Raw genomic sequence first — 57,671 nt, forward strand, 5'->3', positions numbered from 1 at the left:
GCCGCAAGGGACGAGCTGGAAATTGCCGCGATCGAGTGTCCACTCGGTGATGAGGCCGCCGATAACGGCCGTCAATGCCGAAGCGGCCGTGTCTGGCGTCCACGGCGCCGGAAGCTTCGTTTTCGTATCCATCAAAGTGAAAATGCGTTCGAAATTGTCGTGCATGTCCTGACGGAAGGAACTCGCGCGGTTCGTGGTTCCATCGCAGAACGCCATGTCGAGATGCATCATCACCTTCAGCATGCTGCGTTTGCGCGGATCGCATTGAACGTCTTCGAAGATCGAGGCGATTGCATCGGCAACGAGATCAAGCGGATTGGGCGGAAGCTCTTTCGACATCCGCTCCGCCAATTCCTGAAATGGCTGCTGGGCTTCGTCGCGAATCGCAAACATCAGACCCTGCTTGTTCTTGAAGTGCCAGTGGACGGCTCCGCGCGTGACGCCGGCCGCAGTGGCTATTTCTTCGAGACTGACATTCTCGTAGCCTTTGTCGAGAAACAGAGCTTTTGCTGAATGCAAAATCTCGCTCCTTGTTTCCGCAGCCTCCTCCTTAGTTCGTCTCATTCGCGTCTCCACCCAAATCGATTTGCAAGCCGTGCCCCTTTTTGTTCTTTTTCGTCTTCTTTATCACTTAATGGCCGGGACCCCATAATCCGGCAACACGCAGTAGTACAGCGAACTTTAGATGTTCGCTCAAAATTAATAAAGCAAACCGTAACGCGCCCTATTCGTCAAGCACCTATAAGCTACGCGCAAGTTTCCCGATGCAATTTCCGCACGTTGGGAAGTGCAAAATCGAAAATGTGCAGATGCCGATAACGCCATGACGGCGACATATCGCCTGGGACGATCTTCATTCAGTCACGACAAACGTGGCGGACGCGTCATGCCGATGCGTGAAAAGATCTGGTCCGCCGCGTTCGGCAATTCCATCAGCCCATATCGGTTATCGACGTCGTGGCGCGCGCTCGCGCGGCTCAACATGATGTCATGTGTTCAAGTCGCGTCCGCGTAAGCAATCGGAGTTCGTCTCAACGCTCGTATCTGGAGGCCCCTATGACGAGCATTACCTCAGTTCTACCCAATCGATACTATCAGTATCCCACTTCGCAATCGACATCGTCGTCCACGACAGACGATTCGCTTTCGTCTCTGCTGTCGGGGAGCCAGTCAGGCGGCGCTTCCGCCTCAAGCTCATCGTCCTCGTCCGACGACCAGTCGCAGATCACCGCTGCCGAGCAGCTGATCGCACAGTTGATGAACATCATTCTCAACCTGCAGTCCGGCAATGGAAGCGGTGACGACAGTTCCGCATCGACGTCCGATGGCAGCTCCGTCGATTCGACCTCGAGCACGCAACAGTCTTCGTCCGCAGCTGCTGCGCAGGGCAACAGGCAAGGCGATATGATAGACGCCATGGACACCAACGGCGATGGCAACATCAGCGAGGCGGAATTTGTTGCCGCGCGGCCGTCTGGCGTCAGTGAGGATCAGGCAAAGCAGCTGTTCCAGAGCCTCGACGAGAATAACACCGGATCGCTCACCAAGTCGCAGTTGGCAAGCTCCATGCATGCCGGTCACCACCACCACGGAGGCGGTGCCTTGAGCGATGATGCGCTCTCCAACATCTTTTCCTCGATGGATACCGATGGCGACGGCAATGTCACGCAAGCCGAGTTCGTCGCCGCACGCCCTTCCGATGTGAGCGCGGATCAGGCGACGAGTCTGTTTCAAAGCCTCGACACATCCGGTTCAGGTTCTTTGACGCAAAGTCAGTTCGAATCGGCCGTGAGGGGTCAGCAGTCGCCGATGCCGGACTTCGGCAGCCTCTACGCCTTCAACGAACAGGATCAGACGACGAGCGATTTGCTCACACTCTGACCGGACGCGACGTTTCGCATCCGATGGTGCGACGATGCCGGCAGCTTGGACGGAGAAGTTGGGGCCTCCACATCCAAGCGAGCCGGCATTTTTATGCCTTGAGCCGATGTGGCGTCTTTGGCCGGTGAAGCCATGAAAGTCGCGGCGAAAAATTCGAAAAACTTGAATGCCGGAGCGACGGATTTGCTGGACGCGTTCGTTCAATCTCCGAAAGCCTATGCTCGATATCGAAGGAAGCAGCCGCTGCGAGCGGATTGGTGCCATGTTTCGGATACGGGAATTGGTCGACGCCCTCTTGTCATTGGCGCAGAAGGGGCATGCTATGCGGATATCGCACGAAACGTGGATGGTGGCGATTGTTGATGAAGAGGGATCGCACGCCCGAGAGTGGCGACCCGGATGAGGATCTTTTGGGTCGTATTGCGACGGGCGACGCGCCGGCGATGCGAACCATGGTGGCGCGGCAATTACCGCGCATCCTGTCTGTGGCGACCCGTATGCTTGGCGATGCCGCCGAGGCTGAAGACGTGGCGCAAGAGACCTTCTTGCGTGTCTGGCGCAATGCCGGCGGCTGGCGCCAGCGCAATGCCCGCTTCAGCACATGGGTGCACCGCGTGGCGATCAACCTTTGCTACGACCGTCTGCGTCGACGCAAGGATGTGCTTGCCGAGCATCCGCCCGAGATCGGATATGATGGTCCGGGACCGGATGCGGGCCTGATGAGAGAGGAAGATCCATCGCGGCGGGTGGAGCGGGCCTTGCAGGCAATCGCGCCCCGCCAGCGTGAAGCAATCGTCCTCGTATACTATCAAGCGCTGTCGAACGCGGAAGCGGCCGCCATTATGGATGTCAGCGTGGATGCATTGGAAAGTCTGTTGGCGCGGGGAAGGCGCTCTCTGCAAGTGCTGTTGTTGAAGGAACAGAGCGATGGCTGAACAGGTCGCAAGTCCGATGAGTGCGGAGCGCTTTGCCGAGCTGGCCGATGCCTACGGCGGTGATATTGGTCGTTGGCCGCAGGCCGAGCGTCTGGCTGCGCGCGATTATGCAAGACGTGCCGAAGTCGGCAGGGTGCTGGAGCGCGCGGGCGATCTGGATGCCTTGCTCGATACCTATGTCTTGAACGCCCGGCATGAAGGCCTTGAGGGCCGCATCATCTCAAAGCTCGCTCAGCGATCGAGGATCCGCAACTGGTTTCGTTTCGGTTCTGCAGGAGTGGGTCTGGTTGGCATCGGGATCGCCGGCGCGCTCGCCGGCAGCATCGCCATAGCCGTTCTGGCGCCCAATCTGAGACCGGACACGAGCGTCATGTCCGATGGTACGAGCACTATGTTTGGCGATATCGGACCCGACGGCGCCGTAACGCAGGAAAGCCAATGACAGAGCGAAGCTTCAGAATACTGGTCATAGGCCTTTTGGTGTTGAACACTTTCCTGATCGGCGCACTGGCCGGAGGAGGGTTGACGTGGATCCGAAGCTCGCAAGCTCGCAACGTCATGATGCCCCTGGGCGGCGAGCAGCTGCCCGCGACACAGAGGAAGGCATTGCGTGCGGCGCTCAACGAGGCGCGCAAGGACGAACGCCAGACAATCCTCGAGGCTCAACAGGCCAAGGTGGATGCGGCTTCCATTCTGGGGCAGCCGACGCTTGATACAGAGGCGTTATCGGCTGCTCTGGCAAGGGCACGCAATGCCGACGCGGCCGTGAGGGCGAAAGTCGAGCAGCGGGCGGTCGATTTTGCGGCAACACTCTCCTATGACGAGCGGCGCGCACTCGCCGAGACCCTGATCCGTCGCAGCGTACCGAGGAACGCTGCCACAAAATGATCATAGTTTGCGACCGACGGATCGGGAAAATGCAGACGTTCAAGGGGCATGTTTGATGCAGGAGTTTGCAAAAACATGGCTCAGCAATCGAATGATATCTATGCCGCCCTGACGCTCTCGCGGTTTGGCCTAGGCGCGGACCATAACGGAACTGCGTCGATCGCCTCAGATCCGCGCGGCGCACTGATGGAAGAGATCACGGAGCGCTTCGTTCCGATACCCGTCGGTGCACAGCTCCAATCGACGGCCGATCTTCTTGTTTCGCTTTATGCCTTCCAGCAGCAGCGCAAGGAGGCGCGCGAACAGGCAGCCACCGCGGCAGCCGCTGCGCCGCAAGGCGCAGCGATGCAGGGCCCGCAGCAGCCGCAGAAGGCGCCGGCACAGCCACCTGGCGCAACGGCATCCTCGCCTGCAAATCAATCAATGAGCACGCAAACCCCCATTCGACCCATGTCGGCAGGTGCCAAGGAGATGGGGAAGCCGGAAAGGGCGCAAACGCCCTACCTTCCGCAGCAGATCCTGTTGGCAGAAGTCGATGCTCGTTTCAACGGCACTATCCGGCAACCGCTGATCGGTTTCGGTGAGCGGTTGGCGATGTTTTGGGCGAACCATTTTGCTGTCGCTGTGACAAAGAGTGAGGAAGTTCATATCGCGGCCGGTGCCTTCGAGCGAGAGGCGATCCGTCCGCACGTCTTCGGCCGCTTTGCAGATATGTTGCTTGCTGTTGAGACCCATCCGGCCATGCTTGGCTATCTCGACAACCAGCAGTCGATCGGCCCGAACTCCAAGGCCAACGGCAACAAGATGCGGGGCCTGAACGAAAACCTGGCGCGAGAGACGCTTGAGCTCCATACACTTGGCGTCAACGGAGGCTACACGCAGGCCGACGTCACGACCCTTGCCAAGATCATCACCGGTTGGACGGTCGTGCGCGCAGCAGGCAAACTTGGGACGCCCGGAACCTTTGTTTTCAACGCAGGCGCCCATGAGCCCGGTGATCAGACGTTGCTAGGCCTGACCTATGCCGATAACGGCGTCGGGCAGGGGCGTGAGGCGTTGCGGGATCTTGCGCGACACCCGGCGACAGCGCAGCATATCGCCACTAAACTTGTCCGGCATTTCGTTGCCGATACGCCGCCGCCCGCCCTTGTACAGACGGTTGCCGCCACCTTCAGCAAGACGGACGGGGATCTTTCGGCCGTCTATCGGGCGCTCATCAGCTCCGAGGATGCTTGGAACCCGACGCTTTCGAAGGTTCGATCGCCTGTCGAGTTCATGACCGCACTCTTGCGGGCCAGCGGGGAAACGCCGAAGCCGAATGTTATTCTCGGCGCGTTGACCGCCATGGGGCAGCCGTTTTGGGCGCCGGCCGGACCGAACGGATTTGCCGACACCGTCGACGTGTGGGCCTCCAGCGAGAGCCTCAGCATGCGCATGGATGTGGCAAACATGATCGCGAATTCCATGCCACCGCAGGTAGATCCGCGCAGTTTCGCGTCGGATAGCCTCGGCCCCCTTCTTTCCAATGAAACGCTTCAGGCCGTTTCGCGTGCGGAGACCCGCAAGCAAGGGCTGATGATTGCTTATCTTTCTCCCGAATTTCAAAGGCGCTGACCATGACCTGCGAACTCATGACCCCCACCCGTCGTGCCGTGCTCGGCGCCTCAGGCGCTTTGTTTGCCTGGGCCTTCATGCCACGCTTCGTGCATGCCGCCGGCGCGCGCGACCCACGTTTTGTTACCATCATCCTGCGTGGTGCACTGGACGGATTGACCGCAGTGCCGCCTGTCGGCGACCCTGATTACCAGGCGTTGCGTCAGGCGATCGCCATGAGCACAAGCGGACCGGATGCGGCTCTCCCGCTTGACAGCTTCTTTGCACTTCATCCGTCGATGCCGAACTTCAATCGCCTTTATCGTGAAGGGCAGGCCGCGGTCGTACATGCCAGCGCGACCTCCTACCGTGATCGATCGCATTTCGATGGACAGGACGTGTTGGAGTCAGGGTATGAGATGCCTGGCCGCGTCGATTCCGGTTGGCTGAACCGGATGCTGGAGGGACTGCCGAAGGGCGACAAGGTCGCGCCCGGTCCTGCTGAAATCCGTGGTCTGTCCGTCGGCGCAAACGCACCGCTGGTCATTCGAGGCAAGGCGCTGGTGCTTGGCTGGTCGCCTTCCAACCTGCAGCCCGTCAGCGACGACCTGCCGCCGCGGCTAATGGATCTCTACAATCATACAGATCCGCTTTTTGCTAAAATTCTTGCCGAGGGCATTTCGACCGGCAAGATTGCCGCCGGCCTTGATGTGAAGGCGAGGGGAGGTCCTGGCGATCCCAACGGCATGGAACAGATGGCAAAGGGAGCGGCGCGTCTGCTGGCACAGGATGAGGGGCCTCGTGTTGCCGCTCTGGCCTTTGAGGGATGGGATACCCATGCCGGCGAGGTAGACCGGCTCAACAAGCTCCTTGTCGGGCTCGATAATTCTTTTGCTGCGTTTCAGCAGGAGCTTGGTCCTGCCTGGAAGGACACCGCTATCCTGGTTGCCACCGAATTTGGCCGCACAGCGCAGGTCAATGGCACGCAAGGCACGGACCATGGGACTGGTACAACGGCCTTTCTCGCCGGCGGGGCGATCAAGGGCGGTCGTGTGATTGCTGACTGGCCCGGTCTCAAACAGGCGCAGCTACGGGATGGTCGCGACCTCGCGGCCACGACGGATCTTCGCGCGGTGGTCAAGGGCATCGCGGTCGATCTGCTCGGCGCGTCGCCGGCCGTATTATCACGTAACGTTTTTCCAGGATCCGATCACGTCCTGCCAATGAAGGGCCTGATCGTCTGAAGATGGCTTTGGGTGCGCATCACGCGCTGTTACGGCCAGTCGGCATATCCTGACGACAAGGCAGTTTCTGCGGTGTCGTTTCTGCGGGCGACATCGCGATAGGCAGCTGGTGAGAAACCGGTTTTCTTCTTGAAGAAGTGACTGAAATAGGTCGGATCGCGAAAACCAAGTGCATCCGAAATTTCCTGGACGGTGCGGGCCGAGCGCTCCAGCCGAAGCTTTGCTTCCTGCACGACGCGCTCATGCAGCAGCTGGACGGGTGACCGTCCAAGCGTGCCACTGCAAATCGCATGGAGGCGATCGGTGGTGACGCCGAGTTCGCGGGCGTAATCCCCCATTGGCCGATGCTGGCGAAACCAGGCCTCTACCAACTGCCTGTATCGCTGTAAGACCGAGGCATTCACACCGCGCCCGCGCTGTTCGATCGTCCCCGCGCCGGCGGCGCGCCAGAGCACAAGCAAAATCAATCGCATATAGGCTGATGCCGCAGTCCAGGAGCTGCGCGCCGGATCGCCAAGCTCTTGAACGAAGCCGACAATGAGTGGCCGAGCCTCATTGATGGCATCGGCATTCGGTTCGCTCGCGAACCATGCGCGTTCCGTGAAAATTCGCAAAGCATGGGACTCGGCGCGATCGCCGATCGCATCGACCATGATCTGTGGTGAGGTGCCTAACAGCGAACCTGTAGAACCCGCTGATAAAATCAGCTGGCATCGAGACTGCGGCGGCAGAGAGGCAATGGTGGGTCCCTGCAACGTCATCCGCTCGTCAGTTTCAAAAAGCAGTTCCGCTGTGCCAGCTTGTAGCAGCAAGAGGTGATGGAACTGGAGGTAAATTCCCTTGTGGAGGCGCAGTGTGCGATGCGTCAATGACGGTTCGTACCGCTCTGCGCGAGCGTGAAGATGGATGCCGCCATCGGAAATCAATAAAACCTCCCTATCTCGGGCAGCGAAAATTTGCCATGGCTGCCAGATTTTCGCAATATTAACCCAAAAAATCACATTCAAAGCTGTGCACGATGACGTAAGTTTGTGTCCGAGCCTTTAGGAGGAGGTTCTGCGGACCATGGATAACCATGATCATCTTGAGCCGCGTGAAAGCATTTCCCATCAAATGCCCGAGGTTATCACTCGCCGGAGACCGGACGATCGCCATGTTTATCACCAAACTGCTGATCAACAACGAAGCGCAGGATTCATCGGATGCATCGACGTTTGAATGCATTGATCCAGCGACCGGCGATATCACGAGCATCGCTGCTGCAGCTTCGCTTGCGGATGTGGAGCTTGCCGCGGGGGCTGCTGCGGCTGCCTTTCCCGCCTGGTCCGACGTCGGGCCGAGCGAGCGCCGGGCGCTCCTGAACAGGGCTGCCGATATCCTCATTGCCCGCACCGCCGACTTCGTCGATGCAATGATCGGCGAAACCGGCGCAACGGCAGCCTGGGCCAGGATCAATTGCACGATCGCGGCTGACACGCTGCGCGAAGCAGGGGCGATGACGACGCAGATCACGGGCGAGATCGTTCCCTCTGGCAAGGTAGGAAATCTTGCGATGGCGGTTCGTCAGCCTGCCGGCGTTTGCCTCGGGATTGCGCCCTGGAATGCCCCGATCATTCTCGGAGCGCGCGCGATTGCCATGCCTTTAGCCTGTGGCAACACAACTATCCTGAAGGCATCCGAGCTTTGTCCCAGGACGCATTGTCTGATTGGCGACGTGATGCTGGAAGCTGGCTTTGCGCCGGGAGTGGTGAATGTGATCACGAACGCTCCGAAGGATGCGGCCGCAATCGTCGGGGCTTTGATCGCGAGCCCGGCTGTGCGGCGGATCAACTTTACCGGATCGACGCGTGTCGGGCGCTTGATCGCGGAAGCATCCGCGCGCCACCTCAAGCGCTGTCTCCTCGAACTTGGCGGCAAGGCGCCTTTCATTGTGCTGGCCGACGCCGATATCGATGAAGCCGTCCGGGCTGCTGCGTTCGGTGCCTTCATGAACCAGGGCCAGATCTGCATGTCGACGGAACGAATTATCCTGATGGACGATATCGCCGACGAATTCATTGCCAAGTTTAAGGCGAAAGCCGCAGCGCTCGTCGCCGGCAATCCGCGCGAGTGTAAGATGCCACTTGGGGCGATGATTAAGGCCGAGGCCGCAAGGCGAATTATCGCTCTCGTCGAAGATGCTTCTCACAAGGGAGCGACCCTCGTGTGCGGCGGCCAGGCGCGCGGCACGTTGATCGATGCAACGATCATCGACAACGTCACGCCAGCGATGCGCGTCTATCGTGAAGAGAGCTTCGGGCCGGTCGCGGCGATTATCCGCGTCAACAGTATCGATGAAGCCGTGACGGTCGCGAACGACAACGAATATGGATTGTCGTCCGCCGTCTTCAGCCGCGACATTCCTCAGGCGCTCTCGGTTGCTCGTCGCATCGAGACGGGCATCTGCCACATCAACGAGGCAACCGTCGCCGACGAACCGCAGATGCCGTTCGGTGGCGTGAAATCGAGCGGCTACGGTCGTTTCGGCGGCAAGGCAGCGATCGACGAATTTACCGAGTTGCGATGGATAACTGTCGCATCGGGCAATCGAGACTATCCGATCTGAGCAATAGAGGTCGGCAGGGCTAAAGAACCACTTTTATAAGGAGGACAAAATGCAAGTTTCTCTTCTCATCAACGGCGTCGATCGACCGGCTGCCAGCGGGCGGACCTATGATCGCCTGGATCCGTTCACGGGCGAGCTCGCCACGACAGCGGCGGCGGCTGGGCTTGATGACGTCTCTGCTGCCATTGAAGCTGCCTCTGCCGCTTTTCCCGCTTGGTCGAGCACAGGCCCAAGTGCGCGGCGTGCTATCCTGGCAAAAGCCGCCGATATGATGGATACCAAAGTCGGCGAGTTCACGAGGCTGATGATGGAAGAAACGGGTGCAACGGCGCCCTGGGCAGGCTTCAACGTCATGCTGGCCGCCAATATCCTGCGCGAGGCAGCCGCGATGACGACGCAGATTGGCGGCGAGATCATCCCATCGGACAAGCCCGGTACGCTTGCTATGGGCGTGCGTCAGGCGGCGGGCGTCTGCCTGGCGATCGCACCCTGGAATGCGCCTGTCATCCTCGCGACGCGGGCAATCGCCATGCCGATCGCTTGCGGCAATACCGTGATCCTCAAAGCATCCGAACAATGCCCCGGCACTCAGCGCCTGATCGCAACTGCTCTGACCGAAGCCGGACTGCCGGCCGGCGTCATCAATGTCATCACGAATGCTCCCGAGGACGCAGCCGACATTGTCGAGGCGTTGATTGCTCATCCCGCCGTTCGCCGCGTCAATTTCACCGGCTCGACGAAAGTCGGCAAGATCATTGCCGAACTCAGCGGCAGGCATCTGAAGCCTGCGCTTCTCGAACTTGGTGGCAAAGCACCTCTCGTCATATTGGAGGATGCGGATATCGACGGCGCCGTCAATGCCGCAATCTTTGGCGCCTTCATGCACCAGGGCCAAATCTGCATGTCGACGGAGCGCATCATCGTGCACCAGGCGATTGCTGATGAGTTCGTTGCAAAGCTGTCGGCGCGGGCCGCGTCATTGCCGGCTGGCGATCCCCGTGGCCACGTCGTCCTAGGCTCATTGATCAGCCTCGATGCCGCAAAGAAGATGGAGGAGTTGATTGCCGACGCTCGGACCAAAGGCGCCAAGCTTGTCGCCGGCGGCAAGCGAAGCGGCACCGTCGTGGAAGCGACCCTGCTTGATTTTGTAACACCCGATATGCGCGTCTATTCCGAAGAATCCTTCGGGCCTGTCAAACCGATCATTCGTGTCGCGAATGAGGATGAGGCCGTGCGTGTCGCCAACGATACCGAATATGGTCTGTCATCCGCCGTCTTCAGCCGCGACGTGCAGCGCGCGCTTGCCGTTGCCGGCCGCATTCAGTCCGGCATTTGCCACATCAACGGACCGACATTGAATGACGAGGCTCAAATGCCCTTTGGCGGCGTCAAGGGCAGTGGCTACGGGCGCTTCGGGGGCAAAGCAGCCATTGCCGAGTTCACCGACCTGCGTTGGGTAACCATCGAGGATCCTGCGCAGCACTATCCATTTTAATCGATAGAGGCGGGCGGGCGAGATGATTCGACCGCCCGCTCGGTTTCCAATGCCAGCTTCCAAAGACTTGAACTTAACGTGTGGGTTCGAAGCGCAGCACGCCCGCCACCTTTGACCCGCCTCCTGAATCGGACGGATGAGATACGCCATCCATCACCTGGACCTCCGCAAAGTCGAAGGGGCTGACGCCTTCTATGCACGCAACGTTGATGCCGAATTGGTTCGGGTTGGATCGGCGTTGGTGATGCGTATAGATACCGCACGTCTTGCAGAAATAGTGCTTGGCGGTACGTGTGTTGAATTCGTAAAGCGTTAGATTGTCCTCGCCCTGGATAAATTCGATATCCGCGAGTTGTGCCGAAACGGCGATTGCGCCACGCATTCGACAATAGGAACAGGTGCATCGGCGGATCGTATTGAATTCGTCCGCTAGCCGAACGTGGAATCTGACGGAACCACAGTGACAGGCCGCCTCGTGTTGTCGTCTTTCATCGCTCATTGCCAAATCACCTCGCTATTTGCAGTGAAATTAATCAGGCCGGATATCAACCGCAAGGCCGATCTCGGCGCGCTTTGATTGCTCGTTCTGAAATTAGGACCAGCGTTCGCAGAAGGCCTCGATATTGCTCGACTGGAAGTCGGGGAGCCTTTCCATGATGGTCGCGAAGGGCCAATCCCACCATGCAATGGAGCGAAGCTTTTCGGCGATGTCTCTCGTGAACCGCTCGCGGATGAACTTTGCGGGAACACCGCCGACGATGGTGTAGGGTTCGACATTCTTGGTGACGACCGCGCCGGCGGCCAGCACGGCACCATCGCCGACGCGCACGCCCGGCAAGACGATCACGCCGTGACCGATCCACACATCATTGCCAATGACGGCGCGATCTGCTTTTCGCCGATCGAAGAATAGCGTATCGCGGACGGCATCGGGCGAATAATATTCGGGACAATAGGTGAAGCGGTGCATGGACGGGCGGTCCATCGGATGATTGGGTGCGCCGATCCTGACCTCGGCCGCAATCGCGCAGAACTTGCCGATCACTGCATCGCCGACGATGCAGCGAGGTCCGAGATAGGAATAATCCCCCAGTTCCACGGCGTGGAGAGCGGTATCCGCCAGGATCTCACAGCATTTGCCGATATGGGCGTCCCGGATGGCCGCCGTCGGATGGATAATAGTTTCAGCGATTGTTGGGCGATTGGGCTCGGTGGTCGAATGCATATAAGGTCTCCGAATTTCAGCCTGCGTAATTGGAGACGATGAAGGACATGTGACACGCGATCAGCAACCGACCGAGCTGCGCCGCCAGCCCGGCTCGACAGGATCTCGTCGATCCCTTGGTTGGATATTCTATTCCTCAGCAGACCTAATCACGTGGCGGCGACAGCCGGGGGAACGATACCGCTGCGCTTTTCGCTGGCCGCCGAGAGCATGGCAACCGCACAGGCCAGGGCAAGAGCAGCGGCGCCAAGCACAGGCAGGCTACGATATCCGTATCCCTCTTCAAGCAACGTTGCTCCAATGACCGCCGCGATCGCAATGCCGACGTTGAACCCGGATGGAATCAGCGATGAGGCCAGATTCGGCGCGTCTGCCGTCCACATCAAGATGCGGGCCTGCACGGGCGTTCCGATGGCGAAATTGAGAGCTCCCCAGACGAAAATCGTCGCCGTCATCAGGAGCGGATAGGGGCTGACCATGTAAAAGACGACGAGAACGACGGCCTGTACGGCAAGCATGACGATAAGGGACGGCATCAATTTCCAGTCCGAGAGCCGTCCGCCGATCAGAACGCCGAGCGTGGCTCCAACCCCGTTGAGCAGAAGCACCCACGGAATAAGCATCGCATCAAGGCCGGTCACTTCTCGCAAAAGCGGCGTTATATACGTGAAAGGCACCATTTGACCGATCATCAAGGCAAGCATGATGATGAGGGACGTCCAAACCTGCTGGCGACCGAGAACGCGAACTTCACGGCTGAAATAACCCGATTGCTGCGGCTCGACCTTCGTCGACGGGATCAAGACCGAGATCGAGACCAGGGCGAAAACCCCGATCAAGGTCATGGCCCAGAATGTCATGCGCCATCCCCAAAGACCACCGATGGCAGCGCCGATGGGGACGCCGATAATGTTGGAAACCGTCAAGCCTGCGAGAATGATGGAGACAGCACGGCCCCGGAACTCCTGCGGAACAAGGGCGATCGCAACCACCATTGCGATGCCGAAATAAGCCCCGTGCGCAACGGCGGTGAAAACGCGGAAGACGAGCATGGTCGCAAAGTCGGGCGCAAGGGCGCAGGCGACTTGCCCGAAACAGAAGGCGACCGTAAGGGCAACAAGAATGGCTCGACGCGAGATCCGACGTGATGCAATTGTCAGAAGCGGTCCGCCGATCGCGATACCCAAGGCGTAACCGGACACCAGGTAGCCGGCAAATGGGATCGACACTCCCAGGCCGTTTGCCACATCAGGCAGAATGCCCGCAATGACAAATTCGGTCGTGCCGAACGCAAACGCCGCCAGAAACAAAGCGAAGAGGGGTAAGGGCACGCTCGACTCCATATAAAGACATAAGGATTTCTTTAAATTATCAACGAAGGCCCATCAAGCCTAAGTTGTCGCTGTTGTCATTCTCTCCGTAAAGCAGAATGACTGCAGCCTCTCGTGCCCGCGCCCATGGGGTGTGGGGCTCGATCCCTGTACTCGATCCCTGGGCTCGATCCTTGACAAGGGGGGAATGTTTGTGAAGGTTGGCGGACATGAGCGAGGTGGCTGATTGGTTATCTTATACAAGTCCGATCAGTCGGAAAAACGCTGCGGAGGCGGTGTTTGAGGATATTCGTTCGGCAATAACTTCTGGACGGTTGGCAGTCGGGACACGGCTGCCTGCCGAATCGCAGCTTGCTGCGCGCTACGGCGTCAGTAGACCGATCGTGCGCGAAGCGCTTCGTTCGCTGCAAACTCTTGGCCTGACCCAGACGCGCACAGGCAGCGGTACCTATGTCATCACGTCGACGACTGGCCCTGAGTTACAATATGGCGGTTATTCCGCGCGGGATCTGATCGAGGCGAGACCGTTCATCGAGGTTCCCGCCGCCGGATGGGCGGCGGCTCGGCGGACAGAGCAACAACTGGTGCGCCTATTCCAACTTTGTGATGACATGGACCGGGAAGACGATCCTTTGAAATGGGTCAAACTCGACTCGGAATTTCATTCGACAGTCGCGGAATCCTCCGGGAATGCCGTCTTTGCGAAGATCGTCACCGATGCGCGGGATGCGCTGATGCGTCAGTCGGAGCTCGTCAATATGATGGCACAGCGCCGTCTAGCTTCGAATGTCGAACACCGCCGCATCGTCGAGGCGATTGCGGCGGGATCGGAAGAGGCAGGCATGGCGGCGATGGAGGCCCACTTGGGTCAAGTCAAGCGCGTGGTGACGACGATTATCGGCGAGGATCCACCGCGTCAGTGAGAGCGGCCGGGAGGTTGGCAAGCCGCTCGGGTCGCAAGGCCTCAATGAGCTCTTCGGCCGTCAGATATTCGTGCTGAAGCACGATTTCCGGCACTGTGCGGCCCGTTGCAAGCGCTTCACGGGCAACCTTGGTCGCCGCCTGATAACCGATCAACGGGTTAAGCGCCGTTGCCAGGCCGATCGATTCCTGTAGACGCTGCGCCATCAGCGCTGGATTGGCCGTAATGCCGTCGACGCAGCGTTCGGCGAGGATGTGGCAGGCCGCGGTCAGATGTATGATGCTTTCCGAGAGCGACCGGACGATGATCGGTTCAAAGGCATTAAGCTGCAGCTGTCCGGCTTCCGCAGCCATGGTAACGGTAATGTCGTTGCCGATGACCGAAAATGCGACTTGGTTGACCATTTCCGGGATGACCGGATTGACCTTGCCGGGCATGATGCTGGAACCGGCTTGCATGGCCGGAAGCGTGATCTCGCCGATGCCGGTTCGAGGCCCCGATGACAGGAGGCGCAGGTCGTTACAGGTTTTCGAGAGTTTGACCGCCACACGCTTCAACACGCCGGAAAGATGGACAAAGGCTCCAGGATCTTGAGTAGCTTCGATAAGGTCGCTGGCGGTCACAAGGGGGCGGCCCGTCAACCGCGCGAGATGAGCGCAGGCAAGGGCGGCATAGCCGTCAGGCGCATTGAGGCCTGTGCCGATGGCTGTCGCTCCAAGATTGACTTCATGCAAGAGCGTGGCGGATTCGATGAGACGGGATCTGTCCTCTCCGAGCATCACGGCGAAAGTCCGGAATTCCTGTCCAAGCGTCATCGGAACCGCGTCCTGCAACTGTGTTCTTCCGACTTTCAAAATTCCGTCGAACTCTTTGGCCTTGCGATCGAACGCCTCTTTCAACATATCCATTGCGGCAGCCAGACCGTCGATCGCCTCTATCAGTGCGACATTGACGGCTGTCGGATAGGCATCGTTGGTCGACTGACTGAGATTAACGTGATCGTTTGGGTGAAGATGGCGATAGTCGCCCTTGGAATGACCGAGCAGTTCGAGCGCGCGATTGGCAATGACCTCGTTGGCATTCATGTTGGTCGAGGTTCCAGCGCCGCCCTGGATGACATCGACAACGAACTGGTCGTGCAATTCTCCGGCTCGGATTTCACGGCACGCGCGGACAATGGCGTCAAGCCTTGCGCCGTCAAGCAATCCAAGTTCGTGATTGGCTAGAGACGCGGCTTCCTTCACGAAGGCAAGGCCGCGGATCAGATGGGTGTATCGACCGATTGACGTGCCGGTTACCTGAAAATTCTCCACTGCTCTTGCGGTATGCACACCCCAGTAGACATCCGCCGGAATATCCTTTTCGCCCAGCAGATCATACTCGCTTCTTGTCGTCGCCACCTTGTCCTCCCACGGTAAAATCCAAAGAAAATCTGTAAAGCTGTATGACAGATTATTGGTTGTTACCCGTTCTGCCGAATTGCGTCAACTTCAAGGCTACAGGGTTGACCCTGGGCAAATTTCACTGTTAAGAGAAAAATCTGTCATACAGCATTACAGCATGACCGGCGCTCTCGAACATTGGATCGCTGGATCGAAGAGAGCGGAACGGCATCCGGTCGAGTGCGAATGAGCGCCCGGATCCGTCCCAGGACACAGGCTCAAGGGAGGAGCAATGTCAGGCGATAGAATTCAGAATGTGCCGGCGGATCGCCGGCCGCCGGCCAATGAGGATCTTGGCTATCACAAGGCCCTGAAGCCGCGGCAGATCCAGATGATCGCCATCGGGGGCGCGATCGGCACCGGCCTTTTCCTCGGCGCAGGCGGGCGGCTGGCCGCCGCCGGCCCAGCCTTGATTTTCGTTTATGCGCTTTGCGGTTTCTTTGCCTTCCTGGTCTTGCGTGCACTCGGCGAACTGATCATGCATCGGCCGAGCTCGGGCTCATTCGTGTCCTATGCCCGCGAGTTCTATGGCGAGAAGATGGCCTTTGCGGTCGGCTGGATGTACTGGCTGAATTGGGCGATGACCTCGGTTGCCGATGTGACCGCCGTTGCGCTCTATATGAATTTCTTCAAGCACTATGTGCCCTGGCTTGCAGGCGTCGATCAGTGGGTCTTCGCACTCATCGCGCTGATGGTCGTGCTCGTCATGAACCTTCTGTCGGTCAAGGTCTTCGGCGAGCTGGAATTCTGGTTCAGCCTCATAAAGGTTCTGGCACTCGTCAGTTTCCTGGTGGTAGGCATCTATTTCGTCGTCTCGGGCACCCCGATTGCGGGTCATCCTGCCGGCTTCAGCATCATCAGCGATAGCGGCGGGTTTTTCCCGAACGGCATCCTGCCAGCCTTCGTGATCATTCAAGGCGTGGTGTTTGCTTATGCGTCGATCGAGTTGATCGGGACCACAGCCGGAGAAACGGAAGATCCGCGCAAGGTCATGCCGCGCGCGATCCGCACGGTCGTTGCCCGTCTTTTGATTTTCTACGTCGGCTCTGTCCTGCTTCTGTCGCTGCTTTTACCCTACACGGCCTACAAGGCCGGCGAGAGCCCCTTTGTCACTTTCTTCGGCACCATCGGGATCGAAGGTGCCGACATCATCATGAACCTCGTTGTTTTGACGGCGGTTCTGTCCTCTCTGAACGCGGGCCTCTATTCCACGGGTCGGATCCTACATTCGATGGCGGTCTCCGGTTCGGCACCGGCAGCGCTTGCAAAGATGAACAAGGCCGGCGTGCCGTATGGTGGCATCGCAGTCACGGCTGTCGTGACAGTCATCGGCGTAGCGCTGAATGCCGTCGTGCCGTCTGCCGCCTTCGAGATCGCGCTCAATCTCTCGGCGCTCGGTATCATCTCCGCCTGGGGCGTGATCGTGCTGTGCCAGCTGAAACTCTGGAAACTGTCGAAGCGCGGTGAGATGGCGCGTCCTGACTTCCAAATGTTCGGCGCGCCCTATACCGGTATTCTCACGCTTGTTTTCCTTTTCGCAGTACTTGTGCTGATGGCGCTCGATTATCCTGTCGGTACATGGACGATCGCGTCGCTCGCCCTGATCGCGCCAGCGCTTGTCATCGGCTGGTATCTTTTGCGCGACCGCATTCAGCGGTTAGCGGCCGAGCGGGGTCAGGCGTGACACATTCGCGCATAAAACCGCTGGTGGCAGTCATTGCCACCGGCGGCACGATCGCAAGCGAACGCGCCGATAACGGCGCGAGTGCGCCGTCCCTGTCTGGCGAAAGCTTGCTGGCCCTTTTACCCGATCTGCCTGTCGATCTGAGGCCTGTCGAGTTGATGGCGAAGGATTCTGCGAGCCTGACACTTGCCGATATGCAGGGGATTAGCGAACAGGTGGCCGGACTGCTGGCGGATGCGACCGTTAGCGGCATCGTGATCCTGCATGGCACGGACGCGATGGAGGAGACGGCCTTGTTCGTGCATCTTCAGCACGGATTGACCAAGCCCGTCGTCTTCACCGGTGCGCAATTCACGGCTGATCATCCGATGGCCGACGGGCTTTCCAACCTTGGCGCAGCGGTTGCTGCCGCGATCGATCCAGCAAATACCGGGCGCGGCGTTCTCATCTGTTTCGGCGGCCGTCTCTTGCCGGCCTGGGGATTGTACAAGAATGTCTCGGATCTGGCCGATGCCTTCAGGCAATCTCGGCCACTTGAAAATCCGCCGAGCCCACGGCTTGCGGCAGCTCTCGATGGCATTCGGGTGGACATCGTTGCGGTTTATCCCGGTTGCGACTCCGTCCATCTGGACGCAAGTCTCCGGGCAGACGCTCATGGTATCGTGCTCGCGGCCCTTGGATCGGGTAACGCCAATCCGCGTCTCGTCGAAGCCGTTCGACGCTGTGCCGATGTCGGTGTCCCCGTCGTGGTATCAAGTCGCGTGCCGGATGGATTGCTGATTTCGAGCTATGGCGGCGGCGGCGGCGGACATGATCTCGCCAATGCCGGTGCAATTCACTCATCGACCCTGCGGCCGGGGCAGGCGCGGATCCTGCTGGCGGCGCTTGTTGCGTCCGGGGCTACTGTCGAAGAGATCGCGAAGGCGTTCGCGGATGCCCCCTAGGCGAGAGTGCACGATGACGACGGGCCGGCCGGTGATTGACGGCACGGCCCGAAGGCGGTTGGCCTAATGGCTCCTACTAGGCTGGCCTTGTAGCGTTGGCGACGACGACGGGTATCATGAGGTCACCCCAGTTGCCGTTGCCGCCATGATGACGGGCCGATCGGACGAGCTCCACGGAGACGCCAGCCTCGACAGCATTCATGACGGCCTGGTTGAGGCGATGCAGCTCGTTGGCAAGCATGCGGATGACCGCCTGCTGATCGGTGTTCATGGTGAGAGATTGCTCTTCGGCTCTCTCGCGAACGCGTGCTATCGATGGCATTTCATTCTCCTCCTATGATTGTGATATTACTCGGCTGCCGGCTTGAACTGGGCATGCTCGGTCGATCCGTGCATGGCGGTCGTCGATGACTGACCGCCTGTGATCGCCAGAGACACTGCATCGAAATAGCCGGTGCCCACTTCGCGCTGATGCTTGGTGGCGGTGTAACCATTGGTCTCGGCGGCGAATTCCGCTTCCTGCAGCTCGGAATAGGCGGCCATCTGACGAGCCTTGTAACCGCGAGCGAGTTCGAACATGCCGAAATTCAGCTGGTGGAAGCCGGCAAGCGTGATGAACTGAAACTTGTAACCCATCGCGCCCAGCTCGCGCTGGAACTTGGCGATCGTCGCATCGTCCAGGTTCTTCTTCCAGTTGAAGGATGGCGAGCAATTATAGGCGAGCAACTTGCCGGGGTGGACGCGGTGCACGCCCTCGGCAAAGCGGCGGGCCTGCTCCAGATCCGGCTTCGACGTCTCGCACCAGATGAGGTCGCAATTCGGCGCGTAGGCGACGGCGCGGGCGATGCAGGGCTCGATGCCGTTGCGCACCTGGTAGAAGCCTTCGACCGTGCGGCCGGCGTCATAATCGACGAAAGGCCGGTCGCGCTCGTCGATGTCAGACGTCAGAAGCTTGGCTGCCTCGGCATCGGTGCGTGCAACGACGAGGGTCGGCACGCCCATGACGTCGGCAGCAAGTCGCGCCGCGTTCAGATTGCGGATATGAGCCGCCGTCGGAATAAGCACCTTGCCGCCGAGATGGCCACATTTCTTTTCAGATGCCAGCTGATCTTCGAAGTGCACGCCGGCAGCGCCCGCTTCGATATAGGCTTTCATGATCTCGAACGCATTCAGCGGGCCGCCGAAGCCTGCTTCGGCGTCAGCGACGATCGGCGCAAACCACGTGTCGACGGACATGCCTTTGCCCTCGGCGGTCTCGATCTGATCGGCGCGCTGCAGGGTGCGATTGATGCGCTTTGCCAACTCCGGACCGGCATTGGCAGGGTAGAGTGACTGGTCCGGATACATGGCGGATGCTGTGTTGGCGTCAGCTGCAACCTGCCAACCGGAGAGATAGATCGCCTTCAGGCCGGCACGGACCATCTGCATGGCCTGGTTGCCGGAAAGCGCGCCAAGCGCATTGACGAAATCGTCTTCGCGAATGAGTTGCCAGAGGCGGTTTGCTCCCATTTCGGCCAGCGAGTGGCGGATCGTGATCGAGCCGCGCAACCGCTCGACATCCGCGGCCCTATAAGGGCGCTCGATGCCATCAAAGCGCCCGGCAGGCGCGCTGGGAACGAGTTTGTAAAAGTCTGTCATGCTATTCTCCCGATTGTGCTTTTCGATCCTCCGATCGATCGTGATCGCATGACTGTTTTTACAAGATCGATCTTGTTTCGGCCAGAAGAAGCCGCGTATCGTGTTGAATAAACGGGTTAGGATGTGTTACAGTTGACTGCTGCGTTGTGTAAATTTGTAAAACTTGTAAATATTGGGCAATCCGGCTTCTGTAAAAGGTGTAGCTTATGGTGGAGCGAAAGATCTTTGCTGGCCCAAGGGTGCGGCGCGTTCGCATGGGGCTCGGTCTGACGCAGACGACGATGGCGCAGGGCCTCGATATCTCGCCGTCCTACCTTAATCTGATCGAGCGCAACCAGCGGCCGCTGACCGTGCAGCTGCTCTTGAAGCTCGCATCGGTCTACAGGGTCGATCTCGATGAACTTCAAGGGGGAGAGGCCGGCAGCGCAGGGCAGTTGCGCGAAATCTTTGCCGATCCGCTGCTTGCCGGCGAGATACCCGGCGACCAGGAACTGATCGAGTTTGCAGAAGCAGCGCCGAATGCGGCAAATGGGATGATCCGGCTTTATCGCGCCTATCGCGAGCAGGCTGCCAGACTATCGGATCTCGCCGAACTCCTGTCCCGCGAAGGGAGGGTTGCAGATGTTATCACACCTCGCCTGCCGCTTGACGAGGTGCATGATCGTTTCCAATCACGACCGAATTTTTTTGCCCGCATCGAGGATGCCGCCGACGCGCTTCAGGATCATCTGTCGCCCGGTGACGATATGGCCGGTGCATTGCGGGCGTGGTTGAAGCGGGAGCATGGTATCGCCGTTCGCCTTTTGCCGGTGCACTCCATGCCAGGCCTGCGGCGCCGCTACGACCGGCACTCGATGCGGCTTTTTCTCTCCGAACGGCTCTCGCCTTTTGATCAGCTCCGCGAGATCGCGACGGAAATATCGCTGTTGGCGCTGCGGGGAGAAATCTCCGCCGAACTGGATGCTCTTCAGCTTTCCACACCCGAAGCCAATCGTATCGCACGCTTCGAACTGGCACGTTATGCCGCCCATGCGTTGTTGATGCCGTATGGGGCTTACTTCTCTGCGGCGCAGCGTTTGCATTACGATATCAGCAGCCTTTGCGCGCGTTTCAGCGTGTCATACGAGCAGGCGGCGGCGCGGTTGACGACACTTCAGCGTCCCGGGGCGGCGGGCATTCCGTTCTTTCTCATGGAAATCGATAGTGCCGGCAATCGCCTGCGCAAGGCGGGGGCGCAAGGCTTTCCGCAGGCACGCTTTGGCGGCGGCTGTCCAAAGCTCAATATCCACGGCGCCTTTGCGCAACCGGGCCAGATATTGGTGGACGCCGCCGAGATGCCGGATGGCGGGCGCTTTTTGACTGTCGCGCGAACCATCGAGGGACCTCAGGCCGATTTCGGCGAAAGAGTGCGCCGGACAGCGCTTCTGCTCGGCTGCGATATCGCGCACCGCGACGAAGTGATCTACGGAAAGGCATTGAGTGCAGCCTCCATTCTGATTGGCCCAGCCTGTCGCCTCTGCGAGAGGCAAGGTTGTCTCGCACGGGCTGAACCGCCCGTTACACGCCCGCTTGGCCTCGACGAAATGGCAGCGGGGCTGAGTGTATTCGATTTTCAGTAGTCGTCCTGATTGTCGCAGCACCGTTGGGTGCTGAAAGTGATCGCAGTCTTATCAAAATCTATGGTTTCTATAGGCAATTTGTTGCGCCGAACTTCCGATAAATAGAATTGGATTCCTCGCCTGCCGGGCGGCGCCTCTCTAGGTTCCGCGCAGATCAAGGAGTCCGGATCTTATGAATATTGCCAAGCGAACATCTGCTGCCATTTTTGCCGCTGCGCTCTCCTGCGGTGCGCTTTTCACCACGATCGCGCATGCAGATGCGACGCTCGATCGCATCAAGGGCCGCGGTGCGCTGACGGTTGGTATCATCCTGTCTGGTGCTCCGTTCGGCTATATCGACCCGGCGAGCCAGGAGCAGAAGGGCTATAATCTCGACATCGCCAAGGCGCTTGCCGATCAGCTCGGCGTCAAGCTTGAGACGGTGACCGTAACGCCGCCAAATCGTGTGCAATTCCTGCAGCAAGGCAAAGTCGACGTCCTGATCGCAAACATGCAGTACACGGAAGAGCGCGCGAAGATCCTCGACTATGTGCCCACACCCTACGATCGTAGTGGCGGCGCCGCCGTTGGTCGCAAGGACAGCGGGCTCAACGACTGGAGCGATCTCAAGGGCAAGCCGGTCTGCGTGTCTCAGGGATCCAACTACACCCAACCGCTGATCGAACAGTATGGTGCAGAGGTCAAGGCTTTGCCGAGCCAGCCGGAATCGCTTTTGGCCCTGCAGGGCGGTAATTGCGTTGCCGCCGTCCATGTCGGCGCAACGGTCAACCTGCTGCTGCAGGATCGTCCGGAAGAGTGGAAGGACTACAAGATCCTGTTCCCGACCGAGCTGGTACCGTCGGATTCCGTTATCTGGCTGCGCAAGGGTGAGACCGATACGCGCGATGCGCTCGACAAGGCCATCCAGGCGCTGCATTCCAATGGCAAGCTCCTCGATTACGCCAAGGCAAACCGGCTGCTCAACACGACCTATCTTGAGGAAGAGCACAAGAAGCTCGCAGGCAAGTGATCCTATCGGTCGCTTGAGGAACGGTTCGCATGGGAAGTTCGCTTCTTCAGACCTTCATAGACTGGACTGGTAAACTCGGACTTCATTACGAATTCCTGGCTAGTGGTTATGAGGCGCAAATCTGGCGCGATGGCTTTATCACCACGCTTTATTTGATTGTGCTCCTCATTCCGGTCAGCCTTGTTTTCGGCTTGCTGTTTGCCACTATGCTCACCTCTGGGCGAAGGCTCCTATCCGCTCCGGTCAGGACGTTGATCGAGATCACGCGGAACACGCCGACGCTCGTGCAGTTGATGTTCAGTTTCCTGGTGTTGAACACGCTGGTCTCCAATGGGCTCGGCGGCGCGCAGCATAATCCGCTGACGCCGTTTTTCTGGGTCGTGGCAGTCGTTGGTCTGCATGTTGCTGCGCTCCATGCCGATGCTCTTCGTGCCGGCATCGAGGCGGTACCTGAGCAGACAGTGGAGGCGGCGCGTGCCATCGGCTTCACGCGGCTACAGATCCTGCGTTTTGTGGCTATCCCGCTCGCCTTCCGCGCGTCGTTGCCGGCCATCGTCAATAATATGATCAACCTGGTGAAACTCACGACTGTTGGCAATGCGATCGCCGTCAGCGAGATCACCTATGCCTCCATCATGGTCTGGACGCAGCGCGACAATGTCGTCGAGCTGATGATCGTCATTCTGCTCTTCTTCAGCGCCATCAATCTCGCTCTTGCCAGGATCGGGCGGTGGGTGGAGAAGCGTCTCAGCGTGCCCGGCTTTGGAGCAGGCGCATGAGTGTTGCAAAGCTCTCTGCGACGCCTACGAGCAATTGGCTTCCGTGGCTGGCCGGTGTGTTGATCGCGATGGCCGCCGTCTGGTTGTTGGCCGATCTGTCGCTGCTGCGGGTTCTGATCGAATGGTTACCCTACCTCGGCACTGGCTTTTTGATGAACATCCTTATCAGCCTGCTTGCCATGGCCGGTGGCACGATCATCGGCGTCGTGCTCGGCATCCTCGAGCTGACGCCTTTGAAGATTGTTCGTTATCCAGTCGTTCTCTATGTGCAGATCTTCCGCAATGCTCCGCATCTCGTCCTCATCTTCGCAACGACCTACATCTTTCCCTTCGAGATTGTGATCTTCGGTCATTATCTGCCATTTCCCGATTGGGTGAAGGCGGTCATCGGGCTTGCGATTCCAGCGAGTGCCTACGTTGCCGAAATTACGCGCGGTGCGATCCAGTCCATCCCAACAACGCAATGGGAGGCGGCCAAAGGACTTGGTTTTTCCAGGTTGGGGGCTCTTCGCTGGATCATCTTGCCGCAATGCGCGCGCCGTTCGCTGCCACCCTGGATGAACCTTTTTGCCTCAATCACCATGGCAAGCGCGCTTGCCTCGCTGGTTGGCGTGCATGAACTGCTTCATGCGGCGACAGATGCCAGCACGGCAGTTCGTCGATTGGATTTCACGGTCCTTGCCTACATCGTCGTCATGGCGGCATTTTTCGCCCTTTGCTACCCCATTTCCAGCCTGACGCGGCGTCTTGAACGCCGCATGAAAGCTTAAAGGAGCCGGCATGAGCCATGCTCAGACCAACCCGATCGTCGAACTGGCGGACGTACATCTGGCCTACGGGTCGACGGAGGTCCTGAAGGGGATCGATCTTTCGGTTGCTCGCGGCCAGACCGTCTCGATCATCGGTCCCTCGGGGTCGGGAAAGTCGACCATCCTTCGTTGCATCAACGCGCTGGTCGCGCCGCAGAAGGGCCTGATCAGCGTTAATGGTGTACGCGTCGACCAGATGCGCAGCGAGGCCGAACGCATCAAGCTGCGCCAGAAGATCGGCATCGTCTTCCAGCAGTATAATTTGTTCCCGCATCTGTCGGTGCTCGACAACATCACGCTCGCGCCGATGCGTATTCTTCGCGTCAATCGGACCGAGGCGGAACGCCATGCGAGAGATCTCCTCGCTCGCGTGCGCCTTTCGGAAAAGGCCGTCATGTATCCCGGACAGCTCTCCGGCGGCCAGCAGCAGCGCGTCGCGATTGCCCGCGCGCTTGCCATGCGGCCGGATCTCGTTCTCTTCGACGAAGTGACGTCGGCACTGGATCCGGAAACGGTTGGCGAAGTGCTCGCCGTGATCCGTGATCTTGTCAAGGAAGGCATGACTAGCATCCTTGTAACCCATGAAATGCGCTTCGCTGAAGAAATCAGCGACGTGGTGGTCTTTACCGAGAACGGCCAGATCGTCGACCAAGGGCCGCCCGGGCACATCTTCCAGACCTCGACGAATGCGCGCATCCGGCGTTTCGTCAACGGTCTAGCCGGTGCGCGCGCGTCCGTCGAAAGCGGCGAAGGCATCTGAGGAGACTTGACAATGGAGAAGGTCTTTCCGCTGACGACAGCCTTTGCTGAAGCCATCGTCTCTTCCAAACCGCTGCTCGATCAGGCGGCAGTTTCCGCTGCCCGTACCGCGATCGTCGATTGGCTGGCCTGCGCCTATGGCGGCTCTGGTGACCGCACGACGACAATCCTTTTGGAGCAATTGCCAAAGGCTGAAGGGCGAGCCGTCATCGTTGGTCGGCGTGTGCGTGCCGACGCGCTGACAGCCGCTCTGATCAATGGGCATGCCGGCCATGTGCTTGATTATGACGACGTGCACGCAAGTGTGCGCGGCCACCCGACGACCGTTATCATTCCTGCCTTGCTCGCCCTGGCCTCGGAAGTAAGACTGACGGCCGATCGTCTGATTGCCGCTTATATCGTCGGCCTTGAAGCTATGGCACGTCTTGGGCTTTCGATTGGCATGCGCCATTACGAAAACGGCTTCCACGCGACCGCAACACTCGGGACGATTGGAGCTGCGGCGGCAGTCGCGCATGCACTCGGCTACTCCATCACCGAGACTACGACCGCGCTCGGACTTGCCGCCACACATTCGAGCGGTCTTCGGCTGCAATTCGGTCATGACGCGAAACCTTATCACGCGGGCATGGCGGCGCGTTCCGGACTGCTGTCGGCCAAGCTCGCCAAGGCAGGCTTTGGCGGCGCGCAAGACCTTCTCGACAATCCAATCGGCTTCCATTCGGCCTTCTCATTTGGCGAGGAGCGGCCGCAGGCGGTTGTCGAAGGCTGGGGTTCGCCATGGCAGATCGTCGCGCCCGGCCTGACACTCAAGGCGTTTCCCTGCTGCACGGCAAGCCATCCGGTTGCGATGATCGGGCTCCAGCTTCACGGTGAGGGGCTGCACCCGCATCTGATCGACGAGGTCGTCTTTACTTTTCCGCCCGGCGGAGACGCCGCGCTCGTGGTGACCAATCCGACGACCGGCATCGATGCGCGCTTCAGCGCCGAATATGTCTTTGCGACGGCCTTGATTGACGGTGTGTTGAAGATCGGCCATTTCGGCGAAACCCCGGTCAGAGACGATCTGGTGGCCGTTGCGCGTCGCGTGCGCCGTCGTCACGACGACACGGCACCGCGCCTTTCGAGCGATCCAAAGACACGCTTTGTTATTGCCGATGTAACGCTGACGGATGGACGCCGCTTCACCCGAGAATTTAAAGGCCTCCCCGGCTTGACCGACCCCTCTGACAAATTCCGTGACGCGACCGGCAATGACAAGGTTGCCTCGACCGTCCCCGAACTGGTCCAAAGGATGCACAGCGAGGAGGATCTTGATCTCCTGCTGGAGCGCTTGGGGCATCCGCCTGACCTGATCCACTTTCAAGAAACGCAAGGCATGCACGCATGAGCAACACCCGCAAGATCCATCTCGGCCTTTTTCTGCAAGGTGCCGGTCATCATGTCTCCGGTTGGCGCCATCCGGATGCCGAAGCCGGTAGCGAGAATTTCGACCTTTTGCGCCGCGTGGCGAAAATTGCCGAGGCCGCGAAATTCGACATGCTCTTTCTGGCGGACGGGTTGACGAGCGGTGTCGATGCCCATCCGTCGATGATTGCACGTTTTGAGCCACTGACGCTGCTGGCATCGCTTGCGATGGTCACGGAGAAGATTGGCCTTGCGGCGACGGCATCGACCACTTATGGCGAACCCTATCATCTTGCCCGTGCCTTCGCTTCGATCGATCATTTGAGTCATGGCCGTGCGGCCTGGAACATCGTCACCACATCCTATGCCCGTACGGCCGCAAACTTTTCGAAAAGCCATCCGGAGCATGACGAGCGCTATGCTGTTGCGGAGGAGTTCGTCGACGTTGTGCGTGGCTTATGGGACAGCTGGGCCGACGATGCATTTCCGAAAGACAAGGAAAGTGGCATCTACGCAGACCCCGCCAGGGTTCGTGTGCTCGATCATGCTGGCAAATACTACTCGGTGAAGGGTCCCCTGAATATTCCGCGCTCTCCGCAAGGCCACCCCGTGCTGATCCAGGCCGGCTCGTCCGGGCCAGGCCAGGATCTTGCCGCCCGCACCGCCGATATCGTCTTTACCGCGCAGCAGAGCCTTGATGAGGCGCAGGCCTTCTACAAGAGCCTGAAGGGCAGGGTCGCAGCCTTCGGGCGAAAACCCGACGATGTCGCGGTCATGCCGGGTTTTCTGCCCGTGATAGGGAAGACGGCTGCCGAAGCACGCGAGAAGCTCGACGTTCTGAACCGCTGGACGGATATCAAGAGCGCAATGCCTCTTCTTGAAGAACGCTTGGGACATAGTCTTGCCGAGTATGATCTCGACGGGCCACTGCCAGACCTATCGATTTCCGATCAGCTTCGTAGCCGCGCCGAACTGCTGACCGAACTTGCGCGCCGCGAGAAATTGACGATCCGGGAGCTTGCATTGCGTGTCGCAGCTGGGCGCGGCCATCACATTGTGCTTGGAACAGCCGTGGAGATTGCCGACCGCATGCAGCAATGGTTCGAAAATGGTGCTGCTGACGGCTTCAACGTCATGCCGCCCTTTTTTCCCGGCGGTCTGGAGGATTTTGCCAACGATGTCGTGCCGATCCTGCAGGAGAGAGGCCTTTATCGCCGCGAATACGAAGGAAAAACACTGCGCGACCACCTCGGCATCGCAAGGCCGGCCTGGGCTTGAGCAAGCGGGCCGAGGCATTCAGCCTCGGCACTCTCTTTTATCGATAGGTCAGGCGTAGAGCCCGAACTGCGCCTTGTGCAATCGCGCGTAAGCGCCGTTGCAGGCGAGCAGCTCGTCGTGGGAGCCTTGTTCGACAATGCCGTTGTCGCCCATGACGATAATGCGGTTTGCATTGCGGATCGTCGATAGGCGATGCGCGACGACCAGGGTGGTACGCCCCTTGGCAAGCTCCAAAAGGGCCTGCTGGATTGCATATTCTGTCGCCGTATCGAGCGCCGACGTAGCTTCATCCAGAATGAGGATCGGTGGGTCTTTCAGAAAGATACGCGCAATTGCCAGGCGCTGTTTCTGCCCGCCGGAGAGCTTGACGCCGCGCTCGCCTGTGGGCGTATCGAGGCCAGCGGGCAAGGACCGCACGAAGTCATCGAGTGAAGCGCGTTGTAGCGCCCTCATGATATCCTCGTCGGTGGCGCCGAGTTTCCCATAGGCGATGTTCTCGCGAATGGTCGAGCCAAACAAGAAAACGTCCTGCTGGACGATGCCGATCTGGCTTCGCAGCGAGGCCTGCGTCATGTCGCGGATGTCGATCCCATCGATCGTGATGCTGCCCGATGTCACGTCGTAAAATCGTGGCAGGAGTGAGCAGATCGTCGTTTTGCCGGTGCCGGATGCGCCGACAAAGGCGACAGTTTCGCCGGACGCGATCGTCAACGAAAGATTGTCGAAAATCGGTCTCTGATCGGAATAGGCAAAGCCGACATCGGTATAGGTGATGTCGCCCCTCAGGTGACCGGCTGTGACTGCGTCCGGCCGATCGGCGAGGTCCGGTTCGGTGTCGATGAGCGACAGGAAGCGTTTGAACCCGGCAATGCCTTTGGGATAGGTCTCGATGACCGAGGTGATCTTATCGATCGGCCTGAAAAAGACATTGATGAGCAGCAGGAAGCTGACGAACCCGCCGTACGTAAGCTCGCCCGAGATGACGAACCAGGTCCCGGCCATCATGACGACGAGTTGCACAAGGCGCGTGCTGAAATAGCTGAGCGCGATGCTTGCCGTCATATAGGCGTAGCCGTCGAGCTTGGTTGCCTTATAGTCTTCGTTGTCGCTGGCAAACAGCTGGCTCTCATAGCGCTCGTTGGCGAACGCCTTCACCACTCGGATGCCACCGACGGTTTCCTGCATACGCGTGTTGAAGTTGCCGACCTTTCCGAACAGGCTGCGCGAATTAACGGTCATTTTCGAACCGTAGCGGCTGACCAGCCAAGTCATGAAGGGCACGATCGTCGTCGTCAGCAAGGCAAGCTTCCAGTGCACGCCAAACATCAGCAGGAAGGCGCCGATGAAGGTCATGATCGCGATGAACAGATCCTCGGGACCGTGATGGGCGATCTCGCCGACTTCCTCAAGGTCCTTTGTCACATGGGTGATCAGGTGACCGGTGCGGTTGTTGTCGAAATAGCGGAAGGAGAGCTTCTGGATATGGTCGAAGGCTTGTCGGCGCATGTCGGACTCGATCGAGATGCCGAGTGCGTGACCCCAATAGTTGACGATGGCCGACAGGCCTGTGCTCGTTGCGTAAACGACAAGCAGCAGCGCTGCCGTACCGAAAATCAAGCCCCAGTCATGGCTCGGCAGAAGTGTATCGATGAACAGCTTGACCGCCAGCGGAAAGCCGAGTTCGAGAAGGCCCGCAACCACCGCACAGCCAAAATCAAGAAAGAACAGCTTCTTGTAGCTGGCATAATAGGAAAAGAAACGACGTAGCATGCATGCCCTCCGTGGGCACTTGAAGAGGATATAGGGACAAAGGACGGGCTAAAACGACAGCCCGAATTCGGCGTCGCTTTGCAGCGTCAATGGGTGCCGAAATGTCTCATCTGGCGGTCCTCCTGCTTGAGTCGCGCGGTTTATATAATCCACGCATGCATCGGTGTCACCCCCGAATTGGGAGTGCGTCGATCCGCAGACAATTGCCCGTGGCGGCGCTCAGGCCTGGCGCGGCGTTGTAAAGCTGCTCAGACGGTCCAGCACTTCATCGCGTGTTGGCGCCCCTGTACGACCGCCGAAAACCTCGCACTTCATGGCTGCCGCAACGGACGAAAACTGGATTGCCTCGGCAGGGTGCCGCCCCTCCGCAATCGCAAGCGCAAAGGCGCCGTGAAAGATGTCCCCGGCGGCGAGGGTATCGATCGCCTTGACGGTGATCGTCGGGCTGTGCAGGAGGTTGTCGCTTTGATCGTCGAACCAGAAACTGCCGGCCGCACCGGCGGTCACGCAGATAAAGGATTGCGCGAACCTCCGCTTCAGCAAGGCGGCCATCTCCGCGAAATTGTCGGCTCCGGTCAGGCGATGCGCAGCCGGCTCTGAAAAGACGATGTGAGTGGCCTGCGGGGCCAACTGCTCTATGACACCGTCCCGCGCCACGTCGCCATCGAGAATCGCTGGCTTGCCTTCAGCCCGCGCCATCTTCAAGACCTGCTGTGCCAATTCCGGCCAACGGACGTCGACAAGCACGGCGTCGAAAGCCGCAATGTCTTTCGGTACGACAATTCTGGTGTGTTCGTGCAGTTTCGGATCGTAAAACGGCACGATCAGCCTTTCGCCGTCATCGTCAACCAGAATGGTCGATATCGCAGATCGAGCGCCTTCGACGCGTAGCATTCCATCCGTTTGAATCCCGGCGTCTGCAAGGTCCCGAACGATCCGCTCACCGGTTTCATCATGACCAACCGCACCCCACAGACTTGCTCGGCCACCGAGGCGCGCGATAGCATAAGCTGCGCTGGAGGCCATGCCTTCTGCAATCTGCAGCATGTCGTACGGCAGCACTTTTCCTTGGCCGGTCGGCATTGTCGGAACGCGAAAGAGCGTGTCGAGAACCGCTGCGCCGACGCAAAGGATATGCTTGGGTGCTCCGGTGGGAAGGGCAAAGGCGGAGGGCGAAATCAAGACCGATGTCCGCCTGTCGTGTCGAAACTGCGCTGCGTCATTTAACGGCGCCGGCGGTTAGCCCGGCAATGATCTGGCGCTGCGCAAACATCGTCAAAACAAGGACCGGCAATGTGACGATCAAGGCCGCGGCGGCAAGTGGCCCCCAGCTGACCTGTTCGAATGAAAGCATGTTGTAGACCGCGACGGGCAATGTCCGGGTCTCGCGGCTGGCAAGAACGATGCCGAAGACGAAGTTGTTCCACGAGAAGATAACGGAGAGGATAAACGCGACGACGATGCCGGGGCGGGCGATCGGCAGGGCGACTAGTCGAAACACTTGCCATGGCGTGGCGCCATCGATGCTGGCCGCTTCTTCAAGCTCGATCGGCGTCGTCTCGAAATAGCCGATCATGATCCAGACCACGATCGGAACTGTGACGACGAGATGGATAATGATCTGTGGCCAAAGCGTTCCGAGAAGATTGAGCCATTGAAACAACAGAAAAAGCGGAATGAGGAAGGAGAGCCCGGGCGTCATGCGCGCGATCATGATGACGATTGCCGATTTCTCCGCCTTCAGCCGTGCAATCCCGTATCCCGCGGGAACGCCGATGACGAGCGCCAGCAAGGTTGCTGCACCCGTTACAAGGATGGAGTTCCAGAAATAGAGGAAGAAATTGTTCTCCTGGAAAACATTCACATAGTTCGACCACGCGACGCGATCCGGAATGAGGATCGGCGGATAGGCGCCATTGTCGATTTCGTACTTCAGCGACAGTGAGATCATCCACAGGAAGAACAGCACGACAGGCGAGACGATGACCAGGGCAACGAAGAACAGGCCCAGGCGATTGAGGGTGGACCGTTTCATCTCAACGTGCCTCCCCGTTAGCCCATCGCGCGCGTTGCCTCATCATGAGGAGCATGAACGAGAGCGCAACGATAATGATGAAGAACACCACCGCCATGGCCGACCCGTAGCCGATGTCGTAGTAGGAAAACGCCGTATTATAGAGGTAGATATTGATGGTCTCAGACGCGGTACCCGGGCCGCCCTGGGTCATCGCATAGATGATATCGAAGCTCTTGATGGCGTCGATCCCTCGGATCATGACGGCAATCATCAGGAAGGGCGATATCATTGGGACCGTCAGGTAGCGGAACTGCTGCCAAGCGTTGGCGCCATCGATCTCAGCACTTTCATAGGGTTCGCGGGGCACCGATGCGAGGCCGCCGAGCACGATAAGCATAACCAGTGGCGTCCATTGCCAGACCTCGACGAGAACCAGCGAGGGGATGACGCTGGATTGATTGTAAATCCATTCCTGCGGGCCGATACCGACAAGCGAAAGCAAATAGTTCAGCACGCCAAGCTGCGGATGAAACATCATCGTCCAAACGAGGGCCACGGCGACAGGTGTCGCCATCATCGGCATGACGAAGATGCCGCGCAGAAAGCCTCGCAGCGGAAAATTGGCATCGAAGATGAGGGCGGCGAGCGTTCCGAAAATCAGTGGGCCGACGACTGAGAGCACAGTGTATAGGACCGTATGCCAAAGCGATTCCCAGAAGCGGGCATCGGTTGCGAGGCGGAGATAGTTGTCCCATCCCACAAAACTCTGCGATTGCCCGAGCGTCCATTTGTTCACACTCATCCAAAGGGTGAAGACCCAGGGGAAGACGATGACAGCCGCAATCACGATCAAGGCAGGAATAACGAAAGGCCAGTAGTTCGGAGCAAGCCTGTTCGGCTTGCTCCTCTTTGCAGCCGCAGTAGCTGCGGTGTCTTCGATACTCACGGAGGCCATCATCCCTCGCTTCTTGCGAGCACCGGCTCGAACTGGGCGGTCGCTGCCTTCAGTTCAGCAGCAGGATCGGCGCCGCCGATCATGTTCGTCAGTGCGACGCCATAGATGTCGCGGAATTCCGTGACCGGAATGATAACCGGCAGGGCGAGCTGCGAGACCTTGGCGGAGCCAGCAACGGCATCGAGCCATGCGACCGGCATTTTGACGCCTTCGCGAACCTTCTGATCTTCAAGGATGGACTGGCGGAAGGGAACGCCGGCGCCGGCCTGCAACAGGCGCGCGCCCATGTCGTGCGAGATCGCCCATTGGCAGAAAAGATAGGCGGCCTCCTTGTTCTGGCTGGCGGCAGTCACGCCGATGCCGTCACCAGTGGTGGCCGCAGCCTGCGCACCGGGACCCTTTGGCATAATGCCGTAGCCGACCTGACCGACGACACGGGATTTTTCCGGGTTTTCGATTGGAGGTGCAAAGCCGACGCCATCCAGCCACATGCCGATCTTACCCTGCAGAAAGGCCGATTGCGCTTCCGCCCAATTGAAGCCCGACACGCCGGGAGGCGCCGATTTCGTCATCAGCTGCTGATAGAGCTTTGCAGCATCCACGGCGCCCTGTGATTCCGTCTGCAGCTTGCCATCGGCAGAAAGCGGCGTCGCACCATAGCCAAGCATGAAGGTCGTCCAGACCGGCGTATTGGCGTTTTTCAAGCCACGGGCGACAAAGCCGTAGGTATTTGTCGACTTGTCCGTCAGCGCTTCGGCTGCCTTGGCCATCTCTTCGAAGGTCTGCGGGTATGCAAGGCCCTTCTTTTCGAACAAGGCCTTGTTCCAGTAGATAATCCAATAGTCGACGGAGAAGGGCAGGGAGCGCATGACGCCACTGCTATCCTTGGCGAATTTCAGGCCAGCCTCTGCGAAGTCGTTCTCCGTCAACGAAGGGTCGGTGAGCGAGGGATCCTTCATGAAGCCACTGATATCGGCAAGCCAGCCGCCCTTTTCGAACTGGCGCTTCTGGACGTGATAGCTCAGATGCACGACATCGAAACTCGGCTTGCCTGAACTCAGCTCGATCGTGGTCTTCTGGCGCTGTTGCTGTTCCGGCGTCGCTTCCGCATTGACCTTGATGCCCGTCAAGGTCTCGAACTCGCTCAGGTATTTGAGGATTGTTTCGCTGCGCGGACTCTTGATCAGATTGACCTCGAGCGTCGTACCGGAAAAGCGCTTCCAGTCGACGGCGGCTGAAGCGGCGCGCACGCCAAAGATGCTTGCCGCGCCCAGTGCTGCCGTGCCGGCCATGAAGCCGCGACGTGTCGGATTGAATAATGACGATGACATCCTGTTCCTCCTCCTTTGGCCGAAAATCTCCTCATTCACGGCCTGTTATTCGGTGTTTTCAAATCTTCAGTGCGCGATCCCGTGCTCCGCCGATGTGGGATACGAGTGCTGCCACCGCCTCGTCGGCGGATCGTCGCTGTATTGCGTCAAGTACCTTCAGGTGCTCCTCCATAACGGGCCCAACATGCCCGTTGATCCGAAACCTGTCCTGGCTGATCAGCCGCATCTTGATGGAGTTGACCCGATAGGCGTTGGAAATGATCGTATTGCCAAGCGCGTCGATGAACGCATCGTGCATGCCCCAGTCCACCGATTGTGCGTGAAGTTCCAATTCCGGGGAGTTGTCGCCGGAGCGGATGGCGTCGGCGATATCGCGATGGTCTTTCAAAAGTTTGGCGATCGTCTCGTCCGATGCCGAATGGGTAAAGAGCGCGACAGCTTCTTTCTCCAAAAACAGACGAAGCTGGAATGCCTCGCGGATCAGATCGAGATCGATATGAGCGATTTGCAGGCCGCGCTGCGGAACTGTTTTGATAAGACCTTCTGCTTCCAGACGCGGGATCAACTCGCGGATCGCGCCAAGCGTCAGTCCAGTCAGCTCGACGAGCCGCCGCTGCGAGATGAATTGACCCGGACGAACGTCGCGCGCCAGAAGATGGCGCGTGAAGCTCTCATAGGCCTTTTCTCTCAACGTTGGCTGTTCGCCTGCTCCGTCCATCGGCAGCTCCGGGCTGTTCGGTTAGGCCGCCTTTGCACGAAACAGCGTGCTGAAGGCGGCAAATAGCGTGTCTAAATCGTCCTTGTTCATTGGCACGAGAGGGGGACGCACGGCAAGCCAGCCTTCATCCTCCGTCAACCGGGAAAGAATGGCCTTGATGGAAGGAATAACGGGATAATTCAACAACTGCCCCACGAAACGTGCGACATCGACATTCTCAATGCCATTTTCAGCCATGGCCTGAACTTCGCGGGGTAGCAGGTTCGCCATGCCGGAGATCGCCCCCTGGCTACCAAGGCGAACCCCATGCGCCAGATCCCGCTCGTCGCCAATCAGAATGACGAGATCACCGTGGGTTTTCAGCAATTCCTCGGTATAGGACCAGTCGCCGGAGGAATCCTTGACACCGACGACGATGTCGGAAAACGCTGTGCGCAGGCGACCGATAAGAGAAACAGACAAGGGCACCATCGTCACGGACGGGATGTTGTAGACGATGACGTCGCGGGCAGGCGCGCCGAGCATGGTGAAGACGGCCGCAAACCATTTGAACAGGCCGTCGTCGCTCACATTCTTGAAGTATGACGGCGGAGCGAGAAGAATGTTGCGAACACCTTGCGACAAGGCATGCCGCGCCTGCGCTGCGGCATCTTCAGCTGCATCCACCAACACGCCCACAACGATCTGGGTGGGAGCGATGCCAGCATGTAGCATGGCTGCGAGAACCTGCTGACGCTCTGACATGCCAATAGAGGCGCCTTCGCCGGTCGTCCCGAAGAGCGTAACGCTGTTGCAGCCATTGGAGAGGCAGTGCTTTGCCTGGTCGATCACGCGCTCAATTGCGATCTCATCGCCAACATCAAAAGGCGTTGCCAGCGCGGCCGACAGCCCAAACTTCTCTTTCATCCGATCCTCCCGATCCTATGAGGTCAGTACGTATCATGCTAACATGTTAGTTGTAAAGTTAACTTGAGATCAACAATGCGAAACTTTGTATCCGCCACACAATTTCATTGTTGCGCGCGCAAAAACCAAATATGATTGATGTCTAATCAATGTCGGGGCATATCGATGTGCGGGAGGGGCGTATCGTCATCTTCGTCCGTTGAATTGTGGAAAATCCCAGGGCGGCGAGCGCGTGCCATGAGCACGTTTCGGCCTCGAAACTTCAGCTGCAAGGAGCGATGAATGTGCCGGCGTGCGCGACGGTAAAAGTCACGGTCGGACAATAGATAAAATCTACGGCTGCAACTCGACATTTCATTAACTAGGTCATTTCACCCAATTTTTTGCTTTTCGTGCGACAAGACCAATCAAAGGCGAGGTGACCCATGCAAGAGCTTCCAGTTTCATCCAAGATCATCAAATCCGTGTTTTTTCGTGCGGATGACGGACGACTTTATATACGCTTCAAGAACGGCGAGGAGCGACAGTTTAGAGGTGTCCCGCAGAAGGCTGCGCTTGCCATGGTGAAAGCGTCTTCTCCGGGCCAGCACTATATCGAACATATTCGCACGCAATTCGAACGCGTCGCCTGACTTTGTTCTTGCGGCATCAGCCCGATGGCTCGGCGGGAGCCCGCCCCGCTCAAGCATCTCGACCGTGATCAATTCTTCCCGTCCGGATCCAGCGAAGAACAGAAACTGCTGGTAGAGGACTGCACTTCCGGTCAAATCGAGGCAGAGACGTGATGAGAGCCTCTTAACGGTTCCTACCTCAAGGCGTGGCTGCGCGCTCGCTGGAGCCTTTCCATTCACTGCTGCATTGATAAACGCTGAGTTGCGCTATCTACATCAATCAGGACCATCTTTCTGGGAGGATGAGGCGTGGTTGACGAAAAGCAGCTTATCTCCAAGATCACCTGGAGGCTTATGCCATTTCTGGGGATCCTCTATCTGATCGCCTATATCGATCGCCAGAATGTCAGCTATGCGAAGCTGGAGATGGTCGGTGATCTTGGCATGAGTGAATATGCCTACGGTCTCGGCGCATCGCTGTTCTTCATCGGTTATTTTATCTTCGAAGTGCCAAGCAATCTGCTTCTCGATCGGTTTGGTGCCAGCAAGTGGTTCGCACGCATTCTGATATCATGGGGGATGGTCACGGTTGCCCTGGCCTATACGCAGAATGCAACGATGTTCTACATCCTGCGCTTTCTGCTTGGTGCTTGCGAAGCAGGATTCTTCCCCGGTGTCCTCTATCTGCTTACCCTTTGGTATCCCTCCTCTTATCGCGGCACGATGGTCGGCCTCTTCATGATCTTCAGCGCCTTCGCCAACGCCATCGGCGCGCCGCTTGGCGGTGCTTTGCTCGATCTCAACGGTCTTTACGGCATGGCGGGATGGCAGTGGGTGTTTCTTGTGACCGGCGGCCCCGCCATTGTCGCCGGCATCATTACCCTGTTTTATCTGCCAGATCTTCCATCCAAGGCATCATTCATCAGCGAGAGTGAAAAGGCCTGGCTCAAGGATCGGCTTGCCGCGGAAAATTCGGACATGGAGCAGAATGCTGCCGATGGCTTCCGCGCGCTCATCAATCCGCGCGTTCTGCTGATGTCGCTTTGCTATGTCGGCTTTCCGCTGGCAGCGTACGGCCTGAGCTATTGGCTGCCGACCATCGTCAAGAACTTCGGCGTTAGCAACACGACGAACGGCTTTCTGAACATTATTCCCTGGCTGCTTGTTGCCGTGGCGCTTTATGCAGTCCCGGCCATGGCCGACAAGGCGGAATCGAAAACGCCCTATATCGTCATTCCCGCACTCGTTGGCGCCGTCAGCCTGGTTCTCTCGGCTGTTATTCCCGACCATACACTGCAGTTCATCTTCCTGTGTATCTCAGCTGCGGGCATTTTTGCGGGGCAGCCGGTCTTCTGGAGCCTGCCATCGCGCTTCCTGCAAGGAGCCGGCGCCGCAGCCGGCCTTGCGGCGATCAATTCGGTTGGCAATCTCGGTGGCTTCGTTGCCCAGAACGTGGTTCCCTGGATCAAGGATACCACCGGTAGCACGATTGCGCCGATGTTCTTCCTAGCGGCCTGCCTTCTGGCGGCTGCGCTTTTGGTTCTGGTAATCGGGCGCATGGTGCCGCGTGCGCCGGGGCGGGACAATCTCGGTAGTGCAGATACTGCGCATGTGAAGTAATCTCGCGTAACCCGAGAAGAAAGTCTTGAAGCATCGGAAGCGGCCGGCGGCCGCTTCTTTTTTTGGTTATGCCGACCCAGCGCCGTTATCTCTGCGTGTTTATAAAATCGCCGACAACGTGACTTGATGCTCTCAGGAAATTACATATATTGACAGATAATTACAGATTCTGCGATGCCGTCGTAGAAAATGGGTTATCCCGACGCTAAGCTTGTTCCAAGAGAGAAGTTGTTGATGGTCGCGTTGGCGAAAGAAGCCGTTACAACCTCCGTTCGCCTCGGTGATATCATTTACGAGAAGATCGTGGCCATGATTGTCGACGGGCGGTTTGCACTGAACGAGCGTCTGCCATCAGAAGCCGTGCTTGCCGAGATGTTTTCTGCCTCGCGCCCGGTTGTCCGCGATGCGTTGGAGCGTCTGCGCGTCGATGGCCTGATCGTCTCGCGCAAGGGATCCGGTTCCTATGTGCGACAACGGCCGGACTCGTCTGTCCTGAGCATGGTCGCGGTGGGATCGCTCGCCGATATTCAGCGCTTTTTCGAGTTCCGAGCAGGGCTGGAAGCCGAAGCGGCGGAGCTTGCCGCGCGCAATTGGCAGCCGGAGGATAGAGAGCGCATCATGGCCTCGCTCCATGGGATCGAGCGGTGCCTCAATGCAGGGATGCTTGGAGCCGTGGAGGATCTGGCGCTTCATGAGGCGATTGCCATGGCGACCGGCAACCAGTTTCACGTCACCGCTCGCCAACTCTTCCGCCCGCATTTCGAAATCGGCCATACGGTAACCCGTAGCCTCAGCCTTCAGCGAACGACGGAACAGATCCGCAGCGTTCAGGATGAGCATGCCGTTATCGTCGAGGCCATTTTGGCCCGGCAGGAGGCCGAGGCACACGATGCCATGAAGCGACATATCTTGAATGCACGTGCCCGGATGTTTCAGGGCGTCTGATGCGGCGCAAAAGGCTGGTCAGACGGCGCTTGGGACGTCGAGCCACACGTGATGATCGATGAAAAGGGAAGGATGGAGAGATGAGTATCGAGGCGATGCGGCAGGCGTTGACCGGTGTGTCCGGCGTTCCGGTAACCGCTTATGATGGGCGCGGCGAAATAGAGCCTCGGGTGACGGCCAAGGTTTATGAGCGCGTCGCGGCCGCTGGCATCCATAATATTGTCGCTGCGGGAAATACCGGCGAATTCTATGCTCTGACGCCGGAGGAGATCAGCCGGGTTCATGAAGCAGCCATGGCAGGTGTTGGCGATAAGGCGCCGGTAACGGCCGCCATCGGTCGTTCTCTGCACGAGGCGATCCGCATGGCCAAGGACGCCAAAGCGATTGGCGCGTCTGCCGTCATGTCACATCAGCCGGTCGATCCATTTGCCGCGCCGGCTGCGCAAATCGACTATTTCAGGAACCTCGCAGAGGCGTCCCCCTTGCCACTTGTCGCCTATGTCAGGGCCGATGGCTTCGGTGTCGAGGACATGGTTCGCCTGGCCGGTCATCCGAATATTGTCGGCATCAAGTTTGCAACGACCGATCTGATGCTGCTTTCAAGAGCAATTGCGGCGTCCGATCCGAAAGGAGCGCTCTTCGTTTGCGGTCTCGCCGAAAGTTGGGCGCCCACTTTCACTGCCGCAGGAGCTCAGGGCTTTACCTCCGGCCTCGTCAACGTGGCGCCGAAACTGTCGCTTGCCGTTCACGCGGCTTTGGCCAGGGGCGATTTTGCCGCGGCACGATCCGTCGTCGCCCGGCTCGAACCTTTTGAACGCATGCGTACCAAGTTCCGCAATGGCGCTAACGTCACGGTGGTCAAGGAAGCCGTCACGAATTCCGGCCTCGACGTCGGGCCAGTGCGCATCCCGGGGTTACCGCAGCTAGACCCCGGTGATCGTCAGGCGTTATTGGCCTTGCTTCGCGATTGGCGGGAAACGGGCGATGCCTTTTAGGTCGAACGAAAACAGAAGATCGTCATAGCCGGGCGATCCTCTGGTCAGATGATGGGGAAGTCGTCGTAAAGCCGCCTCAGGTGATGGCGCCGACCTGCCAGGGAACGAATTCATTATCGCCGTAATCGAAGGTTTCGCTCAACGTCTTCTTGCCGGAAGCAACCGCAATGATGTCTTCGAAGATCCGTTCGCCGGCCGCCTCGATCGTATCCTCGCCGCTGACGATGTCACCGCAGTTGATATCCATGTCTTCGCGCATGTGATTATACATTTCGGTGTTCGTGGCGATCTTGATGCAGGGCGCCGGCTTGAAGCCGGACACCGATCCGCGACCGGTCGTGAAGCAAATCACATTGCAGCCGCCGGCAACTTGACCGGTGACGGCAACGGGATCGTAACCAGGCGTATCCATGAAGACGAAACCGGGCTGATCGACGATCTCGGAATATTCGTAGACGGCTTTAAGCGGCATGGAGCCGCCCTTGGCAACGGCGCCCAGCGATTTCTCCAGGATGGTGGTCAAGCCGCCGAGCTTGTTGCCGTAGGATGGGTTGTTGTTGAGTTCCGCGCCGTTGCGGCGGGTATAATCGCGCCACCAGTCGATCCGAGAGAGCAACTTTTCAGCAACCGCGGGCGTGCTTGCGCGACGCGTCAATAAGTGCTCCGCACCATAAATCTCAGGGGTCTCAGCGAGAACCGACGTGCCGCCGTTCCTAACAAGAAGGTCGGAGGCATAGCCGAGAGCCGGATTGGCCGATATGCCCGAGTAGCCATCGGAGCCGCCACATTCCAAGGCGAGTTTGATGCCGGACAGCGGCTGAACCGTGCGCTTTGCAGAATTGACACCCGGCAGCATGTCCTTGATCATTTCGGACGCGGCGGCAATTGTCTTGCGCGTACCCCCGAGATCCTGGATCGTCATCGTGCGTAGACGATTGCCTTCCTCAAGCTTGTAGTGCTCGAGGATTGGCGCAATCTGGTTTGTTTCGCATCCAAGGCCGATCATGAGGATGCCGCCGAAATTCGGATGACGCGCATATCCCTGCAGCGTACGGGCCAGATAACGATAGCCCTCGGATTGTGTGTTGATTGCGCATCCGCCGCCATGGGTAAGGGCGACGACACCATCGACATTGTCAAAGCCGTCAAGGCCACCGGTGCGATTGAAATGCTCGGCGATATATTTCGACACCGTGGCTGAACAGTTGACCGTGGTGATGATGCCGATGAAATTGCGCGTGCCAATACCTCCGGCGCCCCGATCAAAACCCATGAAGGTGCGACAGTTCTCCGGGGGCAACATGCCGGGTTCCTCGATGTCGACACTGAACTGGTAGGGATGGTCGGATTCAATCACCGCGAGGTTTTGCAGATGAACATGACCGCCGGCTGGGATGAACTGCGTTGCCACGCCGATCGGCTGGCCGAATTTGCGGATTTCCCGGCCAGCCGGAATATCGCGCACCGCCACCTTATGGCCGCGCGGAATTTGATCGACAGCGGTCAACCCTTCGATACCGGTCGGACTTCCGGCACGGATCATGGCGCGGGCGACAGCCACATCGTCGATAGTGTTCAGCAGGATGACAGGCGAGACGGCGGCGGACATAAGGAAATTCCGTAAAGTTGGATTAAATGGCTATTGCTTGCAATAAACAATCATTCGGGCGAGAAAGCGTCAAGTATGATCGGCGTCAAGGCAAAACTTCTGTTCATCAGGGCGACGTTTGGCGCGCGAGCCATACGGCCAGATCCGCTTCCGCTCGTTCCAATGCACTGTGGTTCAAAAGCTTCCGCAAAAGCGCTACGGCAACGGCACGTGCCCTCAGATTAAATCCACCATCATCGCCTTGTCCGCCGGGGGGCTGATAGACCCCAAGCTTCACATAGAGCTGCTGCAGCCGGTTCTGCACGCTGCGGACGGAGAGATTTCGTCTTTGTGCAATCGCACGATCGGTTAGACCCAGTGCAATGTCGATCAGGATCTCGTATTCGGCCTCCGTGAAGCCGTTCATATTGCCGAGGCTCTTTTGCTGCATACCGCGCACTTCGCGGTCGATCACGCATTGGCTCTCGATGAAAATGCTGCGAAGCGCAAGCTTCAGACGATCGTCTGAAGCGGACTTCAGGACATAACCGTAGACGGCGCCGACAGGCACGATGCGGGAGACGCCCCGGACATAGGCCTCATCCGAATAGTTGGACCAGAAGAGAATGCGTGTTTCCGGTCTCTCCTTCCAGATGGTGCGCGCGGCCTCGATGCCATTGCGGGGACTCATCTGCAGATCCATGACGACGTGCGCCGATTTGCAGTCCCGTGCGAGCTTCTCGCCCGCATTGCCGTTTTCGGCTTCGAGCACACCGTCGCATTCGGGCAAGGCAGCGCGTACGGCTTCGTTAAGGTAGGAACGATGAAGTGGATCGTCCTCGATGATCAGCACCTTCATGCTGCCGCTCCTCCCGCAAACGGCTGTTTTGCCGGCAGACTGACGCTGACAAGGGTCCCGCCGGACGCCGTCGCAGCCTTGATTGCGAAACGCGCCGAAATCAGCCTCGCTCGCGTCCTCATATTTTCAATGCCGCCGCCGGATGGCCTGCGGGCGTTTCCAAGGCCCAGGCCATCGTCGCTGACGTCTATCGTGACGCTGCCTTCGGCGGCCTTCAGATGAACCATGATATTGCCTGCCTGAGCATGGCGGATGGCATTGTTGATCGCCTCCTGTGCGATGCGAAACAGTGCGATGGTAACGGGCTGCTCGAGGCAGTCGATCGCACCGCCGGTTTCGTCGCGCAGCGCCCATTCAAGCGCTGCGCCGCTTTCCTGAATCGATCGCTCTATGTGGTTCTCTATCGCCTGAGCGAAGCCGAAAAGCTGCAGCACTGTCGGCTTCGCCTCCTCGATGATTTCGCGCAGGTCATGCATGCTGTGCTGCAGACCACGCACAAGCGGTTCCAGCGCCTCGCCCGTGACATCAGCTTGGCGGGCCAGACGTTCGAGCCGCCGGGACAGACGGGTAAGATCGGCCAGGATCTGGTCGTGCAAGTCCATGCCGATCCGTTGTCTTTCTGCCTCGAGCGCTTCCGTGAGTTTCAGCGCGCCGAGCCGCAGACCCTCCTCGCGGGCGCGGGCCTCGGCTTCGATGATGGCTGATCGCTTAGCCTGATCGGCTGCGCGGATGGCGAAGAAGTGCGGTGCGAGCAGATCGGCAATCGCGCGTGCGCTCTCGACATCCTGCATGTCGTAGAAGCCCATCTGATGGCTCGAGCAGGAGAGGGCGCCGATAACATGACCCTGAACCTTCAGGGGGACGTGCAGGCGGCTGTGAAGCGATTGATGAAAGATCGGGTGGGAAAAGGCGCCCTGAAAATGAAATTGCGGATCGCTCCAGGCATCATCCGTCAGCAGATAGTCGGTTTCTCCCCAGAGGAGTGAACGGATCGGGCTATTGTGCACGGGGGCGGGAAAGCGCTTGCCCCAATCCGTTTCCATTCCGCTCTCGTAGGCTGTGTGAAACTTCTCGTCCACCATGATGATGCAGACATCGAGATGGTCATGCGGAATAACGTGGCTGATCTCGGCAGCCACCGACTGGATAACCGAGTGGAAATCGAGTTGACCGGCGAGAAGCCGCGAGATGTTGAGGTAGTGGTCGAAGACCAATTGCGGCGCCAGATCGCGCAAGACACGCCCTCCCAAGCAATGCGTCGACCTCTGCTCCTCCGGTCGCTCGCAGCATGCGAATTCTTGACGCTATTAAGCGCCGATCGATGTCGTTCGTCTTGCGGGCTTGCGCATCTTTTCTGCGGGATCCCGCAAGGTCTCGCCGCTTAAGCGCCTGTACAAGCGTCACAATCTCGGACATCCTGCTTCTACTGACAGGGGAACCTTCAGTGCAAATATTATTTTCGACGTTCGTTGAGGAGCGCGTCCGGAAATCTTGACCTGGAAGTTGAAGTTCAGGCTCTTTGGGAGGAAAAAATGAATATTGCCAAGATGCTTCTGGCATCCGCCGTGATCGCATGTGTCGCTGCGCCGGGTGCTGCATTTGCAGATACGTCATCCAAAAAAATCGCACTTTCTAACAATTATGCCGGCAACTCCTGGCGTCAGGCCATGTTGACGAGCTGGCAGAAGGTGACGGGCGAAGCGGTGAAGACGGGTGTCGTTGCCGCTGCCGATCCCTTTACCACGGCGGAGAACCAGGCAACCGAGCAGGCTGCGCAGATCCAGAACATGATCCTGCAGGGTTACGATGCGATCGTCATCGATGCTGCCTCGCCGACCGCGTTGAACGGTGCCATCAAGGAAGCCTGTGACGCCAAGATCGTCGTCGTCTCGTTCGACGGCATCGTGACCGAGCCTTGCGCATGGCGTATTGCCGTCGATTTCAAGGGCATGGGTTCGAGCCAGATCGACTATCTCGCCAAGAAGATGCCGAAGGGCGGCAATATCCTTGAAATTCGCGGGCTTGCCGGCGTTTCCGTCGATGACGAAATTTCGGCGGGTATCCACGAGGGCGTTGCCAAGTATCCGCAGTTCAAGATCGTCGGTTCGGTTCATGGCGATTGGGCACAGGATGTCGCGCAGCGTGCAGTTGCCGGTATCCTGCCAAGCCTTCCCGATATCGCAGCTGTAGTCACCCAAGGCGGTGACGGCTACGGTGCGGCACAGGCGTTCGCCGCCGCCAAGCGCACGATGCCAACGATCGTCATGGGCAACCGTCAGGACGAACTCGCCTGGTGGAAGAAGGAGAAGGACGCCAGTGGTTACGAGACGATGTCCGTCTCGATCGCGCCTGGCGTGTCTACGCTTGCCTTCTGGGTCGCACAGCAGATCCTCGATGGTCAGGATGTGAAGAAGGATCTCGTCGTCCCATTCCTGCGCATCGATCAGGATAATCTCGAGGCCAATCTCGCCACCACGCAGGCCGGTGGTGTCGCCAATGTTGAGTACACGCTCGATGATGCCAAGAAGGTGATAGCCTCCGCGAAGTAACCAAAATCAGTCAGCGAAAAACACCGGTCCCGCCGATAAATCTGCGGGGCCGGTCGAATGCAAAGCGCGACCGGATGATCCATGATTGCAGCGAGAGACGATGGTTCGATGAAACAGGGTGCTGAGCAACAGGCGGTTGTCTCTGCTCGCGGTGTCAAGGTCCATTTCGGCGCGGTGAAAGCGCTCGATGGTGCCGATCTGAGTGTTCATGCCGGCGAGTGCATCGGTCTTGTCGGCCACAACGGCGCCGGTAAATCGACGATCGTCAATGTCATCAATGGCGGCCTCAGCCCGCATGAGGGCAGCATTGCTTATGAGGGTGACGATAAAACCCATGGCATCAACGCAGCTCGCGCGCACGGCATCCGTTGCGTCTTTCAGGAACTGTCGCTGGCGCCGAATTTGACGGTTGTCGAAAACATGCGCGTCGTTCACCGCGGGCTCTCCGGCTGGAATTGGCGCCGGCAGGCCGCCTCGATCGTCCGTACGAAACTCGATGAGATCTTTTCAGGTCACAGGATCGATGTGATGCGGTCCGTCGGCGAGCTATCGATCGCAGAGCGGCAAATGGTGGAAATCGCTATTACCTTCTGCACCGTGGGCGAAAAGCCGAAACTCGTGATCCTGGACGAGCCCACCTCGTCGCTCGATGCTGGATTGGCCGAACAACTGATGACCTATGTGCGCAGTTTCGTAAGAAACGGTGGTTCAGTGATGTTGATCTCGCATATTCTCGGCGAGATCTTGTCGACCGCAAGCCGCATCCTCGTCATGAAGGACGGCCGTGTTGTTGCCGATCGAGCCGCGGAGGATTTTACCGCGCATAGCCTTGTTCAGGCGATGGGTAGCGTCGTCAAGGAACAGGATCGCAAGCGCAAAACGACCGAGGTCGCTTCCGCTCCGGCACTTTTGGCCTTACCGGCACGGGCCGGAAAAGGACTTGCATTCACAGCCCGCAAGGGCGAGGTGATCGGGCTGGCGGGACTTGCCGGTCACGGCCAGACAGACATGTTGCTGGATCTGCACCGATCCCTATCCCGAAACTGGCTGCCGAGTGGACAGGACAACATCGCGTTCGTCGCCGGCGACAGAAGCCTTAACGGCACCTTTCCGCTCTGGAGCATTTTAAAGAACCTCAGCATTGCGTCCCTGGGCGATCTCTCGCGGATGTCGATCGTCGATCGCGGAAAAGAAGATACGCTCGGAGCCGATTGGAAAAGTCGCATCGAAATCCGTACGCCTACCATGGGCAACGGCATTCTATCGCTTTCCGGTGGCAACCAGCAAAAGGTGCTTTTCGGCCGTGCGCTGGCGACCACCGCCCCGATCGTATTGATGGACGATCCCATGCGGGGCGTCGACATCGGCACCAAGCAAGAGGTCTACCGAATCCTCAATGATGAAGCTGCGCGCGGGCGCACGTTCATCTGGTATTCCACCGAGATGGATGAAATTCGCCTCTGCGACCGCGCGTATGTCTTTCGCGATGGCGCCATCGTGTCTGAACTGACTGGGGAAGACATCACGGAGGACAATGTGCTCGCGGCTTCCTTTGCCGGGGAGGGCGCATGATGCGTCCTTCCTCCGCCACCCTGCGCCTGCTGATCCCTGCGCTCTCGCTCGGCGTGCTTCTCGTCGCGGTCTTTTACCTGCAGCCGCGCGCGATGAGCTACGTCGGCCTCAATCTGCTTTTCAATCTCGCAGTGCCCATCGCGCTGGCAACGATTGCGCAGATGATGATCATGTCGGTCAACGACCTCGATTTGTCGATGGGAACATTCGTCAGTTTCACGGCCTGCGTGACTGCAACCTATCTGCAATCCTCCCCCGTCATCGGCATCCTGATCCTTCTGGCCGCAATTGCCGTTTACGCCGCGATCGGTATCGTCATCTACGTCAGAGATCTGCCATCGATCGTGGTGACACTGGGCATGAGCTTTGTCTGGGGCGGTCTGGCCGTTCTCCTGCTGCCGGCGCCGGGCGGTACAGCTCCCGATTGGGCTCGCTGGCTGATGACGTCGAAACCTCCCTTGGTCCCGATGGCCATCATCGCCAGTGTCGCAATCGCCTTGGTGTCGCATCTACTCGTCATGCGTTCTGCTTTCGGCGTGCTGATCCGCGGTGTCGGAGGCAATCAACGGTCTTTGCAGCGCGCGGGCTGGTCCGTGGTCGGCCTTCGTGCGGCAGCCTACGCGCTGGCAGGCTTCTTTGCCGTACTTTCCGGCATCGCTCTCGTCGGACTGACAACCTCTGCGGATGCGAATATCGCGCTGCGCTATACGTTGCTGTCGATTGCCGGCGTCATCCTCGGCGGCGGCGAGTTTACCGGAGGGCGCGTCTCGCCTGTGGGTGCCGTGATCGGCGCGCTGACGCTGACTTTAGCTGGTTCATTCCTGTCGTTCCTGCGGATTTCGCCGGACTGGCAGATCGGCGCCCAGGGCGCGATCCTGATCATCGTGCTGGCGTTGAGGCTCCTGCTCAACCGCGTTGAAAAGCGGGAGAAACAATCATGATCGCTTTTCGCGCGCTTGCCCGCAAACCATGGATCTGGTCCTTCATCGCAGCCATCATCGTCTGGATCGTCACCGTCATATTCACCGGCGGCGCAAGTTCCGTTGGCTTGTCGCAGGCGGCACTCACCTTCGCTGCGTTCTCCGTGATCGTCGGCATCGGGCAAATGTTCGTCATCACGCTGGGTCCAGGCAATATCGACCTGTCGGTGCCGGCCACCATGACGCTCGCCGGCACCATTGCGCTAAAACTGATGAATGTCGAAGACAGCATGATCGTGCCGGGCCTGCTGGTGTCGGTCGCAATCGGCATCGGCATCGGCATCGGCAATTATGCGCTGATCAAACTGCTGCGCATTCCACCGATTATTGCCACACTTTCAATGAGCTTTATCATTCAATCGACGGCGATCTGGAGCAATCGCGGACTGCGCATCAAGCCGCCCGAATATCTGGCCGACTTCACCACGTCGGGCCTGTTCGGCGTTCCAAATGTGGCCATCGTCGCTTTGGTGCTCTCGGCGGTTGCCTGGCTGCTCCTGGAAAAGACGATCTATGGGCGCTGGATATCGGCAATCGGCCAGAGCATGTTTGCGGCGCGTATGGCGGGTATTCCGGTCGACGGCACAAGGCTTGCGACTTACATGCTCTGCGCGGTCCTTGCGTCGATCTGCGGCTACCTTCTTGCCAGTTTTTCCGGCGGTGCGGCCCTGAACATGGGCGCCGAATATCTGCTGATGTCGATCGCCGTCGTCATTATTGGCGGCACGGCCGTCGCCGGTGGTGATTCAAACGTGCCGGGCATCTGGGGCGCGTCGCTCTTCATGTTCCTCGTCGTGTCCATGCTGAACACCTATGGCTTCGGCGCAGGCCCACGCCTTGTCCTGACCGGCGTCATCATCATCGCCGTCATCCTCGTTGCCGGTGGCCGCCCTGTGGGCGGTCGCTGAAGTCCCCCAATAAATTCTGCAGGAAAATCGTGATGCCAATCGAGGCTCAGTCCATCTACGAAATCTATGACGCGCGTTTCCGGAGCCTTGTGGTGCCAAGCGCAGGTTTGGAGGAGCTTTACGGCGATTGCCGCTGGGCGGAAGGGCCCGTCTGGTTCGCGGATATGGGATGCCTGATCTGGAGCGATATTCCCAACGAACGGATGCTGCGCTGGGTGCCGGGCGGCACGGTTTCCATCTTCCGTGCACCCTCAAACTTTGCCAACGGCAATACGCGCGACCGGCAGGGGCGGCTCGTTTCCTGCGAGCACGGGACAAGACGCGTCACACGCACGGAGACCGACGGCTCTATCACCGTCCTCGGCGACAGCTACAAGGGAAAGCGGCTGAATTCGCCCAACGACGTCATTGTTCGTTCGGACGGGTCCATCTGGTTCACGGATCCGACCTACGGCATTCTGTCGAATTATGAGGGCTATAAAGCAGAACCGGAGCAGGCGACCCGCAACGTTTACCGACTGGACCCCTCGACGGGCGCCCTCGACGTCGTCGTCGACGACTTCCGTCAGCCGAATGGCCTAGCCTTCTCGCCTGACGAAACAAAGCTGTATGTGGCGGACTCCGCCGCAAGCCACGATATCGATGCCCCCAGGCACATTCGTGTCTTCGACGTTATCGACGGTTACAAACTCGCGAACGGACGGGTCTTCTGCAACATCGATGCGGGCATTCCAGATGGCTTCCGAGCCGATATGGACGGCAACATCTGGACCAGCGCCGGTGACGGTGTTCATTGTTTCGCGCCGGATGGCGCGCTGATCGGCAAGATCAAGATCCCGCAGACAGTTGCCAATCTGACTTTTGGCGGTCCACGCCGAAATCAGTTGTTTATCGCGGCAACACGATCACTGTATCGCGTTTATACAGCGGCGTGTGGCGTCCAACTTCCCTGATTGGACCATGATTAGCGCGTCTGCGGGCGCAAATCCGCTGCAGCGTGCAATCAATAATCCCCCGCCTGCGGATGCAGTGCCAGCATCAAATCCCTCAATCCCCGGCTGCCGTCACGGCTGCCGGTGGCGGCAACGGCGGTGAAGATACGCTCGGCATCGTCGTACATCTTAAGGTTAAGATAGCTGTAGCCACGCAGCACCATGAGATCCGTGCGTTCCTGCTGAAGCTGGGCGCGTTGATCGAGATAGAGCAGTGCTTCCTGGTAGCGCTTGGCCGAGAAAGCGGCGAGGGCGCGGTCGGAGAGGATGGCAACTTGCAGCTCTGCCGCGCGCTGGTGGTTCATCGGCGCCTTGGTAGCGGCAACGGCTGCGTTATTGGCAAGGCCGGCCCGCAGATAGGCGAGGCTCTGACCATAGGCTGCCTCTTCACGGGACTTTGCATCGCTATTGTTCAGCGCAACGCCAAAAGCTTCGACGGCTTCCATCGGGCGGTTGATGTTCATTAGGCACCAGCCGCGCGACAGAGCGCTGGAGGGCGTTAGCAATTCGGCGCTGGAGGTTGTCGTGCACCCACTTGGCTGCCGCGGGGCCCGGGAAACCGCTCGGGCACGCGGAGCGGGCTCGACGTACTCAGTTGTCGGTGCACGTCGCGCGGGAGCCGCGGGCTGCGTGTTGATTTGCGTGTTCTGGTACGGCTGTGCCGCGGGTTGTTGCGGGGCCGTCTCATACACGACTTGCGGAGCCGCCTGCAGCGCTCCCGGTTGGGGTAGTGGCTGCGTTGTCTGCGGTACCTGCTGGACCACTTGGTTAGGCGAAGGAAGCGGCGCGGAAATCTGCGTGCGTGGCGTCGGCTCGCCGAGCACGGCAATCCGCTGCGAACGGCCTGCCCACAGGCGCTGAACCTCGGCGACACCGGCACGGTCATTCAGCTGATTGCGCGTGATCGCAAGGCCATAGGCGGAGGGCTCGTCATCGGGCTTCCAGCGCAATGCGGTTTCGAACCAGCGAGCCGCCACCTGCGGCTGGTTCATCGAACGGGCGAACCAGCCGAGCTGCTGCGCGGTCGGGACATACTTCTGTTTCACGATCTCGCCGGCAATCCGTCCAAGAACCTCTTCGCTGAGGCTCGGTGGCGGCTGCAACGCCATCAGATTGGCCGTCGCCGCAAGATAGGTCGCCATAGCGTCCTTTGATTCATTCCGCCACTTATACATGACGTCTTCGGCTTCTTGCGGCTTCTTGTCCGCGATCAGCACGAGAGCTAGACCCTGCGAGATTGCTGCGGTGTCTTCCTTTTCATGGGCTGCGCGGAACCATTGCTCGGCATCGGCATAGTTGCTGCGGCGCAGATAGTACCAGCCAAGCAGGGAATCATCGGATGCCAGACCCTGGCTGCGGGCGGCACGCTCGACCTGGGAAAGGTAATCCTGAGACACCGTCAGCTTCGCATCGTCATTGCCCTGCGCCACGAAGCGGCGAGCGAGATCGAGCCTGATGCTGTCGAATTCTTTCGCGCCATTGCCATCGGGCTTTTCGAGGGCCAGGAGATCCTGCATCGGCTGGTAGGGCAGAAGTGCTGCGGCCTTTTGGATGGTGGCAAGTCTCTCCTGCGGATTGGTGCAGGTTCTCAGAATATACTTGTAGGCATCCTGGCCGCGCGCTGCGCGATCAGTGCGAATGAAGGCCTCGGCGACGCGCCAGAGAACATCGATGTCGGCGCAGGTGAGCAGGCTCGGCGTCTTGGCGCCGATTTCAATGACGGTCGCATATTGCTTGAGGTCGGACGCGTTGACGAGCCGTGTGCGCGATTCAGCGATATTCAGACGATCAAGCAAATCTGCCGGGGGCTGCCAGCCGGTCTCGGCGGTCTGGCGATCGGTGATAGCCTTGCGGACCTCGGCATAGTGACCCTCGGAATAGAGCTGCCACATGTTTTCGAGCTGTTTGTCGCTATTTTGCGGAACGGCGAGTGGATCGGCAGGCGGCGTCCAGTTCGGATACAGCGTCTGCAGGCGTGTAATCTCTGCCTGAAGACGGGCCTTGTCACCGCGGCTGGCAAAGTAACGCAGCGCGCTTTCATCGACCTTCGGCGCACTCGGAGTCGCTTGCGTCTGAGCTGGCTGTTGTGCAGGGGCTTGTTGTGCAGGTTGCGCCGTTGTCGGCTGAGGAGCTGCTTGAGCCACGGTCTCGGTCGATGGTGTCGCCGCCGCAGGCTGCTGCGTATTCGGTCTGTCGGACAATACGGCGGAAGGGGCCGTTGCCTGAATGTGATCGGCAAGCTTTTGAAGATCGACCGGCTGCCCCGAGCCGGCATTTGCGGTATTGTCACCAGCGAGCATCACTTGCTGATCAACGCGGCCGGACTTGGCGAGCTTGATCTTGTCTTCCGGCGTGTCGAGATCTTTCGTGGCGAGCGTAAATCCCGCAACGGCGAGGGCCAGAAAAGCCATGATCAAGGTTGATTTTATAAACACTCCGGGTGTTTCTCCATGACGAAAGCCAGGCTCAACAGCTGCAAGGTGGCCGGATAATAAAGCGACGGAGCGAACTGACGAACCGAAGCAGACAATTTTGTTCCGCTCACCACACACGCCACAACATCGTTAACAATTCTATAACCGGGGTCCGGAAGCGGGTCTTTTGGCCTGCCAGTCGCCAGGTCAATAGTCGCCGGTTCGTCCCCATCGATGGTCATTCCCTGTTGCAGGCGCGTGAGCAATGTCTTGTCCTTGATCCCAGCACGGGCAAGGTAGAGAGGGATTCGAATCGCGTTGTATCCGAATTCCGCATCGAACCCGTTGGCGGGAACGGGCTTGGCCTGCAGGCTGACCCAGTCCGCCGGAAGCTTGCGAGGGCCGAATTGCATCGAACGAAGCAAGGCAAGTCCGTCATCCGTCAGCTTCTGCCAGCGATCTGATGGCGCCAGCAAAGCCATCACCGGAAGCGCCTCGAAGATCCAATAGGAGGGATTGATGACGGGGCCGTCCTTGCGGTCCGGAGGGCTATAGCCATCGACTCCAGGCATGAGCAAGGTATGACCGCCGGCATCTACTACGACCCGGGACAGTATCGCCCTAGCCATTCCTGCTGCTGACTGCAGATAGTCCTTGTTGTTCCAGGCAGAGCCGGCAAGGGCCAACGCGTAGGCAATCAACAGATCTCCGTCCGACGCATTGTTTGTGTCGGTTACGTGTGGCGTAACGGTCGGATCCCATTTCCAGACCGCAAGCCCGTCGTCGCGCAACAGAAGCTCGGTTCGCGTGAAATACCAGATCTGCTCGAAATCGGCCTGGTTGTTGGCCAGATAGGCGAGCAGCAGACCGTAACCCTGCCCCTCGCTGTGGCTGATGCCGCCGTTTCCGTTGTCGATAATACGGCCATTTACATCCAGAAATTTCGCCTTGTAGGCGGCCCAAGCCTGCGGATCGATCGCTGCGCGCTGGGCCATCGCCGGTTGGGCGACGGTCAGCACGACCGCAGTGCACGCCGCGAGAATGGAGCGCCAGAACTTCATTCTCGACGCCCGATCCTGGAGAGGAGGCTCGCCGTACTGACGCCGAGCAGAAACGATCCGACGACGAACAGGAAAGCGTAGGAGAGGATGTTGCTGGAAAGCCAGTTGGCGGCAATTAGGCGGTAGTTCGTCAACGACCAAGGCTGGGACATGACAAAGGTGAAACGACTGACGGGAACGGTGTCTATCTTCCCTGTCTTGCCTGAATACGCTGTGATATGGCCGCTGATTTGCGGCCAGGAACTTTGCGTGGTCATTCCCTCGATGCCGGTGCGAAGGTCTCCGGCGCTTGGCGCCGTGATAACGGTCCAGGTCGCGTCGTTGGTCGGGTTGGCTTCCTGGGCAATCAGCAGCGTATTCGCGTTGGATGGCGTGAACACCTGTTCTGAACCTGGAACGAAGCGCAGCGAGCTCAAGGTGATATCGAAATTGCGGTGCATCCACTGCTGGAAGCGTTCCATCTGGCCTTGCAGCAGACCACCGCTGATACGATCGCGCCAATCGGCAATCGTGACCGAGGCCTCGGGCGTAACGCCTTGACCCGGCGCGGGTGGGCGCCAGGCGACCTGGCTCGATGCCGAAATGTTCATCTGCGTCAGGATTGTTGACGGCAGCTGGGAGATGGAGCCGACGAAGAGGGCGTTGCGACTTCCGACGGCGTTCGGAGAGGCGATCGGCTCCAATGTAATGGGATGGCCGGCCACCAACGCCATTTGTCCAAGGAGCGTCGATGTTGCCGAGAGCGTGTCCACATCCGCGCGGTCGATGAAGAGGGCCGTCGCATCCGTCTCGCGGTTATAGGGATAGCCCGTACCCGCAAAGGCGGCCAGATTGGGGCGCTGCGCAACTCGTGCAAAATCGGGAACGCGAAACTGGCTCGTATTGAACAGGGCGAAGCGGGGTGTCGTGCTCGATGTCGCCGCTGGGGAGCAGGAAGAATCCTCGTTTGCCATCAGCATGGCTTCGAGCGTGATCGTGTTCAGTCCCGGCTTGAAATGGCGCATGGTGATGCGAATGGGCAGCTGTCGGAAGATACCGCCGCCCGAAGCCGTGATCGGCTTCGTCGTTGCGATGCTGCCATTTACGTAGACGTCGATATGGCTGCCGGGCCTGACGTCCTTGGCATAGGCAGCATCAAGCAGAATCGTCGCCTCACCATAGGCATTTGCGTAGAAATCGGAGGGTATCGCGACATTGAAACTGGTGTGGAAGCGCCGACCGGAAAACTCCGCCGTTTTGACGCCCAGTTGTTCAAAGGTAAGGCTCGTCCCCGAATAGATCAGCGGCGCATCCGGCGCCGTCCATCGCTGCGTGACCAACAGGTCGCGACGGCTTTCCGGGTCGCGGTCGGTCGGTGACACGACCGTATCGATCGCAGATGAAATTGCCTGCCAGGAGGGGCCGCTGATGAGGAGAAGCTGCTGACCGCTGCGCGGATCTATAGCAAACGAAGCCACCGCGCCATTTTGAGCCGCGGCCGGGACCGCAAAGACAGGCTGAAGCTCTGCCGGTGTACCAACGACAACGGTCATCTTGCCGGGACCTGCGGCTGGCACCGAATCCGTAGTGAAAGAAAACGTTTCATTCGGCATGCCGCTCAGGAGCGCCAGGCCCTGAGAAAGCCGAAGCAACGGCTTGGTCGTTCCCGGCTGAGCCAGCGCCGGCACGACCATGTTGAACTGGGTTTTCCCTGTCTCGTTGACACCGATCGCGCGGATCGCATCCGTAGTCGAAAGCCTCTCGGCGTCGCGGCCGGCAAAGCTTATATACGTCCGTGCAGGATCTATATCCGACCATAGCTCGTAGGTTGAGGGAATGTCGCAGTCCACGCGATGGCGCTGCGTCACCTCGAAGGTCAACAAGTTGGCGCCTGGCTGCAGCAATCCGCGCGGGATATCGAAGCTGACATCGGATTCGTTATCCGACGAGCCGACCTGTTGCTGATGGACTGCACGGTCATTGACGAGAATGGTCAGTTGAGATGTCTCGGGTGCGATGACCACAGCGTTCTGATAGGCGAATGTGAATTTCGCAGGTGCGGCTGCCTGTTCGGGTGTCAAATAGATTGACCAGGACTTTCGATCCGTCTCGCCTTCCAGCCTCATCTTATCAAACGGGATGACATAGCGGCGAAGGCCGGCGGCCGTGTCTATCGCAGGCTTTACCTGTGCCGTGGGTTGTGGGGCCGGTTGTGCCGGCACCGCCGGGATCGTCGTCTGCACCGTGGGAGTTTGTGGCGTGGCAACGGGTGAGGTGACGATCACAGGCGAATTGGTCTGCGGCGCGACCGTCTGGGGAGCTGTCGACTGAGGGGCGGCCACCGAGGGCGTCACGGTGACAGGCGCCTGGGCTTGCGGCGCCGTTGTCTGTGGAATGGTGATTTGCGGAGTGGGAGGAGCTTCGCCCGCCGGTCGCTCGCCGGACATGTCGAACGGGGAGCTTTGTGCTTGCGCGGCGACAGCACTCAGCAGAACGATAAGCGTCGGAAGGATGCGGTTCATCAGCTTTTTGCCTTCGCGTCCCGTTGCGATTTCTCCGAGCCCACACCCTTGAAAAGATAGAGCAGGCCGCGGCTGGTCTGATAGAGCGACATGCCGAGGAACCATATCGTTCCGCGAATGATGCCGGGATTTCGACGTCGTGCCTGCTGGAATTTCGTCCACTGATCGGAATTGGCAAAAACGAGATCGGCGATCAGCCGGTGATCGGCAGCGCCTTTGGGAACATACTGGCAGCCAACCGCCGTGATGTCGCCCATCTGCTCGACGTTGCGCACGATCGCCGACAGGCTCACCATTTCCGCCCCGCTATAGGGCTGAAAGCGTATGGTGGCTTCTGCCCCCACTTTGACTGGCTCCAGATCTTTGTTGAAGACATTCAGTCTTGCGCCATGAACCGAGACGTCTTCGATCGAGGCCGAATTCCAGCGGCCATCGATGCCGAACTCACTTCGCCGGTCCACTCTCACACGACGAGAAGAAGCCCGCTCGCCACGTTCGGAAACGACACCAAGAGCGCAGCCCGACATGATGAGATTGATGATATTCCATCCGCCGACGACCAGCGTAACGTCGGCCTTATAGGGCTCTGCGTATATGCGGTAGATGGTGACTGCCAGCGCGATGACCTGAACTGCGAAGATGACGAAGAACGGGCGGCTGATTTCCGACAGGCGACTGACCGCGATCGACTCGTCCTTGGCTGTCACCTTGAAGGTCGGCTTGCGAGGGTTGAGCATCACCGAGATGACCGCCGGCAAGAGGTGCACCGTCTGCACATATTCGTAAAGCTCGGAGATCCACGGCCAGCGGAACGATCCATAGAGATAGTTCTGCATCATCAGGTTCACGAGCATGTAGGCCAGCGTGTAGGCGAGAAATTCGCTACCGGACGCCGTGAAGATCTCGAGATCGAAGAAGAGGTAGAAGAGGGGCGCGAAGAGGAAGGTCACGCGCGGAAACGGAAACAGCCAGAACAACGTCGATGACATGTAGCAAAGACGCTGCGGGAGCGTCAGTCCGCGCTTCAGAAGCGGGAAGCGGAAGCGCAAAATCTGCATCATCCCCTGAGCCCAGCGGCTGCGCTGGCCAATGAAGCTGGCAAACGTCGCAGGTTGGAGGCCGGCAATCAGTGGCTTGTCGACATAGATGCTGTTCCAGCCGGCGCCGTGAAGTGCAAGCGCAGTTTCGCAGTCTTCCGTGATGCTGACACCGCTGAAGCCGCTTTGCGATTCAAGCGCACGCCGGCTGAGCACGGCGGCCGAGCCGCAGAAGAAAGCCGCGTTCCATTTGTCGAGACCGCGCTGGATGATGCCGTAGAACATCTCGTTCTCGCTCGGCATGTTGTCAAAGGTGCGCAGATTGCGCTCCAGCGGATCCGGATTGATGAAGAAGTGCGGTGTCTGGACGAGGAATAGCTTCGGATCGTCTTCGAAGTAACCAACCGTCTCAAGCAGGAAATCGCGCGCCGGAGCATGGTCGGCATCGAAAACGGCAATCAACTCGCCGTCGGAATGCGCAAGCCCGTTGTTGAGATTGCCCGCCTTGGCATGTTCGTTGCGCTCGCGTGTCAGATATTCGACATCAAGATCGGAGCAGAGCTGCTTGAGTTCATTGTGGCGCGCGATAGCGGCCTGTGATTCCAGGACCTTTGTCGAGTTTCGCTTCTGTGCGGTGCCACCGTCATCGAGCAGCCACACCCTGAGCTTGTCCGCTGGATAATCCATAGCCTTGGCTGAAGCGAGCGTGTTCGCGAGCAGGTTTGTGTCTTCATTGTAAGACGGCACAAAGACGTCCACCGACGGAAAATGCTGCGTCTTTGCCGCACGCGCGGTGCGTGGTGGCAGAGGGGTGGCGACGATGAAGAGGCTGAGCATCAGCATCGCGACGTTGTACATTTCAGCCAGATAGAGCAGCAGGCCTGGAATGAAGTTTTCAGGCTGGTTGACCGGCGGCAATGTGTAGGACGTCCGCCAATAGACATAGCGCAGCACGATGGCCGTACCGAAGGCAAGCGCCACCAGTCGCCAAGTTCCCTGACGCTTGAGGATCTTGATGATCGCCATCAAAGTGACGACGACCGTACTGGCAATCAGCTGAGTTTGAAGGTTGACCGGCAACGTGATCAGCACGATCCCGCATAATGCTATCACGGCCCAAACCAGGATGCTGCGTGCAGTGTGCATCGATGTCCCTTCAAAGGTATTGCCAGACGCCATCCTGGCGCCCCGAGGTTACTCCGCCTAGCGGCAGGCCCCCGTTATGGCAGCCTCTCCGTTACAGTCCGGTAAAGGCACGATGATATTACTTGCGGTATTTGTCGGCGCCGGCTGTATCAACATGGAACTCTGCCCACTTGCGCCGTTGATCTGCGATGGGTCGTTCTGCCCGTCGGGCAAGGGCACGCGAGGGCCAATCATCGGCGGCAAGACGGGCTGCGCCTGAGGTTGTTGCTGCTGTTGCTGTTGCTGTTGCACGCGTGGCGCTACGGTTCGACGGACGACGACCGGCCGAGCCGCGGCGGCTGGTCGATTTTGATAGCCGATAGTAATCGGCGGCGTGCGATACTGCGTGGCATCTGGATAAACCATGTCGCCAGGCTTGCCGAGCACGCCTTCTGCTCCGCGCGGTGCGCCGAATGGGTTCAGTGCGGCTCCGGAGAAATGGCCGGCGATGGTGTAGCCATAGACCGTGCTCAGCAATTGTCGCTCGGTCGCATGGGCATCACAAAGGCGCACCCGCACCTGGACCATGCCGAAATTGCGCTGCTCCTGCGGCGGGGCGAAACCAGCCTTAACCTGCTGCCAGGCATAGAGGCACGTATCGCCAGTTCTGCTTTGACCCGATGCGTATCCAAAAGGGCCATAACTGTTCTGAACGAAGGTTGCGGATCGC

General features: G+C 58.9%; 50 protein-coding genes (2 of these 50 cut by a window edge). 27 read left to right on the top strand and 23 right to left on the bottom strand.

Annotated features, from left to right (window positions below; translation table 11 throughout):
* Positions 1–564: the 5' portion of a TetR family transcriptional regulator gene (locus tag HGP17_RS27580; RefSeq protein ID WP_168813969.1), read on the bottom strand. The gene continues 78 nt to the left of window position 1, outside the view; the window shows 564 of its 642 coding nt (coding positions 1–564); the start codon lies at positions 562–564; its stop codon lies beyond the left edge, outside the window.
* Positions 565–1,056: 492 nt separating this feature from the next.
* On the opposite strand from HGP17_RS27580, the gene HGP17_RS27585 reads away from it, so the two are divergent.
* The 6 genes from HGP17_RS27585 to HGP17_RS27610 all read left to right on the top strand — a co-directional run bounded on the left by HGP17_RS27585 (position 1,057) and on the right by HGP17_RS27610 (position 6,541).
* Positions 1,057–1,881 carry an EF-hand domain-containing protein gene (locus HGP17_RS27585; RefSeq protein WP_168813971.1) on the top strand — a complete coding sequence of 275 codons (825 nt, stop codon included), beginning with the start codon at positions 1,057–1,059 and terminating at the stop codon, positions 1,879–1,881.
* A gap of 362 nt (positions 1,882–2,243) precedes the next feature.
* Positions 2,244–2,816 (top strand): RNA polymerase sigma factor, encoded by a 573-nt coding sequence (locus HGP17_RS27590; protein WP_168813974.1) that lies wholly within the window; start codon positions 2,244–2,246, stop codon positions 2,814–2,816.
* Positions 2,809–3,258 carry a hypothetical protein gene (locus HGP17_RS27595; RefSeq protein WP_168813976.1) on the top strand — a complete coding sequence of 150 codons (450 nt, stop codon included), beginning with the start codon at positions 2,809–2,811 and terminating at the stop codon, positions 3,256–3,258. The genes HGP17_RS27590 and HGP17_RS27595 overlap by 8 nt, the downstream gene beginning before the upstream one ends.
* Positions 3,255–3,704: a periplasmic heavy metal sensor gene (locus tag HGP17_RS27600; RefSeq protein WP_168813978.1), complete on the top strand. Its 450-nt coding sequence runs from the start codon at positions 3,255–3,257 to the stop codon at positions 3,702–3,704. The genes HGP17_RS27595 and HGP17_RS27600 overlap by 4 nt, the downstream gene beginning before the upstream one ends.
* Before the next feature lie 75 nt (positions 3,705–3,779).
* Positions 3,780–5,318 carry a DUF1800 family protein gene (locus HGP17_RS27605; RefSeq protein WP_168813980.1) on the top strand — a complete coding sequence of 513 codons (1,539 nt, stop codon included), beginning with the start codon at positions 3,780–3,782 and terminating at the stop codon, positions 5,316–5,318.
* A 2-nt stretch (positions 5,319–5,320) separates the two neighbouring features.
* A complete protein-coding gene (locus HGP17_RS27610) occupies positions 5,321–6,541 on the top strand; it encodes a DUF1501 domain-containing protein (RefSeq protein WP_168813982.1) in 1,221 nt (406 codons plus the stop codon).
* A gap of 29 nt (positions 6,542–6,570) precedes the next feature.
* On the opposite strand, the gene HGP17_RS27615 is transcribed toward HGP17_RS27610, so the two are convergent.
* Positions 6,571–7,467, bottom strand: coding sequence for a helix-turn-helix transcriptional regulator (locus tag HGP17_RS27615; protein ID WP_168813984.1), 897 nt, complete (start codon positions 7,465–7,467; stop codon positions 6,571–6,573).
* 227 nt (positions 7,468–7,694) lie between these two features.
* Here HGP17_RS27615 and HGP17_RS27620 point away from each other — a divergent pair, with 227 nt between their 5' ends.
* Entirely contained in the window at positions 7,695–9,146 is a 1,452-nt protein-coding gene (locus HGP17_RS27620; RefSeq protein ID WP_168813986.1) for an aldehyde dehydrogenase, read from the top strand.
* A gap of 49 nt (positions 9,147–9,195) precedes the next feature.
* The gene (locus HGP17_RS27625) at positions 9,196–10,641 is read left to right on the top strand and encodes an aldehyde dehydrogenase (RefSeq protein WP_168813988.1); all 1,446 of its coding nucleotides are present in this window, start codon (positions 9,196–9,198) and stop codon (positions 10,639–10,641) included.
* 73 nt (positions 10,642–10,714) lie between these two features.
* On the opposite strand, the gene HGP17_RS27630 is transcribed toward HGP17_RS27625, so the two are convergent.
* The 3 genes from HGP17_RS27630 to HGP17_RS27640 form a co-directional block, all read right to left on the bottom strand.
* The gene (locus HGP17_RS27630) at positions 10,715–11,140 is read right to left on the bottom strand and encodes a GFA family protein (RefSeq protein WP_168813990.1); all 426 of its coding nucleotides are present in this window, start codon (positions 11,138–11,140) and stop codon (positions 10,715–10,717) included.
* A 93-nt stretch (positions 11,141–11,233) separates the two neighbouring features.
* Complete coding sequence (locus HGP17_RS27635; protein WP_168813992.1) at positions 11,234–11,866, bottom strand: DapH/DapD/GlmU-related protein; 633 nt, start codon at positions 11,864–11,866, stop codon at positions 11,234–11,236.
* Positions 11,867–12,015: 149 nt separating this feature from the next.
* Positions 12,016–13,197, bottom strand: coding sequence for an MFS transporter (locus tag HGP17_RS27640; protein WP_348648999.1), 1,182 nt, complete (start codon positions 13,195–13,197; stop codon positions 12,016–12,018).
* Between the two features lie 209 nt (positions 13,198–13,406).
* Between HGP17_RS27640 and HGP17_RS27645 the strand changes: the two genes are divergently transcribed.
* The gene (locus HGP17_RS27645; protein ID WP_168814100.1) at positions 13,407–14,120 is read left to right on the top strand and encodes a FadR/GntR family transcriptional regulator; all 714 of its coding nucleotides are present in this window, start codon (positions 13,407–13,409) and stop codon (positions 14,118–14,120) included.
* Here the strand turns inward: HGP17_RS27645 and HGP17_RS27650 are convergent.
* Positions 14,092–15,519: an aspartate ammonia-lyase gene (locus HGP17_RS27650; protein ID WP_168813995.1), complete on the bottom strand. Its 1,428-nt coding sequence runs from the start codon at positions 15,517–15,519 to the stop codon at positions 14,092–14,094. The two genes, HGP17_RS27645 and HGP17_RS27650, sit on opposite strands and share 29 nt — an antisense overlap.
* A gap of 274 nt (positions 15,520–15,793) precedes the next feature.
* Here HGP17_RS27650 and HGP17_RS27655 point away from each other — a divergent pair, with 274 nt between their 5' ends.
* On the top strand, positions 15,794–17,245 hold the full coding sequence (locus HGP17_RS27655) for an amino acid permease (protein WP_168813997.1): 1,452 nt from the start codon (positions 15,794–15,796) through the stop codon (positions 17,243–17,245).
* Positions 17,242–18,189 (top strand): asparaginase, encoded by a 948-nt coding sequence (locus tag HGP17_RS27660; protein ID WP_168813999.1) that lies wholly within the window; start codon positions 17,242–17,244, stop codon positions 18,187–18,189. The genes HGP17_RS27655 and HGP17_RS27660 overlap by 4 nt, the downstream gene beginning before the upstream one ends.
* A gap of 76 nt (positions 18,190–18,265) precedes the next feature.
* On the opposite strand, the gene HGP17_RS27665 is transcribed toward HGP17_RS27660, so the two are convergent.
* Both HGP17_RS27665 and aceA read right to left on the bottom strand, forming a co-directional pair.
* Positions 18,266–18,511 carry a hypothetical protein gene (locus HGP17_RS27665; RefSeq protein WP_168814001.1) on the bottom strand — a complete coding sequence of 82 codons (246 nt, stop codon included), beginning with the start codon at positions 18,509–18,511 and terminating at the stop codon, positions 18,266–18,268.
* 26 nt (positions 18,512–18,537) lie between these two features.
* A complete protein-coding gene (gene aceA / locus HGP17_RS27670; protein WP_168814003.1) occupies positions 18,538–19,827 on the bottom strand; it encodes an isocitrate lyase in 1,290 nt (429 codons plus the stop codon).
* 206 nt (positions 19,828–20,033) lie between these two features.
* On the opposite strand from aceA, the gene HGP17_RS27675 reads away from it, so the two are divergent.
* From HGP17_RS27675 to HGP17_RS27705, 7 genes are all read left to right on the top strand, one after another.
* The gene (locus tag HGP17_RS27675) at positions 20,034–21,446 is read left to right on the top strand and encodes an XRE family transcriptional regulator (RefSeq protein WP_168814005.1); all 1,413 of its coding nucleotides are present in this window, start codon (positions 20,034–20,036) and stop codon (positions 21,444–21,446) included.
* Between the two features lie 172 nt (positions 21,447–21,618).
* Positions 21,619–22,455 (top strand): transporter substrate-binding domain-containing protein, encoded by an 837-nt coding sequence (locus tag HGP17_RS27680; RefSeq protein ID WP_168814007.1) that lies wholly within the window; start codon positions 21,619–21,621, stop codon positions 22,453–22,455.
* A gap of 29 nt (positions 22,456–22,484) precedes the next feature.
* Entirely contained in the window at positions 22,485–23,234 is a 750-nt protein-coding gene (locus HGP17_RS27685) for an amino acid ABC transporter permease (protein ID WP_168814009.1), read from the top strand.
* A complete protein-coding gene (locus tag HGP17_RS27690; RefSeq protein WP_168814011.1) occupies positions 23,231–24,004 on the top strand; it encodes an amino acid ABC transporter permease in 774 nt (257 codons plus the stop codon). The genes HGP17_RS27685 and HGP17_RS27690 overlap by 4 nt, the downstream gene beginning before the upstream one ends.
* 10 nt (positions 24,005–24,014) lie before the next feature.
* Positions 24,015–24,803: an amino acid ABC transporter ATP-binding protein gene (locus HGP17_RS27695; protein WP_168814013.1), complete on the top strand. Its 789-nt coding sequence runs from the start codon at positions 24,015–24,017 to the stop codon at positions 24,801–24,803.
* Positions 24,804–24,815: 12 nt separating this feature from the next.
* Complete coding sequence (locus HGP17_RS27700; protein ID WP_168814015.1) at positions 24,816–26,192, top strand: MmgE/PrpD family protein; 1,377 nt, start codon at positions 24,816–24,818, stop codon at positions 26,190–26,192.
* Positions 26,189–27,487, top strand: coding sequence for an LLM class flavin-dependent oxidoreductase (locus tag HGP17_RS27705; protein WP_168814017.1), 1,299 nt, complete (start codon positions 26,189–26,191; stop codon positions 27,485–27,487). Before HGP17_RS27700 ends, HGP17_RS27705 begins: the two co-directional genes overlap by 4 nt.
* Positions 27,488–27,535: 48 nt before the next feature.
* Here HGP17_RS27705 and HGP17_RS27710 read toward each other — a convergent pair whose 3' ends face one another.
* From HGP17_RS27710 to HGP17_RS27740, 7 genes are all read right to left on the bottom strand, one after another.
* Positions 27,536–29,257, bottom strand: coding sequence for an ABC transporter ATP-binding protein (locus HGP17_RS27710; protein ID WP_168814019.1), 1,722 nt, complete (start codon positions 29,255–29,257; stop codon positions 27,536–27,538).
* 219 nt (positions 29,258–29,476) lie between these two features.
* Complete coding sequence (locus HGP17_RS27715; RefSeq protein WP_168814102.1) at positions 29,477–30,436, bottom strand: sugar kinase; 960 nt, start codon at positions 30,434–30,436, stop codon at positions 29,477–29,479.
* 40 nt (positions 30,437–30,476) lie between these two features.
* On the bottom strand, positions 30,477–31,292 hold the full coding sequence (locus HGP17_RS27720) for a carbohydrate ABC transporter permease (RefSeq protein ID WP_168814021.1): 816 nt from the start codon (positions 31,290–31,292) through the stop codon (positions 30,477–30,479).
* 1 nt (position 31,293) lies between these two features.
* A complete protein-coding gene (locus HGP17_RS27725) occupies positions 31,294–32,229 on the bottom strand; it encodes a sugar ABC transporter permease (protein ID WP_168814104.1) in 936 nt (311 codons plus the stop codon).
* Positions 32,229–33,560 carry a sugar ABC transporter substrate-binding protein gene (locus tag HGP17_RS27730; RefSeq protein ID WP_168814023.1) on the bottom strand — a complete coding sequence of 444 codons (1,332 nt, stop codon included), beginning with the start codon at positions 33,558–33,560 and terminating at the stop codon, positions 32,229–32,231. The genes HGP17_RS27725 and HGP17_RS27730 overlap by 1 nt, the downstream gene beginning before the upstream one ends.
* Before the next feature lie 58 nt (positions 33,561–33,618).
* Positions 33,619–34,278 (bottom strand): GntR family transcriptional regulator, encoded by a 660-nt coding sequence (locus tag HGP17_RS27735; protein WP_168814025.1) that lies wholly within the window; start codon positions 34,276–34,278, stop codon positions 33,619–33,621.
* Positions 34,279–34,299: 21 nt separating this feature from the next.
* Entirely contained in the window at positions 34,300–35,184 is an 885-nt protein-coding gene (locus tag HGP17_RS27740) for a dihydrodipicolinate synthase family protein (protein WP_168814027.1), read from the bottom strand.
* A gap of 425 nt (positions 35,185–35,609) precedes the next feature.
* Here HGP17_RS27740 and HGP17_RS27745 point away from each other — a divergent pair, with 425 nt between their 5' ends.
* The 4 genes from HGP17_RS27745 (at position 35,610) to HGP17_RS27760 (ending at position 39,355) form a co-directional block, all read left to right on the top strand.
* Positions 35,610–35,816: a KTSC domain-containing protein gene (locus HGP17_RS27745; RefSeq protein WP_168814029.1), complete on the top strand. Its 207-nt coding sequence runs from the start codon at positions 35,610–35,612 to the stop codon at positions 35,814–35,816.
* A gap of 288 nt (positions 35,817–36,104) precedes the next feature.
* Positions 36,105–37,415 carry an MFS transporter gene (locus tag HGP17_RS27750; protein WP_168814031.1) on the top strand — a complete coding sequence of 437 codons (1,311 nt, stop codon included), beginning with the start codon at positions 36,105–36,107 and terminating at the stop codon, positions 37,413–37,415.
* 234 nt (positions 37,416–37,649) lie between these two features.
* On the top strand, positions 37,650–38,360 hold the full coding sequence (locus tag HGP17_RS27755) for a FadR/GntR family transcriptional regulator (RefSeq protein ID WP_168814033.1): 711 nt from the start codon (positions 37,650–37,652) through the stop codon (positions 38,358–38,360).
* A gap of 80 nt (positions 38,361–38,440) precedes the next feature.
* Entirely contained in the window at positions 38,441–39,355 is a 915-nt protein-coding gene (locus HGP17_RS27760; RefSeq protein ID WP_168814035.1) for a dihydrodipicolinate synthase family protein, read from the top strand.
* A 76-nt stretch (positions 39,356–39,431) separates the two neighbouring features.
* Here HGP17_RS27760 and HGP17_RS27765 read toward each other — a convergent pair whose 3' ends face one another.
* The 3 genes from HGP17_RS27765 to HGP17_RS27775 all read right to left on the bottom strand — a co-directional run bounded on the left by HGP17_RS27765 (position 39,432) and on the right by HGP17_RS27775 (position 43,037).
* Entirely contained in the window at positions 39,432–40,964 is a 1,533-nt protein-coding gene (locus HGP17_RS27765; RefSeq protein WP_168814037.1) for an altronate dehydratase family protein, read from the bottom strand.
* Positions 40,965–41,070: 106 nt separating this feature from the next.
* Complete coding sequence (locus tag HGP17_RS27770; protein WP_168814039.1) at positions 41,071–41,802, bottom strand: response regulator transcription factor; 732 nt, start codon at positions 41,800–41,802, stop codon at positions 41,071–41,073.
* Positions 41,799–43,037 carry a sensor histidine kinase gene (locus HGP17_RS27775; RefSeq protein ID WP_168814041.1) on the bottom strand — a complete coding sequence of 413 codons (1,239 nt, stop codon included), beginning with the start codon at positions 43,035–43,037 and terminating at the stop codon, positions 41,799–41,801. Before HGP17_RS27775 ends, HGP17_RS27770 begins: the two co-directional genes overlap by 4 nt.
* 297 nt (positions 43,038–43,334) lie before the next feature.
* On the opposite strand from HGP17_RS27775, the gene HGP17_RS27780 reads away from it, so the two are divergent.
* The 5 genes from HGP17_RS27780 to HGP17_RS27800 all read left to right on the top strand — a co-directional run bounded on the left by HGP17_RS27780 (position 43,335) and on the right by HGP17_RS27800 (position 48,764).
* On the top strand, positions 43,335–44,351 hold the full coding sequence (locus HGP17_RS27780) for an ABC transporter substrate-binding protein (RefSeq protein WP_168814043.1): 1,017 nt from the start codon (positions 43,335–43,337) through the stop codon (positions 44,349–44,351).
* Positions 44,352–44,432: 81 nt separating this feature from the next.
* Positions 44,433–45,923 carry a sugar ABC transporter ATP-binding protein gene (locus HGP17_RS27785; protein ID WP_168814045.1) on the top strand — a complete coding sequence of 497 codons (1,491 nt, stop codon included), beginning with the start codon at positions 44,433–44,435 and terminating at the stop codon, positions 45,921–45,923.
* Positions 45,920–46,864: an ABC transporter permease gene (locus HGP17_RS27790; protein WP_168814047.1), complete on the top strand. Its 945-nt coding sequence runs from the start codon at positions 45,920–45,922 to the stop codon at positions 46,862–46,864. Before HGP17_RS27785 ends, HGP17_RS27790 begins: the two co-directional genes overlap by 4 nt.
* On the top strand, positions 46,861–47,811 hold the full coding sequence (locus HGP17_RS27795; RefSeq protein WP_168814049.1) for an ABC transporter permease: 951 nt from the start codon (positions 46,861–46,863) through the stop codon (positions 47,809–47,811). Before HGP17_RS27790 ends, HGP17_RS27795 begins: the two co-directional genes overlap by 4 nt.
* Before the next feature lie 32 nt (positions 47,812–47,843).
* Positions 47,844–48,764 (top strand): SMP-30/gluconolactonase/LRE family protein, encoded by a 921-nt coding sequence (locus tag HGP17_RS27800; protein ID WP_168814051.1) that lies wholly within the window; start codon positions 47,844–47,846, stop codon positions 48,762–48,764.
* A 50-nt stretch (positions 48,765–48,814) separates the two neighbouring features.
* Here HGP17_RS27800 and HGP17_RS27805 read toward each other — a convergent pair whose 3' ends face one another.
* The 5 genes in view from HGP17_RS27805 to bcsN are tightly spaced (at most 57 nt apart) and all read right to left on the bottom strand, a layout consistent with a single transcriptional unit that may run on beyond the window.
* Positions 48,815–51,232, bottom strand: coding sequence for a cellulose synthase (locus HGP17_RS27805; protein ID WP_168814106.1), 2,418 nt, complete (start codon positions 51,230–51,232; stop codon positions 48,815–48,817).
* Entirely contained in the window at positions 51,229–52,278 is a 1,050-nt protein-coding gene (locus HGP17_RS27810) for a glycosyl hydrolase family 8 (RefSeq protein WP_168814053.1), read from the bottom strand. Before HGP17_RS27810 ends, HGP17_RS27805 begins: the two co-directional genes overlap by 4 nt.
* The gene (locus tag HGP17_RS27815; RefSeq protein WP_168814055.1) at positions 52,275–54,779 is read right to left on the bottom strand and encodes a cellulose biosynthesis cyclic di-GMP-binding regulatory protein BcsB; all 2,505 of its coding nucleotides are present in this window, start codon (positions 54,777–54,779) and stop codon (positions 52,275–52,277) included. The genes HGP17_RS27810 and HGP17_RS27815 overlap by 4 nt, the downstream gene beginning before the upstream one ends.
* On the bottom strand, positions 54,779–56,962 hold the full coding sequence (gene bcsA / locus HGP17_RS27820; protein WP_168814057.1) for a UDP-forming cellulose synthase catalytic subunit: 2,184 nt from the start codon (positions 56,960–56,962) through the stop codon (positions 54,779–54,781). The genes HGP17_RS27815 and bcsA overlap by 1 nt, the downstream gene beginning before the upstream one ends.
* 57 nt (positions 56,963–57,019) lie before the next feature.
* A protein-coding gene (gene bcsN, locus HGP17_RS27825; protein WP_168814065.1) for a cellulose biosynthesis protein BcsN crosses the window boundary here: on the bottom strand, positions 57,020–57,671 show its 3' portion. 362 nt of this gene lie beyond the right edge of the window; the window shows 652 of its 1,014 coding nt (coding positions 363–1,014); its start codon lies off the right edge, out of view; it ends in the stop codon at positions 57,020–57,022.

Source organism: Rhizobium sp. P38BS-XIX (assembly GCF_012641435.1).
In the GTDB taxonomy this organism is placed as follows: domain Bacteria; phylum Pseudomonadota; class Alphaproteobacteria; order Rhizobiales; family Rhizobiaceae; genus Rhizobium.

Coding starts and splice junctions, on each gene's coding strand:
- HGP17_RS27585 (WP_168813971.1), top strand. CDS start 1,057: ATGACGAGCATTACCTCAGTTCTACCCAATCGATACTATCAGTATCCC.
- HGP17_RS27590 (WP_168813974.1), top strand. CDS start 2,244: ATGAAGAGGGATCGCACGCCCGAGAGTGGCGACCCGGATGAGGATCTT.
- HGP17_RS27595 (WP_168813976.1), top strand. CDS start 2,809: ATGGCTGAACAGGTCGCAAGTCCGATGAGTGCGGAGCGCTTTGCCGAG.
- HGP17_RS27600 (WP_168813978.1), top strand. CDS start 3,255: ATGACAGAGCGAAGCTTCAGAATACTGGTCATAGGCCTTTTGGTGTTG.
- HGP17_RS27605 (WP_168813980.1), top strand. CDS start 3,780: ATGGCTCAGCAATCGAATGATATCTATGCCGCCCTGACGCTCTCGCGG.
- HGP17_RS27610 (WP_168813982.1), top strand. CDS start 5,321: ATGACCTGCGAACTCATGACCCCCACCCGTCGTGCCGTGCTCGGCGCC.
- HGP17_RS27620 (WP_168813986.1), top strand. CDS start 7,695: ATGTTTATCACCAAACTGCTGATCAACAACGAAGCGCAGGATTCATCG.
- HGP17_RS27625 (WP_168813988.1), top strand. CDS start 9,196: ATGCAAGTTTCTCTTCTCATCAACGGCGTCGATCGACCGGCTGCCAGC.
- HGP17_RS27630 (WP_168813990.1), bottom strand. CDS start 11,140: ATGAGCGATGAAAGACGACAACACGAGGCGGCCTGTCACTGTGGTTCC.
- HGP17_RS27635 (WP_168813992.1), bottom strand. CDS start 11,866: ATGCATTCGACCACCGAGCCCAATCGCCCAACAATCGCTGAAACTATT.
- HGP17_RS27645 (WP_168814100.1), top strand. CDS start 13,407: ATGAGCGAGGTGGCTGATTGGTTATCTTATACAAGTCCGATCAGTCGG.
- HGP17_RS27655 (WP_168813997.1), top strand. CDS start 15,794: ATGTCAGGCGATAGAATTCAGAATGTGCCGGCGGATCGCCGGCCGCCG.
- HGP17_RS27665 (WP_168814001.1), bottom strand. CDS start 18,511: ATGCCATCGATAGCACGCGTTCGCGAGAGAGCCGAAGAGCAATCTCTC.
- aceA (WP_168814003.1), bottom strand. CDS start 19,827: ATGACAGACTTTTACAAACTCGTTCCCAGCGCGCCTGCCGGGCGCTTT.
- HGP17_RS27675 (WP_168814005.1), top strand. CDS start 20,034: ATGGTGGAGCGAAAGATCTTTGCTGGCCCAAGGGTGCGGCGCGTTCGC.
- HGP17_RS27680 (WP_168814007.1), top strand. CDS start 21,619: ATGAATATTGCCAAGCGAACATCTGCTGCCATTTTTGCCGCTGCGCTC.
- HGP17_RS27685 (WP_168814009.1), top strand. CDS start 22,485: ATGGGAAGTTCGCTTCTTCAGACCTTCATAGACTGGACTGGTAAACTC.
- HGP17_RS27690 (WP_168814011.1), top strand. CDS start 23,231: ATGAGTGTTGCAAAGCTCTCTGCGACGCCTACGAGCAATTGGCTTCCG.
- HGP17_RS27695 (WP_168814013.1), top strand. CDS start 24,015: ATGAGCCATGCTCAGACCAACCCGATCGTCGAACTGGCGGACGTACAT.
- HGP17_RS27700 (WP_168814015.1), top strand. CDS start 24,816: ATGGAGAAGGTCTTTCCGCTGACGACAGCCTTTGCTGAAGCCATCGTC.
- HGP17_RS27705 (WP_168814017.1), top strand. CDS start 26,189: ATGAGCAACACCCGCAAGATCCATCTCGGCCTTTTTCTGCAAGGTGCC.
- HGP17_RS27710 (WP_168814019.1), bottom strand. CDS start 29,257: ATGCTACGTCGTTTCTTTTCCTATTATGCCAGCTACAAGAAGCTGTTC.
- HGP17_RS27720 (WP_168814021.1), bottom strand. CDS start 31,292: ATGAAACGGTCCACCCTCAATCGCCTGGGCCTGTTCTTCGTTGCCCTG.
- HGP17_RS27725 (WP_168814104.1), bottom strand. CDS start 32,229: ATGGCCTCCGTGAGTATCGAAGACACCGCAGCTACTGCGGCTGCAAAG.
- HGP17_RS27730 (WP_168814023.1), bottom strand. CDS start 33,560: ATGTCATCGTCATTATTCAATCCGACACGTCGCGGCTTCATGGCCGGC.
- HGP17_RS27735 (WP_168814025.1), bottom strand. CDS start 34,278: ATGGACGGAGCAGGCGAACAGCCAACGTTGAGAGAAAAGGCCTATGAG.
- HGP17_RS27740 (WP_168814027.1), bottom strand. CDS start 35,184: ATGAAAGAGAAGTTTGGGCTGTCGGCCGCGCTGGCAACGCCTTTTGAT.
- HGP17_RS27745 (WP_168814029.1), top strand. CDS start 35,610: ATGCAAGAGCTTCCAGTTTCATCCAAGATCATCAAATCCGTGTTTTTT.
- HGP17_RS27755 (WP_168814033.1), top strand. CDS start 37,650: ATGGTCGCGTTGGCGAAAGAAGCCGTTACAACCTCCGTTCGCCTCGGT.
- HGP17_RS27760 (WP_168814035.1), top strand. CDS start 38,441: ATGAGTATCGAGGCGATGCGGCAGGCGTTGACCGGTGTGTCCGGCGTT.
- HGP17_RS27765 (WP_168814037.1), bottom strand. CDS start 40,964: ATGTCCGCCGCCGTCTCGCCTGTCATCCTGCTGAACACTATCGACGAT.
- HGP17_RS27770 (WP_168814039.1), bottom strand. CDS start 41,802: ATGAAGGTGCTGATCATCGAGGACGATCCACTTCATCGTTCCTACCTT.
- HGP17_RS27780 (WP_168814043.1), top strand. CDS start 43,335: ATGAATATTGCCAAGATGCTTCTGGCATCCGCCGTGATCGCATGTGTC.
- HGP17_RS27785 (WP_168814045.1), top strand. CDS start 44,433: ATGATTGCAGCGAGAGACGATGGTTCGATGAAACAGGGTGCTGAGCAA.
- HGP17_RS27790 (WP_168814047.1), top strand. CDS start 45,920: ATGATGCGTCCTTCCTCCGCCACCCTGCGCCTGCTGATCCCTGCGCTC.
- HGP17_RS27795 (WP_168814049.1), top strand. CDS start 46,861: ATGATCGCTTTTCGCGCGCTTGCCCGCAAACCATGGATCTGGTCCTTC.
- HGP17_RS27800 (WP_168814051.1), top strand. CDS start 47,844: ATGCCAATCGAGGCTCAGTCCATCTACGAAATCTATGACGCGCGTTTC.
- HGP17_RS27810 (WP_168814053.1), bottom strand. CDS start 52,278: ATGAAGTTCTGGCGCTCCATTCTCGCGGCGTGCACTGCGGTCGTGCTG.
- HGP17_RS27815 (WP_168814055.1), bottom strand. CDS start 54,779: ATGAACCGCATCCTTCCGACGCTTATCGTTCTGCTGAGTGCTGTCGCC.
- bcsA (WP_168814057.1), bottom strand. CDS start 56,962: ATGCACACTGCACGCAGCATCCTGGTTTGGGCCGTGATAGCATTATGC.